58 protein-coding genes and 1 tRNA gene (1 of these 59 running past the window's edge) are annotated in these 57,671 nt (G+C 40.8%); 53 read left to right on the forward strand and 6 right to left on the reverse strand.

The genetic code is table 11. From position 1 onward, the window contains the following. Positions 1 to 290 precede the first annotated feature (290 nt). The 18 genes from codY (at position 291) to whiA (ending at position 15,113) form a co-directional block, all read left to right on the forward strand. A complete protein-coding gene (gene codY, locus HT698_RS03800; protein WP_061439548.1) occupies positions 291 to 1,079 on the forward strand; it encodes a GTP-sensing pleiotropic transcriptional regulator CodY in 789 nt (262 codons plus the stop codon). Then, positions 1,079 to 1,654, forward strand: coding sequence for an isochorismatase family cysteine hydrolase (locus HT698_RS03805; protein WP_173218162.1), 576 nt, complete (start codon positions 1,079 to 1,081; stop codon positions 1,652 to 1,654). The genes codY and HT698_RS03805 overlap by 1 nt, the downstream gene beginning before the upstream one ends. Positions 1,655 to 1,734: 80 nt before the next feature. Further along, positions 1,735 to 1,820, forward strand: a tRNA-Leu gene (locus HT698_RS03810). A gap of 281 nt (positions 1,821 to 2,101) precedes the next feature. Next, positions 2,102 to 3,232, forward strand: coding sequence for a sn-glycerol-3-phosphate ABC transporter ATP-binding protein UgpC (gene ugpC / locus HT698_RS03815; RefSeq protein ID WP_000229957.1), 1,131 nt, complete (start codon positions 2,102 to 2,104; stop codon positions 3,230 to 3,232). A 272-nt stretch (positions 3,233 to 3,504) separates the two neighbouring features. Next, positions 3,505 to 4,017 carry an adenine phosphoribosyltransferase gene (locus HT698_RS03820; protein WP_001049318.1) on the forward strand — a complete coding sequence of 171 codons (513 nt, stop codon included), beginning with the start codon at positions 3,505 to 3,507 and terminating at the stop codon, positions 4,015 to 4,017. Between the two features lie 182 nt (positions 4,018 to 4,199). Further along, a complete protein-coding gene (gene metA / locus HT698_RS03825) occupies positions 4,200 to 5,144 on the forward strand; it encodes a homoserine O-succinyltransferase (protein ID WP_112445487.1) in 945 nt (314 codons plus the stop codon). 8 nt (positions 5,145 to 5,152) lie between these two features. Further along, entirely contained in the window at positions 5,153 to 5,830 is a 678-nt protein-coding gene (locus HT698_RS03830) for a DnaD domain-containing protein (RefSeq protein WP_112445488.1), read from the forward strand. Between the two features lie 97 nt (positions 5,831 to 5,927). Next, positions 5,928 to 6,686, forward strand: coding sequence for a triose-phosphate isomerase (gene tpiA / locus HT698_RS03835; protein WP_112445489.1), 759 nt, complete (start codon positions 5,928 to 5,930; stop codon positions 6,684 to 6,686). Positions 6,687 to 6,723: 37 nt separating this feature from the next. Beyond that, positions 6,724 to 8,214, forward strand: coding sequence for a choline binding-anchored murein hydrolase LytC (gene lytC, locus HT698_RS03840; RefSeq protein WP_173218160.1), 1,491 nt, complete (start codon positions 6,724 to 6,726; stop codon positions 8,212 to 8,214). A 499-nt stretch (positions 8,215 to 8,713) separates the two neighbouring features. Continuing rightward, complete coding sequence (locus HT698_RS03845; protein ID WP_024478871.1) at positions 8,714 to 9,232, forward strand: Dps family protein; 519 nt, start codon at positions 8,714 to 8,716, stop codon at positions 9,230 to 9,232. A gap of 129 nt (positions 9,233 to 9,361) precedes the next feature. Next, positions 9,362 to 9,868, forward strand: a complete 507-nt coding sequence (locus tag HT698_RS03850; RefSeq protein WP_173218158.1) for a dihydrofolate reductase — start codon at positions 9,362 to 9,364, stop codon at positions 9,866 to 9,868. Beyond that, entirely contained in the window at positions 9,868 to 10,038 is a 171-nt protein-coding gene (locus HT698_RS03855; protein ID WP_000442276.1) for a hypothetical protein, read from the forward strand. Before HT698_RS03850 ends, HT698_RS03855 begins: the two co-directional genes overlap by 1 nt. Before the next feature lie 31 nt (positions 10,039 to 10,069). Continuing rightward, positions 10,070 to 11,302 (forward strand): ATP-dependent Clp protease ATP-binding subunit ClpX, encoded by a 1,233-nt coding sequence (gene clpX, locus HT698_RS03860; protein WP_173218156.1) that lies wholly within the window; start codon positions 10,070 to 10,072, stop codon positions 11,300 to 11,302. A gap of 8 nt (positions 11,303 to 11,310) precedes the next feature. Further along, a complete protein-coding gene (yihA, locus tag HT698_RS03865; protein WP_173218154.1) occupies positions 11,311 to 11,898 on the forward strand; it encodes a ribosome biogenesis GTP-binding protein YihA/YsxC in 588 nt (195 codons plus the stop codon). Between the two features lie 10 nt (positions 11,899 to 11,908). After that, entirely contained in the window at positions 11,909 to 12,289 is a 381-nt protein-coding gene (locus HT698_RS03870) for a RidA family protein (RefSeq protein ID WP_069681451.1), read from the forward strand. Positions 12,290 to 12,340: 51 nt separating this feature from the next. Further along, on the forward strand, positions 12,341 to 13,231 hold the full coding sequence (gene rapZ / locus HT698_RS03875) for an RNase adapter RapZ (protein WP_173218152.1): 891 nt from the start codon (positions 12,341 to 12,343) through the stop codon (positions 13,229 to 13,231). Further along, positions 13,228 to 14,205, forward strand: coding sequence for a YvcK family protein (locus tag HT698_RS03880; RefSeq protein WP_166727962.1), 978 nt, complete (start codon positions 13,228 to 13,230; stop codon positions 14,203 to 14,205). Before rapZ ends, HT698_RS03880 begins: the two co-directional genes overlap by 4 nt. Further along, entirely contained in the window at positions 14,202 to 15,113 is a 912-nt protein-coding gene (gene whiA / locus HT698_RS03885; RefSeq protein WP_004262315.1) for a DNA-binding protein WhiA, read from the forward strand. Before HT698_RS03880 ends, whiA begins: the two co-directional genes overlap by 4 nt. Positions 15,114 to 15,317: 204 nt before the next feature. Here the strand turns inward: whiA and HT698_RS03890 are convergent, their stop codons facing one another. Together HT698_RS03890 and HT698_RS03895 are read right to left on the reverse strand one after the other, a co-directional pair. Further along, entirely contained in the window at positions 15,318 to 15,893 is a 576-nt protein-coding gene (locus tag HT698_RS03890; protein WP_173218150.1) for a hypothetical protein, read from the reverse strand. 546 nt (positions 15,894 to 16,439) lie between these two features. Beyond that, complete coding sequence (locus HT698_RS03895; RefSeq protein ID WP_173218148.1) at positions 16,440 to 17,408, reverse strand: NAD(P)/FAD-dependent oxidoreductase; 969 nt, start codon at positions 17,406 to 17,408, stop codon at positions 16,440 to 16,442. Between the two features lie 135 nt (positions 17,409 to 17,543). On the opposite strand from HT698_RS03895, the gene cdaA reads away from it, so the two are divergent. The 8 genes from cdaA (at position 17,544) to HT698_RS03935 (ending at position 25,941) form a co-directional block, all read left to right on the forward strand. Then, positions 17,544 to 18,401 (forward strand): diadenylate cyclase CdaA, encoded by an 858-nt coding sequence (cdaA, locus tag HT698_RS03900; protein WP_050089436.1) that lies wholly within the window; start codon positions 17,544 to 17,546, stop codon positions 18,399 to 18,401. Then, entirely contained in the window at positions 18,388 to 19,167 is a 780-nt protein-coding gene (locus HT698_RS03905) for a CdaR family protein (protein ID WP_173218146.1), read from the forward strand. The genes cdaA and HT698_RS03905 overlap by 14 nt, the downstream gene beginning before the upstream one ends. 24 nt (positions 19,168 to 19,191) lie before the next feature. Beyond that, on the forward strand, positions 19,192 to 20,544 hold the full coding sequence (gene glmM, locus HT698_RS03910) for a phosphoglucosamine mutase (protein ID WP_173218144.1): 1,353 nt from the start codon (positions 19,192 to 19,194) through the stop codon (positions 20,542 to 20,544). A 73-nt stretch (positions 20,545 to 20,617) separates the two neighbouring features. Next, positions 20,618 to 20,992 (forward strand): DUF1149 family protein, encoded by a 375-nt coding sequence (locus HT698_RS03915; RefSeq protein WP_001050087.1) that lies wholly within the window; start codon positions 20,618 to 20,620, stop codon positions 20,990 to 20,992. Between the two features lies 1 nt (position 20,993). Beyond that, a complete protein-coding gene (locus tag HT698_RS03920) occupies positions 20,994 to 21,842 on the forward strand; it encodes a DegV family protein (RefSeq protein WP_173218142.1) in 849 nt (282 codons plus the stop codon). Between the two features lie 267 nt (positions 21,843 to 22,109). Further along, positions 22,110 to 22,877 carry a 4-hydroxy-tetrahydrodipicolinate reductase gene (gene dapB / locus HT698_RS03925; protein ID WP_173218140.1) on the forward strand — a complete coding sequence of 256 codons (768 nt, stop codon included), beginning with the start codon at positions 22,110 to 22,112 and terminating at the stop codon, positions 22,875 to 22,877. Further along, complete coding sequence (locus tag HT698_RS03930; protein ID WP_345789461.1) at positions 22,874 to 24,073, forward strand: CCA tRNA nucleotidyltransferase; 1,200 nt, start codon at positions 22,874 to 22,876, stop codon at positions 24,071 to 24,073. Before dapB ends, HT698_RS03930 begins: the two co-directional genes overlap by 4 nt. Then, on the forward strand, positions 24,070 to 25,941 hold the full coding sequence (locus tag HT698_RS03935; protein WP_173218138.1) for an ABC-F family ATP-binding cassette domain-containing protein: 1,872 nt from the start codon (positions 24,070 to 24,072) through the stop codon (positions 25,939 to 25,941). Before HT698_RS03930 ends, HT698_RS03935 begins: the two co-directional genes overlap by 4 nt. 36 nt (positions 25,942 to 25,977) lie before the next feature. Here HT698_RS03935 and mntE read toward each other — a convergent pair whose 3' ends face one another. Next, on the reverse strand, positions 25,978 to 27,162 hold the full coding sequence (mntE, locus tag HT698_RS03940; RefSeq protein WP_173218136.1) for a CDF family manganese efflux transporter MntE: 1,185 nt from the start codon (positions 27,160 to 27,162) through the stop codon (positions 25,978 to 25,980). Positions 27,163 to 27,353: 191 nt separating this feature from the next. Here mntE and HT698_RS03945 point away from each other — a divergent pair, with 191 nt between their 5' ends. From HT698_RS03945 to yaaA, 7 genes are all read left to right on the forward strand, one after another. Continuing rightward, on the forward strand, positions 27,354 to 28,439 hold the full coding sequence (locus tag HT698_RS03945) for a bifunctional glycosyltransferase family 2/GtrA family protein (protein WP_173218134.1): 1,086 nt from the start codon (positions 27,354 to 27,356) through the stop codon (positions 28,437 to 28,439). Continuing rightward, positions 28,433 to 30,052, forward strand: coding sequence for a hypothetical protein (locus HT698_RS03950; RefSeq protein WP_173218132.1), 1,620 nt, complete (start codon positions 28,433 to 28,435; stop codon positions 30,050 to 30,052). Before HT698_RS03945 ends, HT698_RS03950 begins: the two co-directional genes overlap by 7 nt. A gap of 279 nt (positions 30,053 to 30,331) precedes the next feature. Continuing rightward, entirely contained in the window at positions 30,332 to 33,028 is a 2,697-nt protein-coding gene (locus HT698_RS03955; RefSeq protein ID WP_173218131.1) for a cation-translocating P-type ATPase, read from the forward strand. A 112-nt stretch (positions 33,029 to 33,140) separates the two neighbouring features. Next, positions 33,141 to 33,551 carry a peptide deformylase gene (locus tag HT698_RS03960; protein WP_173218129.1) on the forward strand — a complete coding sequence of 137 codons (411 nt, stop codon included), beginning with the start codon at positions 33,141 to 33,143 and terminating at the stop codon, positions 33,549 to 33,551. 11 nt (positions 33,552 to 33,562) lie between these two features. Next, complete coding sequence (locus HT698_RS03965) at positions 33,563 to 35,158, forward strand: hypothetical protein (protein ID WP_173218127.1); 1,596 nt, start codon at positions 33,563 to 33,565, stop codon at positions 35,156 to 35,158. Between the two features lie 65 nt (positions 35,159 to 35,223). Beyond that, positions 35,224 to 35,388, forward strand: a complete 165-nt coding sequence (locus HT698_RS03970) for a YczI family protein (protein ID WP_031227831.1) — start codon at positions 35,224 to 35,226, stop codon at positions 35,386 to 35,388. A 78-nt stretch (positions 35,389 to 35,466) separates the two neighbouring features. Further along, positions 35,467 to 36,195 carry a peroxide stress protein YaaA gene (gene yaaA, locus HT698_RS03975; protein WP_173218125.1) on the forward strand — a complete coding sequence of 243 codons (729 nt, stop codon included), beginning with the start codon at positions 35,467 to 35,469 and terminating at the stop codon, positions 36,193 to 36,195. A 277-nt stretch (positions 36,196 to 36,472) separates the two neighbouring features. Here yaaA and HT698_RS03980 read toward each other — a convergent pair whose 3' ends face one another. Beyond that, positions 36,473 to 37,021 (reverse strand): NADPH-dependent FMN reductase, encoded by a 549-nt coding sequence (locus HT698_RS03980; protein WP_050251148.1) that lies wholly within the window; start codon positions 37,019 to 37,021, stop codon positions 36,473 to 36,475. A 320-nt stretch (positions 37,022 to 37,341) separates the two neighbouring features. Here HT698_RS03980 and HT698_RS03985 point away from each other — a divergent pair, with 320 nt between their 5' ends. The 7 genes from HT698_RS03985 to rpsR all read left to right on the forward strand — a co-directional run bounded on the left by HT698_RS03985 (position 37,342) and on the right by rpsR (position 41,931). Beyond that, positions 37,342 to 37,830 carry a DUF5590 domain-containing protein gene (locus tag HT698_RS03985; protein ID WP_050251149.1) on the forward strand — a complete coding sequence of 163 codons (489 nt, stop codon included), beginning with the start codon at positions 37,342 to 37,344 and terminating at the stop codon, positions 37,828 to 37,830. Further along, a complete protein-coding gene (locus tag HT698_RS03990) occupies positions 37,827 to 39,014 on the forward strand; it encodes a pyridoxal phosphate-dependent aminotransferase (protein ID WP_050251150.1) in 1,188 nt (395 codons plus the stop codon). Before HT698_RS03985 ends, HT698_RS03990 begins: the two co-directional genes overlap by 4 nt. Continuing rightward, positions 39,007 to 39,372, forward strand: coding sequence for a VOC family protein (locus HT698_RS03995; RefSeq protein WP_050251151.1), 366 nt, complete (start codon positions 39,007 to 39,009; stop codon positions 39,370 to 39,372). The genes HT698_RS03990 and HT698_RS03995 overlap by 8 nt, the downstream gene beginning before the upstream one ends. A gap of 16 nt (positions 39,373 to 39,388) precedes the next feature. Further along, the gene (asnS, locus tag HT698_RS04000; RefSeq protein ID WP_173218166.1) at positions 39,389 to 40,735 is read left to right on the forward strand and encodes an asparagine--tRNA ligase; all 1,347 of its coding nucleotides are present in this window, start codon (positions 39,389 to 39,391) and stop codon (positions 40,733 to 40,735) included. A 152-nt stretch (positions 40,736 to 40,887) separates the two neighbouring features. After that, complete coding sequence (gene rpsF / locus HT698_RS04005) at positions 40,888 to 41,178, forward strand: 30S ribosomal protein S6 (RefSeq protein WP_001151777.1); 291 nt, start codon at positions 40,888 to 40,890, stop codon at positions 41,176 to 41,178. 11 nt (positions 41,179 to 41,189) lie between these two features. Continuing rightward, positions 41,190 to 41,660 carry a single-stranded DNA-binding protein SsbA gene (gene ssbA / locus HT698_RS04010; RefSeq protein WP_000609599.1) on the forward strand — a complete coding sequence of 157 codons (471 nt, stop codon included), beginning with the start codon at positions 41,190 to 41,192 and terminating at the stop codon, positions 41,658 to 41,660. Between the two features lie 31 nt (positions 41,661 to 41,691). Then, positions 41,692 to 41,931 carry a 30S ribosomal protein S18 gene (gene rpsR, locus HT698_RS04015; protein WP_173218123.1) on the forward strand — a complete coding sequence of 80 codons (240 nt, stop codon included), beginning with the start codon at positions 41,692 to 41,694 and terminating at the stop codon, positions 41,929 to 41,931. A gap of 61 nt (positions 41,932 to 41,992) precedes the next feature. Here the strand turns inward: rpsR and HT698_RS04020 are convergent. Beyond that, positions 41,993 to 43,239 (reverse strand): ISL3 family transposase gene (locus HT698_RS04020; protein WP_173218120.1). Its coding sequence is split into 2 segments (ribosomal slippage): positions 41,993 to 43,038 and positions 43,038 to 43,239, totalling 1,248 coding nucleotides; the frame shifts between segments, so codons are not numbered across the junction. Positions 43,240 to 43,609: 370 nt separating this feature from the next. On the opposite strand from HT698_RS04020, the gene HT698_RS04025 reads away from it, so the two are divergent. From HT698_RS04025 to HT698_RS04060, 8 genes are all read left to right on the forward strand, one after another. Then, the gene (locus HT698_RS04025; protein ID WP_173218118.1) at positions 43,610 to 45,010 is read left to right on the forward strand and encodes a bifunctional Cof-type HAD-IIB family hydrolase/peptidylprolyl isomerase; all 1,401 of its coding nucleotides are present in this window, start codon (positions 43,610 to 43,612) and stop codon (positions 45,008 to 45,010) included. 1 nt (position 45,011) lies between these two features. After that, a complete protein-coding gene (locus HT698_RS04030; RefSeq protein ID WP_173218116.1) occupies positions 45,012 to 45,371 on the forward strand; it encodes a S1 RNA-binding domain-containing protein in 360 nt (119 codons plus the stop codon). Between the two features lie 53 nt (positions 45,372 to 45,424). Beyond that, on the forward strand, positions 45,425 to 46,174 hold the full coding sequence (locus tag HT698_RS04035) for a tRNA1(Val) (adenine(37)-N6)-methyltransferase (RefSeq protein WP_173218114.1): 750 nt from the start codon (positions 45,425 to 45,427) through the stop codon (positions 46,172 to 46,174). Beyond that, positions 46,164 to 46,448, forward strand: a complete 285-nt coding sequence (locus HT698_RS04040) for a GIY-YIG nuclease family protein (protein WP_061439582.1) — start codon at positions 46,164 to 46,166, stop codon at positions 46,446 to 46,448. The genes HT698_RS04035 and HT698_RS04040 overlap by 11 nt, the downstream gene beginning before the upstream one ends. Positions 46,449 to 46,685: 237 nt before the next feature. Then, entirely contained in the window at positions 46,686 to 47,621 is a 936-nt protein-coding gene (locus tag HT698_RS04045; RefSeq protein WP_164226750.1) for a manganese-dependent inorganic pyrophosphatase, read from the forward strand. 86 nt (positions 47,622 to 47,707) lie between these two features. After that, positions 47,708 to 48,220, forward strand: coding sequence for a YiiX/YebB-like N1pC/P60 family cysteine hydrolase (locus HT698_RS04050; protein WP_164226749.1), 513 nt, complete (start codon positions 47,708 to 47,710; stop codon positions 48,218 to 48,220). Next, positions 48,204 to 48,854, forward strand: a complete 651-nt coding sequence (locus HT698_RS04055; RefSeq protein WP_164226748.1) for a DUF1803 domain-containing protein — start codon at positions 48,204 to 48,206, stop codon at positions 48,852 to 48,854. Before HT698_RS04050 ends, HT698_RS04055 begins: the two co-directional genes overlap by 17 nt. A 99-nt stretch (positions 48,855 to 48,953) precedes the next feature. Beyond that, positions 48,954 to 49,145 (forward strand): CsbD family protein, encoded by a 192-nt coding sequence (locus HT698_RS04060; protein WP_000051193.1) that lies wholly within the window; start codon positions 48,954 to 48,956, stop codon positions 49,143 to 49,145. A 48-nt stretch (positions 49,146 to 49,193) separates the two neighbouring features. Here HT698_RS04060 and HT698_RS04065 read toward each other — a convergent pair whose 3' ends face one another. Next, positions 49,194 to 50,639 (reverse strand): UDP-N-acetylmuramoyl-L-alanyl-D-glutamate--L-lysine ligase, encoded by a 1,446-nt coding sequence (locus tag HT698_RS04065; RefSeq protein WP_164226747.1) that lies wholly within the window; start codon positions 50,637 to 50,639, stop codon positions 49,194 to 49,196. A 105-nt stretch (positions 50,640 to 50,744) separates the two neighbouring features. Here HT698_RS04065 and HT698_RS04070 point away from each other — a divergent pair, with 105 nt between their 5' ends. The 5 genes from HT698_RS04070 to HT698_RS04090 form a co-directional block, all read left to right on the forward strand. Next, the gene (locus tag HT698_RS04070; protein WP_173218112.1) at positions 50,745 to 52,367 is read left to right on the forward strand and encodes a polysaccharide biosynthesis protein; all 1,623 of its coding nucleotides are present in this window, start codon (positions 50,745 to 50,747) and stop codon (positions 52,365 to 52,367) included. A gap of 204 nt (positions 52,368 to 52,571) precedes the next feature. Continuing rightward, entirely contained in the window at positions 52,572 to 54,530 is a 1,959-nt protein-coding gene (locus HT698_RS04075; protein WP_173218110.1) for a peptide ABC transporter substrate-binding protein, read from the forward strand. 312 nt (positions 54,531 to 54,842) lie between these two features. After that, complete coding sequence (locus HT698_RS04080) at positions 54,843 to 55,298, forward strand: hypothetical protein (RefSeq protein WP_173218108.1); 456 nt, start codon at positions 54,843 to 54,845, stop codon at positions 55,296 to 55,298. 164 nt (positions 55,299 to 55,462) lie between these two features. Next, positions 55,463 to 56,557, forward strand: coding sequence for a cystathionine gamma-synthase (locus HT698_RS04085; RefSeq protein ID WP_173218106.1), 1,095 nt, complete (start codon positions 55,463 to 55,465; stop codon positions 56,555 to 56,557). Positions 56,558 to 56,564: 7 nt separating this feature from the next. Further along, positions 56,565 to 57,671 carry the 5' portion of a MalY/PatB family protein gene (locus tag HT698_RS04090; protein ID WP_173218104.1) on the forward strand. 60 nt of this gene lie beyond the right edge of the window, so 1,107 of the gene's 1,167 nt are visible here — the first part of the coding sequence; it begins with the start codon at positions 56,565 to 56,567; its stop codon lies beyond the right edge, outside the window.

Below are 57,671 nucleotides of genomic sequence, written 5' to 3' on the forward strand. Positions count from 1 at the left end.
GAGCTGACTTCGTCAGTTTTATCTGCAACCTTAAAGCAGTGCTTTGAGCAGCCTGCGGCTAGTTTCCTAGTTTGCTCTTTAATTTTCATTGAGTATAAATAAAATCATTGTATTATCTTTTTATAATGTTATAATACACAAAAATAGGCAGTTTGTCAATAGAAAAGGAACAATTTAATTAAAAATATTCTGGTTTTTAAAAATTGCAAGTCAATAAGGAATTTTCAGATAATGATTGAAAAAGAGACGTTTTTATGTTATAATGATAGCGATTAAATTCGAGGTGAAAAATGGCACATTTATTAGAAAAAACAAGAAAGATTACATCAATTTTGAAGCGCTCAGAGGAGCAGTTGCAGGATGAGCTTCCTTACAACGCTATTACGCGTCAGTTAGCGGATATTATTCATTGCAATGCCTGCATTATCAATAGTAAGGGACGTCTGCTTGGCTATTTTATGCGTTATAAAACAAATACAGATCGCGTAGAGCAATTCTTCCAAACTAAGATATTCCCAGATGACTACGTTCAAGGGGCTAATATGATTTACGAAACAGAATCAAACTTGCCTGTTGAGCATGATATGAGTATTTTCCCTGTTGAGAGTAGAGATGATTTTCCAGATGGCTTGACGACTATTGCACCGATTCATGTATCGGGGATTCGCCTTGGTTCTTTGATTATTTGGCGCAATGATAAAAAATTCGAAGATGAAGATTTGATTTTGGTTGAGATTGCCAGTACCGTGGTTGGGATTCAGCTTCTTAACTTCCAGCGTGAAGAAGATGAGAAAAATATCCGTCGCCGTACTGCTGTCACCATGGCGGTTAATACCCTTTCTTACTCCGAACTCCGTGCTGTTTCAGCAATTTTAGGGGAATTAAATGGAAATGAAGGGCAGTTGACTGCGTCTGTGATTGCAGACCGTATCGGAATTACCCGTTCTGTGATTGTCAATGCCCTTCGTAAACTTGAGTCTGCAGGGATTATTGAAAGTCGCTCACTTGGAATGAAGGGAACCTATCTTAAGGTCTTGATTTCAGATATTTTTGAAGAAGTGAAGAAAAGAGATTACTAATGACTAAAGCTTTAATTTCGATTGATTATACAGAAGATTTTGTTGCTGATAGTGGGAAGCTGACAGCAGGCGCTCCAGCCCAGGCTATTTCGGATGCCATTAGCAAGGTGACTCGATTAGCTTTTGAAAGAGGAGATTACATCTTCTTTACCATCGATGCTCATGAAGAAAACGATTGTTTCCATCCAGAAAGCAAGCTATTCCCTCCTCATAATCTGATTGGGACGAGCGGACGGAATTTATACGGAGATTTGGGGACCTTTTATCAAGAGCATGGTTCAGACAGTCGTGTCTTTTGGATGGATAAACGCCATTACTCAGCTTTTTCAGGGACTGACCTGGATATTCGTTTGAGAGAGCGTAGAGTGTCTACCGTTATCTTAACAGGTGTCTTGACGGATATCTGTGTCCTACATACAGCTATAGATGCCTATAATCTAGGATATGACATCGAGATTGTTCAACCAGCTGTTGCTTCCATCTGGCCTGAAAATCATCAATTTGCCCTAGGCCATTTCAAAAATACACTTGGAGCTAAGTTAGTAGATGAAAATCTAAATGAAATTTTAGAGTAATTTGGTTGATGAAATGAAAAAAATTGAAAAAAAGTGTTGACAAGCATCCCAAAAGTTGATATACTAGTAAAGTAATCGACGCGGGGATGGCGGAATTGGCAGACGCGCAGGACTAAGGATCCTGTGACCGCTTTAGGTCGTGAGGGTTCAAGTCCCTCTCTCCGCATAGGATAAGAGTTAGCTTAGGCTAGCTCTTTTGTATTTCTCTAAAAAATTAGAATCCAGTCAAATGTAGTGGAGAATCAGCGAAAATATGGGAAAGCTGATTCTTGTTTCTGCTTTTGTATAGAAGAATAATAAAGATTATCTTCTTCAAATTCTCCGATATTCTCTAAAGTTTTGTGCAAGTTGCACAGAACTTTTTAATTTTTTTGGTCACCTTGCCATAGAAATGTAAAGCGTTTTCATCTATAATATAATTATCAAAAGACAAAAGGAGTTCACCTCATGGTAGAATTAAATCTTAAAAATATTTACAAAAAATATCCAAATAGCGAACACTATTCAGTTGAAGATTTCAACTTGAACATCAAAGATAAAGAATTTATCGTTTTCGTAGGTCCTTCAGGATGTGGTAAATCAACTACACTCCGTATGATTGCTGGTCTTGAAGACATCACAGAAGGTACTGCATCTATCGATGGCGTGGTTGTCAACGACGTAGCTCCAAAAGACCGCGACATCGCTATGGTATTCCAAAACTACGCTCTTTACCCACACATGACTGTTTATGACAACATGGCTTTCGGTTTGAAATTGCGTAAATACAGCAAAGAAGACATCGACAAACGTGTGCAAGAAGCAGCTGAAATTCTTGGATTGAAAGAATTTTTGGAACGTAAACCAGCTGACCTTTCAGGTGGTCAACGTCAACGTGTTGCCATGGGGCGTGCTATCGTCCGTGATGCAAAAGTATTCTTGATGGACGAACCTTTGTCAAACTTGGATGCTAAACTTCGTGTATCAATGCGTGCTGAAATTGCGAAAATCCACCGTCGTATCGGAGCTACAACTATCTACGTAACTCACGACCAAACAGAAGCGATGACACTTGCAGACCGTATCGTTATCATGTCAGCAACTAAGAACCCTGCTGGTACAGGTACTATCGGACGTGTAGAACAAATCGGTACTCCTCAAGAAGTTTACAAAAACCCGGTTAACAAATTCGTAGCAGGATTTATCGGAAGTCCAGCTATGAACTTCATCAATGTGAAATTGGTTGGAAGTGAAATTATTTCTGATGGTTTCCGTTTGAAAGTTCCAGAAGGTGCTTTGAAAGTTCTTCGTGAAAAAGGCTACGAAGGTAAAGAATTGATCTTCGGTATTCGTCCAGAAGACGTGAATGCAGAACCTGCTTTCCTTGAAACATTCCCAGACTGTGTTGTAAAAGCGACTATCTCTGTATCAGAACTGCTTGGTTCAGAATCTCACCTTTACTGCCAAGTTGGTAAAGACGAATTTGTTGCTAAAGTTGATGCTCGTGACTACTTGCAGACAGGTGCAACAGTTGAGCTTGGATTTGACTTGAACAAAGCACACTTCTTTGATGTAGAAACTGAAAAAACAGTCTATTAAAATAAATAAAATTCAAAGCACTACAAGAAAAGATATCTCTTTATCAATTGTAGTGGAGAGATATCAGTTAATCTAGGGAGAGAAACAAAATGCTTCTCTCCTTTTTGTTAGGGAAGTCATATTAGGCATCTATCTTGTGATACTCCTTGAATAAAAATGGTCATCTTATTTGCCTTATAGGGTGACTAGCAGATGAAATATTGTTTTCTCTTTCTTCTTTACTAGAAAGTATGGTATAATAGAGAGTAAAAAACTTTGAAAGAAAGAAAAAGATGAATTTAAAAGATTACATTGCAACAATTGAAAATTATCCAAAGGAAGGGATTACCTTCCGTGATATCAGTCCTTTGATGGCTGATGGAAATGCATATAGCTACGCTGTTCGTGAAATTGTTCAGTATGCTACTGACAAGAAAATAGACATGATTGTAGGGCCTGAGGCTCGTGGATTTATCGTGGGCTGTCCAGTTGCCTTTGAGTTGGGAATTGGTTTTGCCCCTGTTCGTAAGCCAGGTAAATTACCACGTGAAGTCATTTCTGCTGACTATGAAAAAGAGTACGGTGTTGATACCTTGACTATGCATGCGGATGCCATCAAGCCAGGTCAACGTGTTCTTATTGTAGATGACCTCTTGGCAACAGGTGGAACTGTTAAGGCAACCATCGAGATGATTGAAAAACTTGGTGGTGTTGTAGCAGGTTGTGCCTTCCTTGTTGAATTGGATGAATTGAACGGCCGTGAAAAAATCGGTGACTACGATTACAAAGTTTTGATGCATTATTAATGAAAAACAGTCCCTAGGGCTGTTTTCTCTACATTAGGATATAAAAATAGACTATAGCTAGTTAGAGAAAAACTATAATTGAAAACTATATCTTCTTGCAGTATAATAAAAGGACTAAGTGTTTGAGATTTGGCTTCAAACATATGCAATGATTCCTGAAAGAATACAGTTAGGAGAGGGTTATGCCGATTCGAATTGATAAAAAATTGCCAGCTGTTGAGATTTTACGGACAGAGAACATCTTTGTCATGGATGATCAACGTGCTGCTCACCAAGATATTCGTCCTTTGAAGATTTTAATTTTAAATCTCATGCCACAGAAAATGGTCACAGAAACCCAGTTGTTACGCCACTTGGCTAATACCCCCCTACAACTGGATATTGATTTTCTCTATATGGAGAGCCACCGTTCTAAGACAACTCGTTCAGAGCACATGGAGACCTTTTATAAAACTTTTCCTGAAGTCAAGGATGAGTATTTTGATGGGATGATTATCACGGGTGCTCCAGTTGAACATTTACCATTTGAGGAAGTGGACTATTGGGAGGAATTTAGCCAGGTGCTTGAGTGGTCCAAGACTCATGTCTATTCGACGCTTCATATCTGTTGGGGGGCTCAGGCTGGGCTCTACCTACGCTATGGGGTAGAAAAATACCAGATGGACAGTAAGTTATCAGGTATTTATCCTCAGGATGCTTTAAAAGAAGGGCACCTTCTTTTTAGAGGCTTTGACGATAGCTATGTATCCCCTCATTCACGGCACACGGAGATTTCTAAGGAAGAAGTCTTAAACAAAACCAATCTCGAGATTTTATCAGAAGGGCCACAGGTTGGGGTTTCGATTTTGGCCAGTCGTGATTTACGAGAAATTTATAGTTTTGGGCATTTGGAATATGACCGTGATACCTTGGCAAAAGAGTATTTTAGGGATCGTGATGCAGGTTTAGATCCTCATATTCCAGAAAATTATTTTAAGGATGATGATGTTAATCAGACGCCTTGTCTTTGTTGGTCTTCATCGGCAGCCCTCTTTTTCAGTAACTGGGTGAACTATGCGGTCTATCAGGAAACTCCTTTTGACTGGAGAAAAATAGAAGATGATGCATCCGCATTTGGATATTTATAAGAGGAATTATGACATATTTAGACGCTTTTAAATCAGGGAACTTGGTTTTACCGAGTACCCTGCTCTTGCATTTTAAGGAACTCTTTCCTTCCAGCGATGATTTTCTGGTCTGGCAATTTTTCTATTTGCAAAATACGACAGGCTTGGAAGAAATGTCGCCAAGCCAGATTGCTGACAGGATTGGCAAGGAAATTTCGGATGTCAACCAGTCCATTTCTAATCTGACGGAGAGGGGACTTCTCCAGTATCGAACGATTGAATTGAATGGTGAAATTGAATTGCTTTTTGATGCTAGTTTGGCTTTGGAACGTCTGGATGACTTGCTTGGAGTCGCTCATTCAAGTTCAGACCAGTTGACACCTCAAAATCAGCTCAAGGATTTGGTAGAAACCTTCCAGCAGGAATTAGGACGCTTGTTGACACCTTTTGAAATTGAAGATTTGACTAAGACCCTAAAAGAAGATGGAACCAGTGCTGACTTGATTAAGGAAGCTCTTCGTGAAGCTGTTTTGAATGGAAAAGCAAACTGGAAGTACATTCAGGCGATTTTGAGAAACTGGCGCCATGAAGGTATCAAGAGTGTGGCTCAAATCGAGGCTAAGCGGGCAGAGAGAGAAGCAAGCAATCCTCAGTTGACACAGGTATCCGCAGATTTTAGAAATGCTATGGATCTCTGGAAGGATTAATCCATGTAAGCAGACTTGAAATCCGAGTAAGATTTGCAAGCTGTGTCTAATTGTGATAAAATAAATAGAAAATAAATTGAAAAAAGAGGTATGTGAAATGTCACGTAAACCATTTATCGCTGGTAACTGGAAAATGAACAAAAATCCAGAAGAAGCTAAAGCATTCGTTGAAGCAGTTGCGTCAAAACTTCCTTCATCAGACCTTGTTGAAGCAGGTATCGCAGCTCCAGCTCTTGATTTGACAACTGTTCTTGCTGCTGCTAAAGGTTCAAACCTTAAAGTTGCTGCTCAAAACTGCTACTTTGAAAATGCAGGTGCTTTCACTGGTGAAACTAGCCCACAAGTTTTGAAAGAAATCGGTACTGACTACGTTGTTATCGGTCACTCAGAACGCCGTGACTACTTCCATGAAACTGACGAAGATATCAACAAAAAAGCAAAAGCAATCTTTGCAAACGGTATGCTTCCAATCATCTGTTGTGGTGAGTCACTTGAAACTTACGAAGCTGGTAAAGCTGCTGAATTTGTAGGTGCTCAAGTATCTGCTGCATTGGCTGGATTGACTGCTGAACAAGTTGCTGCATCAGTTATCGCTTATGAGCCAATCTGGGCTATCGGTACTGGTAAATCAGCTTCACAAGACGATGCACAAAAAATGTGTAAAGTTGTTCGTGACGTTGTAGCTGCTGACTTCGGTCAAGAAGTTGCGGACAAAGTTCGTGTTCAATACGGTGGTTCTGTTAAACCTGAGAACGTTACTTCATACATGGCTTGTCCAGACGTTGACGGTGCCCTTGTAGGTGGTGCGTCACTTGAAGCTGAAAGCTTCTTGGCTTTGCTTGACTTTGTAAAATAATCAGTAAGTAGCAAAAGCTAGGTGGAACAGCATTCAGATGTCTGTTCCATTTTTTATAGGAGAGGAAAGATTGAAAACAAAAATTGTATGTATAGGGCTAGCAAGTCTTTGCTTACTTGGCGCAAGAGTTTCAGGAATTGCGGCAGATGAAACAAGTGGAAGCACAGTTTCAGAAAAATCTAGTCTATCAACAGGGACTTCATCAACTAGTAGCAATGAACAGAGAAACAGTGTCTCTGCCCACTGGGATGGAGATTATTATGTAAAGGCTGATGGTTCTAAAGCTCAAAGTGAATGGATTTTTGACAACTACTATAAGGCTTGGTTTTATATTAATTCAGATGGTCGTTACGCGCAGAATGAATGGCATGGAAATTACTACCTGAAATCAGGTGGGTATATGGCCCAAAACGAGTGGATCTATGACAGTAATTACAAGAGTTGGTTTTATCTCAAGTCAGATGGGGCTTATGCTCATCAAGAATGGCAATTGATTGGAAATAAGTGGTATTACTTCAAGAAGTGGGGTTACATGGCTAAAAGCCAATGGCAAGGAAGTTATTTCTTGAATGGTCAAGGTGCCATGATGCAAAATGAATGGCTTTATGATCCGGCTTATTCTGCTTATTTTTATCTAAAATCCGATGGAACTTATGCCAACCAAGAGTGGCAAAAAGTGGGCGGCAAATGGTACTATTTCAAGAAGTGGGGCTATATGGCGCGGAATGAGTGGCAAGGCAACTACTATTTGACTGGAAGTGGTGCCATGGCGACTGATGAAGTGATTATGGATGGTGCTCGCTATATCTTTGCGGCTTCTGGTGAGCTCAAAGAAAAGAAAGATTTGAATGTCGGCTGGGTTCACAGAGATGGTAAACGCTATTTCTTTAATAATAGAGAAGAGCAAGTGGGAACCGAACATGCTAAGAAAGTTATTGATATTAGTGAGCACAATGGTCGTATCAATGATTGGAAAAAGGTTATTGATGAGAACGAGGTGGATGGTGTCATTGTTCGTCTAGGTTATAGCGGTAAAGAAGACAAGGAATTGGCGCATAACATTAAGGAGTTAAACCGTCTGGGAATTCCTTATGGCGTCTATCTCTATACCTATGCTGAAAATGAGACCGATGCTGAGAATGACGCTGAACAGACCATTGAACTTCTGAAGAAATACAATATGAACTTGTCTTACCCTATCTACTATGATGTTGAGAACTGGGAGTATGTGAATAAAAGTAAGCGTGCTCCGAGTGATACAAGTACTTGGGTTAAGATTATCAACAAGTACATGGAGACGATGAAGCAGGCGGGTTATCAAAATGTGTATGTCTATAGCTATCGTAGTTTATTACAGACGCGTTTAAAACACCCAGATATTTTAAAACATGTAAACTGGGTAGCGGCCTATACCAATGCTTTAGAATGGGAAAACCCTCATTATTCAGGAGAAAAAGGTTGGCAGTATACCTCTTCTGAATACATGAAAGGAATCCAAGGGCGCGTAGATGTCAGCGTTTGGTATTAAGCGATGATTTGAAAGAGGGATGTGATACTAGCACCCTCTTTTTCTTTGTTTTATGATAGTTTATCCTCGAGTAAATTCAAGATCTTGCTAGGAAATGAATCTTATATAGTAGATTGAATATAGACCAGGACATTGCGGTTGCTAAAATATTTTTAGAAATTCATTTGTCTTTCCTAATCGACTTGGCTCCATCTTATTTCAATCTATTATAGTCTTGGGGAATTTCTTCAAACCACATCAGCGTGCTCAGTTCTACCTGCGACCTCAAAACTTGTGCTTTGGTCAAGCTGGGTTTGGCTTCCTAGTTTGCTGATGGATTTCCATGGACTATAAGCATCCAGACCTCTTTTTCGTCTTCTAAAGAATTCTTAAATTATCAGTCTATTGCAACTTTTCTCATGTGGGTCATTTGGCTTGCAATTGTCTTTCCTTAGTAGTATACTGAGGTAGTAATCATTAAGAAGTGGTTACATAAAAATAATGAATGAGGTAAAATAAAATGGTAGAATTGAAAAAAGAAGCAGCAAAAGATGTCGCAACATTAACAAAAGCAGCGCCAGTAGCATTGGCAAAAACAAAGGAAGTTTTGAATCAAGCTGTTGCAGATTTGTATGTAGCGCATATTGCTCTTCATCAAGTGCACTGGTACATGCGTGGACGCGGTTTTATGGTATGGCATCCAAAAATGGATGAGTACATGGATGCTCTTGATGGTCATTTAGATGAAATCAGTGAACGATTGATTACACTCGGTGGTAAACCATACTCTACTTTGACAGAGTTCCTTCAAAACAGTGAAATCGAAGAAGAAGCTGGTGAATACCGTAATGTTGAAGAAAGCTTGGAACGTGTTCTAGCTATTTATCGCTACCTCATCACTCTTTTCCAAAAAGCGTTGGATGTGACTGACGAAGAAGGCGATGATGTTACAAACGATATTTTTGTTGGTGCTAAGGCTGAACTTGAGAAAACAGTTTGGATGCTTGCAGCAGAACTTGGACAAGCACCTGGTTTGTAAGAAATAAGGTAACATAGATAAATCTGTAGGAAATTTCTTACAGATTTTTTCTATTTTGTAAGCTATTCCAAACCAGTCTTTTTTTGAGTTTTTTGATAAAATAGTACTATCAGTGAAAAGGATGGAAGCATGACTAAGAAAATCGTAGCTATTTGGGCCCAGGACGAAGAGGGTGTGATTGGTAAGAACAATCGTCTGCCTTGGCATTTGCCGGCAGAATTGCAACACTTTAAAGAAACAACTCTGAATCATGCTATCTTGATGGGGCGGGTAACCTTTGATGGAATGGGACGTCGCTTGCTTCCAAAACGGGAGACCTTGATTTTGACTCGTAATCCAGAAGAAAAGATAGATGGGGTGGCTACTTTTCAGGATGTCCAGTCTGTCTTGGACTGGTATCAGAGTCAAGACAAGAATCTCTATATTATCGGTGGAAAGCAGATTTTTCAGGCTTTTGAACCCTATTTGGATGAAGTAATTGTCACTCAAATCCATGCTCGGGTGGAGGGAGATACTTATTTCCCTGAAGATTTTGACTTGTCCCTTTTTGAGATAGTATCAAGCAAATCCTATACCAAAGATGAGAAGAATCCTTATGATTTTACCATCCAATACCGCAAGAGAAAGGAAGTCTAATGGAACGGAGTTTATTTGGTTTATTCACGGCTTTTCTGTGTTTCATCTGCCTTCTGGCAGGAGCACAGGCTTTTCGTAAAAAGCGTTACGGGCTTTCTATCCTCCTTTGGTTAAATGCCTTTACCAATTTGGTCAATAGTATTCATGCTTTTTACATGACCTTATTTTAGATAGAATGACAGTATAGAATGGAAGGAAATCATGTCTACAACTAGAAAAAATGATATGATGGTTTATTGCTCATTTTGTGGCAAAAACCAAGAAGAAGTACAAAAAATAATCGCTGGCAACAATGCTTTTATTTGTAATGAATGCGTGGAGTTAGCTCAAGAAATCATTCGAGAAGAATTGGTTGAGGAAGTCTTGGCAGACTTGTCTGAGGTGCCAAAACCAATTGAACTCCTCCATATCTTGAACCACTATGTTATCGGTCAAGATCGTGCCAAGCGTGCCCTGGCAGTGGCAGTTTACAACCACTACAAACGCATCAATTTCCACGATACGCGTGAGGAGTCAGAAGATGTGGATTTGCAGAAGTCAAACATCTTGATGATTGGTCCAACTGGTTCAGGGAAAACTTTCCTTGCTCAGACCTTGGCTAAGAGCTTGAATGTGCCTTTTGCCATTGCGGATGCGACAGCTCTGACTGAGGCTGGTTATGTAGGTGAGGACGTGGAAAATATCCTCCTTAAACTCTTGCAGGCTGCTGACTTTAACATCGAGCGTGCAGAGCGTGGGATTATCTATGTGGATGAAATTGACAAGATTGCCAAGAAGAGCGAGAATGTCTCTATCACACGTGATGTTTCTGGTGAAGGTGTGCAACAAGCCCTTCTCAAGATTATCGAGGGAACTGTTGCTAGCGTGCCGCCTCAAGGTGGACGCAAACATCCGCAACAAGAAATGATTCAAGTGGATACCAAAAATATCCTCTTCATAGTGGGTGGTGCCTTTGATGGTATTGAAGAAATCGTCAAACAACGTCTGGGCGAAAAAGTCATCGGATTTGGTCAAAACAACAAGGCGATTGACGAAAACAGCTCATACATGCAAGAAATCATCGCAGAAGATATTCAAAAATTTGGTATTATCCCAGAGTTGATTGGACGTTTGCCTGTCTTTGCAGCTCTTGAGCAATTGACGGTTGATGACTTGGTTCGCATTTTGAAAGAGCCAAGAAATGCCTTGGTCAAACAGTACCAAACCTTGTTATCTTATGATGATGTCGAGTTGGAATTTGACGACGAAGCCCTTCAAGAGATTGCCAATAAGGCCATCGAACGGAAGACAGGGGCGCGTGGCCTTCGCTCCATCATCGAAGAAACCATGCTAGATGTCATGTTTGAAGTACCGAGTCAGGAAAATGTGAAATTGGTCCGCATCACAAAAGAAGCTGTCGATGGAACGGATAAACCAATCCTAGAAACAGCCTAGAGGTGACTATGGAAATCAATACACACAATGCTGAAATCTTGCTCAGTGCGGCCAATAAATCCCACTATCCGCAGGATGACCTACCAGAAATCGCTCTCGCAGGGCGTTCAAATGTTGGCAAGTCTAGCTTTATCAATACCATGCTGAACCGTAAGAATCTGGCTCGTACATCAGGTAAACCTGGTAAAACCCAGTTACTCAACTTCTTTAACATTGATGACAAGATGCGCTTTGTGGATGTGCCTGGTTATGGTTATGCCCGTGTTTCCAAAAAGGAACGTGAAAAGTGGGGGCGCATGATTGAGGAGTACCTAACGACTCGGGAAAATCTCCGTGCAGTGGTCAATCTAGTTGACCTTCGTCATGACCCGTCAGCAGATGATGTGCAGATGTATGAATTTCTCAATTATTATGAGATTCCAGTCATCATTGTGGCGACCAAGGCAGACAAGATTCCTCGTGGTAAATGGAACAAGCATGAATCAGCAATTAAAAAGAAATTAAACTTTAACCCAAGTGACGATTTCATCCTCTTTTCATCTGTCAGCAAGGCAGGGATGGATGAGGCTTGGGATGCAATCTTAGAAAAATTGTGAGGAAAAGAAAATGGCAAAAACAATTCATACAGATAAAGCTCCAAAGGCTATCGGGCCTTATGTTCAAGGAAAAATCGTTGGCAATCTTTTGTTTGCTAGTGGTCAAGTTCCTCTCTCTCCTGAAACTGGGGAAATCGTTGGAGAAACGATTCAAGAACAGACAGAGCAAGTCTTAAAAAACATCGATGCTATTTTGGCAGAAGCGGGAACAGACTTTGACCATGTTGTCAAAACAACTTGCTTCTTGAGCGATATGAACGACTTTGTTCCTTTTAATGAGGTTTACCAAACGGCCTTTAAAGAGGAATTTCCAGCTCGTTCAGCTGTGGAGGTAGCTCGTCTTCCTCGTGATGTAAAAGTCGAAATTGAAGTCATCGCAGAGATTGGATAAGCTAGTTGAAGTTTGGTGTTGCCAAACTTCTTTTGATATAAGGAGAAAAAGATGACAAAGAAACAACTTCACTTGGTGATTGTGACAGGGATGAGTGGTGCAGGGAAAACAGTTGCCATTCAGTCCTTCGAAGATTTGGGTTATTTTACTATTGATAATATGCCGCCAGCTCTCTTGCCTAAGTTTTTGCAGTTGGTGGAAACAAAGGAAGACGATCATAAGTTGGCCTTGGTAGTGGACATGCGTAGCCGTTCTTTCTTTTCAGAGATTCAAGCTGTTTTGGATGAGTTGGAAAATCAGGATGATTTGGATTTTAAAATCCTCTTTTTGGATGCAGCTGATAAGGAATTGGTCGCTCGTTACAAGGAAACCAGACGGAGTCACCCATTAGCTGCGGATGGACGGATTTTGGATGGAATCAAGCTGGAACGTGAACTCTTGGCACCTTTGAAAAATATGAGCCAAAATGTGGTGGATACAACTGAACTCACTCCTCGTGAGCTACGTAAAACCATTGCAGAGCAGTTTTCAGATCAAGAACAAGCCCAGTCTTTCCGTATCGAAGTCATGTCTTTCGGCTTTAAATATGGAATCCCAATTGATGCAGACTTGGTTTTTGATGTGCGCTTTTTGCCAAATCCATATTACCTTCCAGAGCTGAGAAACCAAACGGGTGTGGATGAACCTGTTTATGACTATGTCATGAATCATCCTGAGTCAAAAGATTTTTATCAGCATTTATTGGCCTTGATTGAGCCGATTTTGCCAAGTTACCAAAAGGAAGGGAAGTCCGTTTTGACCATTGCCATGGGTTGTACAGGGGGACAACACCGTAGTGTGGCCTTTGCCAAACGCTTGGCGCAGGACTTATCCAAGACTTGGCCTGTTAATGAAGGGCATCGCGACAAAGACCGAAGAAAGGAAACGGTAAACCGTTCATGAGAAAACCAAAGATAACGGTGATTGGTGGAGGGACTGGGATCCCTGTCATTCTTAAGAGTCTGCGGGAAAAAGATGTGGAAATCGCAGCTATCGTAACGGTGGCGGATGATGGTGGTTCATCAGGTGAACTCCGAAAAAATATGCAACAATTGACACCGCCAGGTGATCTTCGTAATGTCCTTGTGGCCATGTCGGATATGCCAAAATTTTATGAAAAGGTCTTTCAATACCGTTTTTCTGAGGATGCAGGAGCCTTTGCTGGACATCCGCTGGGCAATCTCATTATCGCTGGCCTGTCAGAAATGCAGGGTTCGACCTATAATGCCATGCAGTTATTGAGCAAGTTTTTCCATACAACTGGGAAGATTTATCCTTCCAGTGACCATCCTTTGACCCTGCATGCAGTCTTTCAGGATGGGACAGAAGTGGCTGGAGAGAGTCATATCGCAGACCATCCAGGCATGATTGACCATGTCTATGTGACCAATACCTTCAACGATGATACACCTCTGGCCAGCCGTCGAGTAGTGCAGACCATTCTTGAAAGTGACATGATTGTCCTAGGGCCTGGTTCCCTCTTTACCTCTATTTTGCCCAATATCGTGATTAAAGAAATCGGGCAGGCGCTTTTGGAAACCAAGGCAGAAATCGCCTATGTCTGCAATATCATGACCCAACGTGGGGAGACGGAACACTTTACAGATAGCGACCATGTGGAAGTCTTGCATCGTCACCTTGGCCGACCTTTTATCGATACGGTTTTGGTGAATATCGAAAAAGTGCCTCAGGAATACATGAATTCCAACCGTTTTGATGAATACTTGGTGCAGGTGGAACATGATTTTGCTGGTCTTTGTAAGCAAGTTCCGCGTGTGATTTCATCCAACTTCCTTCGTCTGGAAAATGGGGGTGCCTTCCACGATGGAGATTTGATCGTGGACGAATTGATGCGGATTATACAGGTGAGAAAATGAGTTTCACAGTAGCAGTAAAAGAAGAAATCCTAGGTCAGCACCATCTAAGCCGGCATGAATTATCTGCCATTATCAAGATGTCTGGCAGTATCGGCCTCTCGACTTCGGGCTTGACCCTGTCTGTTGTGACAGAAAATGCTAAGCTAGCTCGTCACCTCTATGAGTCTTTTCTCCATTTCTACGAAATCAAATCGGAAATTCGACATCACCAAAGAAGTAATCTTCGTAAGAATCGGGTCTATACCGTTTTTACAGATGAAAAAGTGCAGGACTTGTTGAGTGATTTGCACTTGGCAGACTCCTTTTTTGGTCTGGAAACAGGTATTGATGAGGAGATTTTATCAGACGAGGAAGCAGGTCGTGCTTATCTTTGTGGCGCTTTCTTGGCAAATGGAAGTATTCGTGACCCTGAATCAGGTAAGTACCAGTTGGAAATCAGTTCTGTTTATCTGGACCACGCGCAAGGGATTGCCTCCCTTCTCCAGCAATTTTTACTGGATGCTAAGGTGCTTGAGCGTAAGAAGGGGGCAGTGACCTACCTCCAGCGAGCTGAAGACATTATGGACTTCTTGATAGTCATCGGAGCCATGCAGGCGCGTGATGATTTTGAGCGGGTTAAGATTTTACGAGAAACCCGTAACGACCTCAATCGGGCCAACAATGCCGAAACAGCTAATATCGCTCGGACAGTTTCTGCCAGCATGAAGACCATCAACAATATCAGTAAAATCAAAGATATCATGGGTTTAGAAAATCTGCCAGTGGATTTGCAGGAAGTAGCGCAGTTGCGGATTCAGCACCCAGACTACTCTATCCAACAGTTGGCAGATAGCCTCAGCACCCCTCTGACCAAAAGTGGTGTCAACCACAGACTCAGAAAGATCAATAAGATAGCCGATGAACTATAAAACCAGGCTCTTGTTTTGAGAGGTTCTTTTTTGAAATAAAAAGAGGTTGGGCAAAAAGCAATGTCATTAAGTTAAGAAATTTAGCTCTTTAAAATCAAAAACGCATAATATCAGGTATTGAAAACCGTGATACTATGCGTTTTATTGTGAGAAAATTTATTTCATTTTCTCTTGAAATTGAGTTTTTATCTAATCTCTAATGAGTTATTTCCAAGTGACCAGTTCGCTCCAAACGCTAATATTCGATATAGTAGAGGTTTCACCAGCTGGAACCCATTTGTTGGTGCCTAAGTATCTAACTTCTAGTTTACGAACATTTACTGTGTAAGATGCTTTTAGTCTAATATAACCATAAGTGTAGGGTGGTACGTTATGGGAGACTGAGTGATTTAAACTAAGTCCAACTCCAGACTCCGGAGCAGAAAAGCTAGCACCTGCACCTATAGTTAGGGTAGCTCCAGCTTTTCCACCATAGGCTGTTGAACTTAGAGCTCCTGATGTGGCACTGCTCTCGTAAGAGTGAGAGTATTTAGTTCTATAATCTGCAACACCAGTCGCGTTAGAACGAGTCTGATACATAGATTTAGACTCCAAATAGGCATCTCTAAGTTCAGTCGTATAAAATGAGAGTAACTCCCCTGTGTTGATATCTTTTATAATACGATTAGATACAATTTCATAATGTGTGCCAGGATAGACATCAGCAAAAACTGTAGATGCTGTGACTAAGAATAATAGACTTGATAGTAGAGAGAAAAACAAAATTTTCAGTTTAATCATAAAAAGTTTCCTTTCTTCATGATCAAAAGATTATTTTTTCAATCCTTTGAAAGTCATAATGCAACCAGAAAAGATACTGAGAGTTCCTATAGGTCTCCAATATAGTTGCCAAAAGAATAAATTTATCCTTCCTTTCAGTGTCTCATCCGGCCCGGCGTAATAGGGGTTGATGTGAAATAACAAAAAACCAAAACATAAAACGATGATTCCACTCAAGAATAAAATGTCCTTATTTACTTTTCTCATAAAATCTCCTTTTATTTTATATCCTCTTCTAAATTTATTATACATCTAAAAAAGGAAAAAACAAGCCTATTTTTAATTTTTTTATATGGTATAATAGAATAGTTGGAGAGCTTTGATAGATTTTTAAAAGGCTGATATGAAATGCTTTGTATAATCTAATGATTCTGCAAAAAAATTTCTTATTCAAACAAGAGCAAAGAGCAGGTGGGCTGCATATCAGAAGTTAGATGTATTTCTGTCTAACTTTTGAGGTGTAGTTCATGTTAAAACCACGAATCGCATTTGACTCGTGGTTCTTTTTTATAAACTGGTTGAGTGTTTTGGTTGTACTTTTTGCTCAGGGTCGATGTAGTTGATGGCGTTGTTGACAGCAGTTGGAGCTTCTCCGAGGCCTGTCGCAATCAAATCAATTTTTCCGTCATAGTAGCAACAGTCACCGATAGCATAGATACCTGCTTGGCTAGATTCTTGTTTGCTGTTGACAATAATCTTGTGGCGATTGAGGTCCAGACCCCAGTTTTTAAGGTTACCGACAGAAGATTTGAAACCATAGTTGACAAAGAGGTGGTCTATGTCAATCGTTTCGGTTTCATCAGATTTGACTTTTGTGATTTCAAGTTTATCAAGCGTTTTTCCATCTCCAAGGAGTTGGCTAGGGACGAAGGGGGTCTTGATGGTTACAGAAGATTCCTGTAAGACTTGCACACTGTGTTCCAAGGCTCGGAAATTATCTCTGCGGTGAACAAGGGTAGTTGGCGCAATTTTTTCAAAAGCCAAAGCCCAATCCACAGCTGAGTCTCCCCCACCAAGAATCGTCACTTTTTTACCAGCATATTGCTGAATGTTGGAAACGTGGTAGTGGATATTTTCATAGCCCTCAACACCTTCAAGTTCCAGTGGACGTGGTTTGAAGGCACCGCCACCCATAGCGATGATAACAGTTTTAGATAGGTGACTTCCTTTAGAAGTTGTAATGACAAAACCTTGATCTTGTTTTTCAATCTCAAGAACCGTTTCATTGAGATGAATAGGGGTATCAAATCCATTTAGCTGTTCAATCAAGCGGTTAGTCAATTCTTCTCCAGTCAGGTTTGGGAAACCTGGGACGTCTAGGATTTCCTTTTCAGGGTAGAGAATAGCAGGTTGTCCACCTAGTTGGGGAAGGGAGTCGATGATTTGGACCTTGGCTTGGCGTAGATGGGCATAAAAGGATGCAAAAAGCCCGACAGGACCACCACCTACAATGGTAATATCATAGAGTTGAGACATAGTTTCTCCTTTGTTTTTTCTAGTCAGTTTATTTTATCATATTTTTGCTCAATGTAAAATGAACTAGGATAGGGAAAAAAATGCCAGAAAATGGTATAATAGGACGAAAGTGTTTTGATAGGGAGGATATCAGGGATGAATTTTCAACAATTATCCAATCTGCAATATTGGACCAGTTTGTTTGCAAGTCCATGGACGATAGCTATCAATCTGATTGATATTTTGATTGTTGCTTATATTTTATACCATTTTACAAAAGCTATTGCAGGAACCAAGATTATGATTTTGGTACGTGGAGTTTTGGTGTTTATTTTAGCTCAAATCCTTGCAAATATGATTGGCTTGACTACGATTTCTTGGTTAATCAATCAAATTATTACTTATGGGGTTATTGCGGCGGTTGTTATCTTCTCTCCAGAGATTCGGACTGGTTTGGAACGTTTGGGAAGAGCGACAGATTTCTTTTCCAATGCCCCTATTAGTGCTGAGGAACAGATGATTCGTGCCTTTGTTAAGTCTGTTGAATACATGAGTCCTCGTAAAATCGGTGCCTTGGTTGCTATTCAGCGTGTACGTACCTTGCAGGAGTATATTTCGACAGGAATTCCCTTGGATGCTAAGATTTCTGCAGAACTTCTCATTAACATTTTTATTCCCAACACTCCCCTACATGATGGTGCGGTGATTATCAGAGAAGAACGTATCGCTGTGACGTCTGCCTATCTGCCCTTGACAGAAAGTACAGGAATTTCCAAGGAATTTGGGACCAGACACCGGGCGGCTATCGGTTTATCAGAAGTCTCAGATGCCTTGACTTTTGTCGTATCAGAGGAAACGGGAGGAATTTCGATAACCTATAATGGAAGCTTTAAGCACAACCTAACACTTGATGAATTTGAAACAGAATTACGTGAAATCTTACTTCCAAAAGAGGAAGCAGGTCTTAGTTTTAAAGAACGATTGCTAGGAGGATGGAAACATGAGAAAAAATAGTTTATATATCATATCCTCACTCTTTTTTGCTTGTGTCTTATTTGTCTATGCTACGGCGACGAATTTTCAAAACAGTACCAGTGCTAGGCAGGTAAAAACGGAAACCTATACGAATACAGTAACAAATGTCCCTATCGACATACGCTATAATAGTGATGAGTATTTTATTAGCGGTTTTGCTTCAGAAGTATCAGTGGTCTTGACTGGTGCAAATCGCCTATCGCTAGCTAGTGAAATGCAAGAAAGCACACGTAAATTCAAGGTTACTGCTGACCTAACAGATGCCAGTGTTGGAACGATTGAAGTTCCTTTGAGCATTGAAGATTTACCCAATGGGCTGACCGCTGTGGCGACTCCGCAAAAAATTACAGTCAAGATTGGTAAGAAGGCTCAGAAGAATAAGGTAAAGGTTGTACCAGAGATTGACCCTAGTCAAATTGATAGTCGGGTACAGATTGAAAATGTCACGGTGTCAGATGAAGAAGTGTCGATTACGAGTGACCAAGAGACATTGGATAGAATTGATAAGATTATCGCTGTCTTGCCAACCAGCGAACGCATAACAGGTAATTACAGTGGTTCAGTACCATTGCAGGCAATCGACCGCAATGGCGTTGTCTTACCGGCAGTTATCACTCCCTTTGATACAATAATGAAGGTGACTACAAAACCAGTAGCATCAAGTTCAAGCACATCAAATTCAAGCACAAGCAGTTCATCGGAGACATCTTCGTCAACGAAAGCAACTAGTTCAAAAACGAATTAAAAATAGGAAAAGGATTTTATAAAAATGGGTAAATATTTTGGGACTGATGGAGTCCGTGGAGAAGCTAACCTAGAACTAACACCAGAATTAGCCTTTAAACTAGGACGTTTTGGAGGCTATGTTCTCAGTCAACATGAAACGGAAGCACCGAAAGTCTTTGTAGGACGTGATACACGTATTTCAGGGGAAATGCTAGAATCTGCCTTGGTAGCTGGTCTTCTATCTGTAGGAATTCACGTATACAAACTAGGCGTTTTGGCAACACCAGCAGTAGCTTACTTGGTTAAAACTGAGGGAGCCAGTGCAGGTGTCATGATTTCTGCTAGCCACAATCCAGCCCTTGATAACGGAATCAAGTTCTTTGGTGGGGATGGCTTCAAACTAGACGATGAAAAAGAAGCAGAAATTGAAGCCTTGCTAGATGCTGCGGAAGATACTCTTCCTCGTCCAAGTGCAGAAGGCTTGGGAACTTTGGTAGATTATCCAGAAGGCTTACGTAAGTATGAAGGCTACCTTGTTTCAACTGGAACTCCTCTTGATGGAATGAAGGTTGCCTTGGATACAGCTAATGGTGCAGCTTCTACAAGTGCCCGTCAAATCTTTGCAGACCTTGGTGCTCAGTTGACTGTTATCGGGGAAACACCAGATGGTCTTAACATCAACCTTAATGTTGGTTCAACCCACCCAGAAGCCCTTCAAGAAGTGGTCAAAGAAAGCGGATCAGCAATCGGTTTGGCCTTTGATGGAGACAGTGACCGCTTGATTGCTGTTGATGAAAATGGTGAGATTGTTGATGGTGACAAAATCATGTACATCATCGGGAAATACCTTTCTGAAAAAGGACAATTGGCTCAAAATACAATCGTGACGACTGTGATGTCTAACCTTGGTTTCCACAAGGCCTTGGACCGTGAAGGTATTAACAAGGCAGTCACTGCAGTTGGAGACCGCTACGTTGTTGAAGAAATGAGAAAATCAGGCTACAACCTTGGTGGTGAACAGTCAGGGCACGTTATCTTGATGGATTACAATACCACAGGTGATGGTCAATTATCAGCAGTTCAATTGACTAAAATCATGAAGGAAACTGGTAAGAGCTTGTCAGAGTTGGCGGCAGAAGTAACCATCTATCCACAAAAATTAGTCAATATCCGAGTGGAAAATGCCATGAAGGAAAAGGCTATGGAAGTGCCAGCTATCAAGGCTATCATCGAGAAGATGGAAGAAGAAATGGCAGGGAATGGTCGTATCCTAGTACGCCCAAGTGGAACAGAGCCCCTCTTGCGTGTTATGGCAGAAGCGCCTACAACAGAAGAAGTAGACTACTATGTTGATACCATCGCAGACGTAGTTCGAGCTGAAATCGGGATTGACTAAATCCTAGAAAACTAGATGAAAATAAAAAATTATGGTACAATAGCTTATAATATTGTAGCCGAGGGAGAAAGATATGAATCTTAAACGTGAACAAGAATTTGTTAGTCAGTATCATTTTGATGCGCGTAATTTTGAATGGGAAAATGAAAATGGAGCTCCTGAAACTAAGGTGGATGTGAACTTCCAATTGCTCCAACATGACCAAGAAAATCAAGTGACTTCCTTGATTGTCATTTTGACATTTATGATTGTATTTGATAAGTTTGTCATCAGTGGAACCATTTCACAGGTAAATCATATCGATGGCCGTATTGTCAATGAACCAAGTGAATTGAGCCAAGAAGAAGTGGAAACTTTGGCTCGTCCATGTTTGAATATGCTCAATCGTTTGACTTACGAAGTGACTGAAATTGCATTAGACTTACCAGGAATCAATTTGGAGTTCTAATATGAAACTAGCTGTTATCACAGATTCTTCTGCCTATCTCAGTGCAGAGACCTTGCAAAGAGAAGATTTGTATGTCTTGGATATTCCTGTCAATATTGATGGTGAGGAGTATGTCGAAGGTATCAATCTGACTGCTGAGGAATTTTACCAAAAAATGGCTCAGTCTTCTGAATTGCCTAAGACCAGTCAACCAAGTATTGCCAAGTTAGATGAAAGTTTAACTTCGATCAAAGAACAAGGTTATACTCATGCCTTGGGGCTTTTCCTATCTTCTGGAATTTCAGGTTTTTACCAAAATATCCAGTATATGATAGATGACTATGAGGGCTTAACCATTGCTTTTCCAGACACTTTGATTACAAGTGCTCCTCTGGGTATCATGGTTGAAAGTGTCTTTAATTGGCGTGACCAGGGCGATGATTTTGCCAGCATTCAGGAAAAGCTAGCCATTCAAATCAGTCGTACATCAGCCTTTATTATGGTAGATGATTTGGATCATTTAGTGAAAGGTGGACGTCTTTCAAATGGTGCTGCCATTTTGGGCAATTTGCTTAGCATTAAGCCAATCCTTTATTTTAACGATCAAGGTGTGATTGAAGTTTACGAAAAAGTCCGTACTGAGAAGAAAGCAACCAAGCGCTTAATTGAAATCATTAAGGAAACAACGGCTTCAGGCCAATATCGGGTCATTGTCATTCACGGGAATGCTCCTGAAAAAGCTGAGGAATTGCGTCAACACTTGCTTGAATCTGGAGTAGGTACGGATATTTCACTAGCTACATTTGGTAGTGTCATTGGAACACACCTAGGATCAGGAAGTATTGCTCTGGGTTATATTCCAGTAATTTAGTTGGCACTTTTAGACTAGTTAAGAAGTTAGCAGTTGAACACGCCTGGAACCCTGTGTGAAAAAGATAGTTCTTCCAAGGAGTAGACACTTCTTGATCAGAACTCCTATTTTCACTTTGTGTTCCTACAGGCTTTGCATCTTAGCAATTGAACACGGACTACCTGCCTCTTGAAAAAAGATGCCTGTCTTGCCTTTCGTGGAAAGTCAGCGCCATTCCCTATTTTTCATGGGCAGCTAAGGTCCTTTGTATCTTAGACAGGAGTAGAGATGAGTATTCGAGTAATTATTGCCGGTTTTAAGGGAAAGATGGGCCAGGCTGCTTGTCAGATGGTCTTGGCTGATCCAGACTTGGACTTGGTAGCAGTTTTGGATCCTTTTGAGTCTGAGTCAGAATGGCAGGGAATTCCTGTTTTCAAGGATAAGGCTGATTTAGCAGGTTTTGAAGCAGATGTCTGGGTAGACTTTACTACACCAGCTGTTGCCTATGAAAATACACGCTTTGCTCTTGAAAATAGCTTTGCTCCAGTAGTTGGAACAACAGGTTTCACAAGTGAAGAAATTGCAGAGCTAAAAGCATTTTCTCGTGCCCAAGACTTGGGTGGCTTGATTGCCCCTAACTTTGCCTTGGGTGCTGTCTTGCTTATGCAATTTGCAAGTCAGGCTGCCAAATATTTCCCAAATGTGGAGATTATCGAGCTCCATCATGACAAGAAAAAGGATGCTCCGAGTGGAACAGCTATTAAAACAGCTGAGTTAATGGCAGAAGTTCGAGAGTCAATTCAGCAAGGTGCAGCAGATGAGGAAGAGCTGATTGCTGGTGCCCGTGGTGCTGACTTTGATGGTATGCGTATTCACTCAGTTCGTTTGCCAGGCTTGGTAGCCCATCAGGAAGTCATCTTTGGCAATCAGGGAGAAGGATTGACCCTCCGTCATGACTCCTATGATCGCAGCTCCTTCATGACAGGGGTGAATTTGGGAATTAAAGAAGTTGTCAAGCGTCATGAGCTTGTCTATGGATTAGAACACTTATTATGAGATTAACGCAAATGCCTTCTGAATTTCAGAAGGCTTTACCAGTATTAGAAAAAATCAAAGAAGCAGGTTTTGAGGCCTATTTTGTTGGGGGCTCTGTTCGAGATGCCCTCCTCAATCGTCCTATCCATGATGTGGATATTGCGACGTCTTCTTATCCAGAAGAGACCAAGCAGATTTTTCCGCGAACAGCCGATATTGGAATCGAGCACGGAACCGTCTTGGTCTTAGATGGGGATGAGGAGTATGAGGTAACCACCTTTCGGACAGAAGATGTCTATGTGGACTATCGCAGACCCAGTGCGGTTTCTTTTGTTCGCTCGCTAGAAGAAGACCTTAAGCGCCGTGATTTTACAGTCAACGCTTTTGCCTTGGACGAGACAGGGGAAATCATTGACTTGTTCCATGGTTTAGACGATTTGGAAAATCAAGTCTTGAGGGCGGTTGGAGTGGCAAGTGAGCGTTTCAACGAAGATGCTTTGCGGATTATGCGTGGTTTCCGTTTTCAGGCCAGTCTTGGCTTTGAGCTTGAGTCAGAAACATTTAAAGCTATGAAGACTTTGACGCCCCTTTTGGAGAAAATTTCTGTAGAGCGTACATTTGTCGAGTTTGATAAACTCATGCTGGCTCCATTTTGGAGAAGGGGTTTGGCTTCCATGATTGAGAGTCAAGCTTATGACTATCTCCCTGATATGGCAGCTAGCCAAGATAAGCTTAACAGACTGTTTGATTTGGAATATGATTTCACTTTTGAATCTTCTGAACAAGCCTGGGCGGCTTTACTGTGGGCTTTGGAGATTGAAAATGCGCAGCCATTTTTGAAAGCTTGGAAGACCTCACGCCAGTTTGCCAAGCAAGTTCAGGATTTGCTTACTATTTTGGCCTTGCGTGAAAAGGGAGAATTGAGCAAGCGCGATTGTTATCGCTTTGACTTGGATTTACTTTTACAGGCTGAAAATCTTCGTCAGACCCAAGGAAAAGAAGTCAACCCACAAGCCATCACAGAAACCTATCAGAATCTGACCATTCATGATAAGAAAGAAATCCAAATCAATGGTGGTATTTTGATCAAGGAATATGGCTATCAGCCGGGCCCAGACTTGGGAGAGATTTTAACAGAGATTGAATATGCCATTGTCGATGGAGAATTGGAAAATGACCGTCAAGCCATCCATGCTTATCTGAGGGAGAAAAAATGAGTGATTTTATCGTTGAAAAACTAAGTAAATCCGTTGGTGACAAGACCGTTTTTAAGGATATTTCCTTTATTATCCATGACCTAGACAGAATTGGTCTGATTGGTGTCAATGGAACGGGGAAGACCACCCTTTTAGATGTTCTTTCTGGTGTTTCTGGCTTTGATGGTGACGTCAGTCCCTTTTCGGCTAAGAATGATTACCAGATTGGTTACTTGACCCAAGATCCTGATTTTGATGATAGAAAGACAGTCTTGGATACGGTCCTCTCCAGCGATCTCAAGGAAATCCAGCTCATTCGTGAGTATGAGTTGATTATGCTCAACTATAGTGAGGACAAGCAGGCCCGTTTGGAACGTGTCATGGCAGAAATGGACTCTCTTCAAGCTTGGGAAATTGAGAGTCAGGTCAAGACGGTTCTTAGCAAGCTGGGGATTCAAGACTTATCCACTCCAGTTGGAGAATTGTCAGGTGGTCTAAGAAGACGGGTCCAGTTGGCGCAAGTTTTACTTGGCAATCACGACCTCTTGCTTTTGGATGAGCCGACCAACCATCTGGACATTGCGACCATCGAGTGGCTGACCCTCTTTTTGAAAAATTCCAAGAAGACCGTCCTTTTTATTACCCACGATCGTTATTTCCTAGACGCTTTGTCAACACGGATTTTCGAGTTGGACCGAGCAGGCTTGACCGAATATCAGGGAAATTATCAGGACTATGTTCGCCTTAAGGCAGAACAGGACGAGCGCGATGCGGCTCTTCTCCACAAAAAGGAACAACTTTATAAGCAAGAATTGGCCTGGATGCGCAGACAACCGCAGGCGCGTGCGACCAAGCAGCAGGCTCGTATCAATCGCTTCCATGACTTGAAAAAGGAAGTTTCAGGCAGTAGTGCTGAGACAGACTTGACCATGAACTTTGAAACCAGTCGGATTGGGAAGAAAGTCATCGAGTTTCAGGATGTTTCCTTCGCCTATGAAAACAAGCCTATTTTGCAAGATTTTAATCTCTTGGTACAGGCTAAAGACCGTATCGGAATCGTTGGGGACAACGGTGTTGGGAAATCAACTCTCCTTAACTTGATTGCAGGCATTCTTGAGCCGACAGCAGGACAAGTTGTGATTGGGGAAACTGTTCGCATCGCCTATTTCTCTCAACAAATTGAGGGCTTGGATGAAAGCAAGCGTGTGATCAATTACCTGCAGGAAGTGGCAGAAGAGGTCAAGACCAGCGGTGGTTCTACGACTTCGATTGCAGAGTTGCTGGAGCAGTTCCTCTTCCCACGTTCGACACATGGAACCTTGATTGAGAAATTGTCTGGGGGAGAGAAAAAACGTCTTTATCTCCTCAAATTGCTCTTGGAAAAACCAAATGTTCTTCTCTTGGACGAGCCGACCAATGATTTGGATATTGCTACTCTTACAGTTTTGGAGAATTTCTTACAAGGCTTTGCTGGTCCAGTTTTGACTGTTAGTCACGACCGCTATTTCTTGGATAAGGTAGCGACTAAGATTCTCGCTTTTGAGGATGGCAAGATTCGTCCTTTCTTTGGTCATTACACCGACTATCTTGATGAAAAAGTCTTTGAAACAGAGATGGCCAATCAAGTGCAAAAGGCCGAAAAGGAAAAAGTGGTCAAGGTTCGTGAAGACAAGAAACGCATGACCTACCAAGAAAAGCAGGAGTGGGCAAGCATTGAAGGCGATATTGAAGCCTTGGAAAATCGTATCGCTGCGATTGAAGAGGAGATGCAGGCCAATGGCTCTGATTTTGGCAAACTAGCTACTCTTCAAAAAGAACTAGATGAGAAAAACGAAGCACTCCTTGAAAAATACGAACGCTATGAATATCTAAGTGACTTTGATAGCTAAAAGAATAGAAAAATCCCGTCTCATGACAGGATGTCTCTATTCTTTTTTGGTTTCTTGATGAAAGATATTTTGCCAGGTTTCGTGGCGGCGCCAGATACTGGTATGGACGATACCATCTAACTCATAGCAGATGAGTTTGGTCTTCTGACTGATGGAAGTGATTTGAATGTCCTTGATAGCAGAATTCAAGTCTTTTTCGGCTTTATAAGCCTCTTTATCCATCTGTTCTCCATCTTGGCGAATATAGACAAAATCATCAGCCAAGAGTTCTTCCAGTTGATTTCCTTGGTCAATCAATTGTTCACGCATAAGCAATTTTTTATAGACATTGTCTAAAATTTCATCCTCAGGGATAGGTGCTGGCTCGATATGGATATCGGTATCAAAGACGCCAAAACGTTCCTCCAGCATAGACTCGACCTGATCCGCAATCTCGTGGCTCTCATAAACCGACAAGTCAGGATTCATTTCTAGCGTAATATCAAGGTAGATATTGCTACCGTAGGTACGACCTCTTTGGGACTTAACCTTGCTGATTTTGGGAATTTCCATGATGGCCTTTTGATAATCCTCAAGCAGGCGGTCGTCAAAGCCATCTGAAAGGCTGAAGGAAGACTCGATGAAGATATCATAGGCAGTTTTCAAGATAAAGAAAGTGATGATGATAGCGACCAGTTTATCCACAATGGGATAATTGAAACTGCTAGCCAGGATGGCAATGGTGGTACCAAGTGAGGTAAGAGCATCAGAAAGATTGTCCTTAGCAGCAGCCTTTAGCGCCTTGGAGTTGGATTTCTTACTGAGGCGAGTATTGTAGAGATAAACTAGAAACATAATCGCTGCAGAAATGATTCCTAGAGTTGCACCCAGAGGGTCAATGACTGTTTCTTCACGACTGAGAATCTTTTGAATGGTATCCCTTAGTACATCAAAGCCAACATAAAACATGATGATAGAAGTGACCAAGCTAGCCAAATCTTCAATCTTCCAGTGGCCAAAACGGTGGTCTCGGTCAGCAGGCTGGCGTGCCATCCGGATTCCAATCAAGAGGGCCACATTTCCAATGATGTCCGACACGTTGTTAAAACCATCAGCCACCAAACTGGATGAATGGAGGAGGTGCCCAGTTGCTAATTTGGCTGCAGACAAGATCAAATAGGTTGAAATGCTGATAATGGCCCCACGCTCAGCTAACTTGAGATTTGAGATAGATTGCTTCATTCAACTTCCTTTCTAGTCACATAGCATTCTACCATTATACTGGTTTTCAAGGGAAAATTCAAATAGGACGGATAAAATTAAGAAAATACAAAGCAGAAAATGCTTTTTTTTTTTAGGAAACATGATAAAATGATATCTGGAAGTTTATGCTTTTTTATACAAAAATATTAGCAGATACCAAAGGAGATTATATGAAAACATTGATTGTTATTCCTGCCCTAAATCCTCCACTTGATTTGATTCAATACATAGAAAAATTAAGGCAATCTGGGTTAGAAGATATTCTAATTGTAGATGATGGAAGTAGGTCAGAATGTGGTTATATTTTTGAACAACTAAGAGATAAACAAGGATGTCAGATATTAACCCATGCAAAAAATTTAGGAAAGGGTCGTGCCTTAAAAAATGCCTTTAACTATTTTCTGACAATGCCAAATGTAGAAGAATATAACGGGATTGTCACTGCTGATTCGGATGGACAACATAGGGTTGAAGATGTCTTATCTATGGTAGAGACAATTTCTAATTATCCTGACTCACTCATTTTAGGTTGTCGTGATTTTGATTCTGAAAATGTTCCACCAAAAAGTAAATTTGGGAATAAGCTTACAAAATTAGTATTTAAATTGCTTTATGGTCGAAAAATTACAGATACTCAGACTGGACTTCGAGGATTTCCAAAGGCAATTTTACATGAAATGTTGGAGATTTCAGGTGAACGATTTGAGTATGAGACTAAAATGTTAATCCATACATTTGATAATTCAATTCCCATCAAAGAAATAAGGATTGAAACTATTTACTTTGATGGGAATGCTGAAACTCATTTCAATCCTATTAAAGATTCATTGAGAATTTACAAAGTAATCTTTGCATCATTCTTTAAATATTTGTTATCTTCTCTTTCTTCCTTTTTAGTTGATATTGGATTGTTTCAGTTGTTCCTTTGGCTTTCCCTATCTGTAGGAATTCATAGGGGGGCACTGTTGATTCTATTATCAACTATTTTGGCAAGAATAATTTCATCTTATTTTAATTTTACAATAAATAAGAATTTTGTCTTTGATGGTGAAAAAAGGATTCATAAAACGATTGTGAAATACTATAGCTTGGCTGCTTTCCAAATGTTGTTGTCTGCAGCAATGGTGACAGTTGTTTGGAATATGTTTTCTGGTTCTGAAACAGCTATTAAAATAGTAGTCGATACAATCTTATTTCTCGCCAGTTATCAAGTTCAAAGAAGGTGGGTGTTTAGAGAGAAGGAGTTACTATGCTAATTATTTTTAGAATGCTCTTATTATTTTTATCAATTTTTGGATATTTCAGTTTTTTTAGATTAAAGACGAAAATAGAAGTTTCTTTTATTCCAGTTGTAGTTTTTTCAGGTATTGGGACAATCATCTTTCTTTCAGGTCTTTTGAATATATTGAAGCTGACCTCGATTGTTCTTTTTTGTATAGGAATCTTTCTGAATAAATATTCTCTTTGTTTGATAACTGATAAAAAATATATTCAGCAATCCTTTTGTTTTTTTCTTGCTATGATATTCTTATTTATCCTTTTAAAAGATAATTTATGGATTCATTATGATAATTTTTCACATTGGGGGATAGTAGCTAAAGAAATTGTAACATATAATCAATTTCCTAATTTTCAATCTGACCTAATACAATTTCAAAGTTATGCGACAGGTAGTGCTAGCTTTATTTACTATATGTCAAAAATTACAGGTCTTCATTCTGAAGGATTTATGAGTGTTGCCCAATCTTGGCTAGTACTTAGTGCATGCTTTACATTTTTTGTATGGATTTCTAGAAATTCGAAAAAGTATAGTATCCCAGTCATAATGTTTATCATACTACTCTTTATAGTAAATATTCAGCCCTATGATTTACTTGTAGATACATTGTTGACATCATTAGCATTGGCTACTATCAACATAATTGTCTTTTATCAAAAGAGTTTACAAAAAATAACTTATCAGCTTAGTTTAATTTTTTTATTTTTGATATCTGTAAAAACAAGTGGTATATTTTTTGTGATTTCTGCACTATTTCTCATGATTTTCTATTCTTTTAGGATGAGAAAAGAATTACGGTTTCATATTTGGTTACAAACATTCTATGTAGTTGTTGGGATTGTCTTTGTAAACATTTTATGGAAAGCACATGTTTCTTATGTTTTTATTGCAGGAAATAAGTCAAAACATTCATTTAGTTTAGTGAGTTATAAGGAGAATTTGTTAGATAAAGGAAAAAGCAAAATAATTGAGATAATGTTTCAATATGCTCAACGAATTTTTTCATTTGATAATATTATTTTAATTTTGCTTGTGCTAATAGGGGGAGTTTTAATCTATTGTATTTTAGCTAAAAAGAAAATATTGGGAATAGAGTTAGTCGTTTTTCCTAGCTTAACTTATATTATTTATCATCTTAATTTGTTAGCTATGTACATTGTATCAATGCCCTATGATGAAGCAAAAAATTTAGATAGTTTCAGTAGATATAATATGACAATTGTATTATTTGTTTTGGGGATTATGGTCATTTATTCTTTAAAATACTCAGTACAGCTTTCTAAATATTTTCTCTATATGCTTTCTATTGTATTGATAGCTGTTGCTTTCATTAATAAAGAGGCATTTAATCAATTTATTACAAGTAAATTTACAGCAGATCGTTATAGAATAGAGGAAAGATTAAAAAGTGTATCCTATAAGAAAGGCATTCCTACAGTAGTTCAAATAAAAAGAAAATCACTATCTAAAGGATATTTATGGTTTCTGTTGCGTTATGACTTGCATACAACAGATGTTACTGTAGACTATCTTGATGAAGAAATTTCGAATAATAGAGAAAGTGTTCAAGTATTAACTATTGATTATTGATGAAATAGCAATGGTTAGTCATGATAGTTTCACTGTCTAAGATGATTCAATTCCTTGAAAAATTTTCAAAATTTGGTATAATAGTACTACTCAAGGGAGTAGCTGGCAGAAACCTGTGATAGTGTCGTCATTCCGAATTTTATACTGAAAAGTATGCTTTCCGGCACTATCTTAAACAGCGAGACTTGTTATGATTAACAGGTCTCTTTTTGTTTGTCGTGAAAAGATACGATGAGAAAAAGAGAGCCTGTTTTGCACACAATGTCAAGGAGGAGACACATGTCAAAAGAACAAAAACGCCAAGCGTTTTACACTCAGAGTCCTGAAGAGGTCTTGAAGGCTGTGGATGCGACCGAGCAAGGTTTATCATCAAGTGAGGCGGAAAAGCGCCTTGCTGAATTTGGCCACAATGAACTCGAAGAAGGCGAGAAACGATCAATCCTGGTCAAGTTTATCGAGCAATTTAAGGATTTGATGATTATCATCCTAGTTGCGGCGGCTATCTTGTCAGTTGTGACTTCTGGCGGGGAAGATATCGCAGATGCTATTATCATCCTAGCTGTGGTTATCATCAACGCTGCCTTTGGTGTTTACCAAGAAGGAAAAGCAGAAGAAGCTATCGAAGCCCTCAAATCCATGTCTAGTCCAGCTGCTCGCGTTCTTCGTGATGGGCATATGGCGGAGATTGATTCTAAAGAATTGGTACCAGGCGATATTGTTGCCCTCGAAGCAGGTGACGTGGTGCCAGCAGACCTACGTTTGCTAGAAGCTAACTCTCTTAAAATCGAAGAAGCAGCCCTGACAGGTGAGTCTGTTCCAGTCGATAAAGACTTGACAGTTGAACTTGCTGCAGATGCTGGTATTGGTGACCGTGTCAATATGGCCTTCCAAAACTCAAATGTGACTTATGGTCGTGGTCTTGGTGTTGTTGTCAATACAGGTATGTACACGGAAGTTGGTCATATCGCTGGCATGCTCCAAGATGCGGATGAGACGGATACACCACTCAAACAAAACTTGAATAACCTTTCTAAGGTCTTGACCTATGCTATCTTGGTCATTGCCCTTGTTACGTTTGTAGTTGGTGTCTTCATCCAAGGGAAAAGTTCACTTGGTGAGTTGTTGACTTCTGTTGCCCTTGCCGTTGCAGCCATTCCAGAAGGACTTCCTGCTATCGTTACCATCGTTCTTTCCATTGGTACTCAAGTTTTGGCCAAACGCCATTCCATCGTTCGTAAATTGCCAGCAGTTGAAACACTTGGTTCAACTGAAATCATCGCTTCTGATAAGACTGGTACGCTGACTATGAACAAGATGACAGTCGAAAAAGTCTTCTATGATGCGGTTCTACATGACTCAGCTGACGACATTGAACTAGGTCTTGAAATGCCCCTTCTTCGTTCAGTTGTCTTGGCTAATGATACGAAAATCGATGTGGAAGGCAACCTGATTGGTGACCCAACCGAAACAGCCTTTATCCAATATGCCTTGGACAAGGGCTACGATGTTAAAGGTTTCTTAGAGAAATATCCACGTGTGGCTGAGTTGCCATTTGATTCTGACCGTAAGCTCATGTCAACGGTTCACCCATTGTCAGACGGTCGTTTCCTTGTAGCAGTCAAGGGTGCGCCAGACCAACTTTTGAAACGTTGTGTTCTTCGTGATAAGGCTGGGGATATTGCTCCGATTGACGAGAAGGTTACAAACCTCATTCATACAAACAATTCTGAAATGGCCCACCAAGCCTTACGTGTCCTTGCAGGTGCGTATAAGATTATCGATAGCATTCCAGAAAACCTCACTTCTGAAGAGCTTGAAAATGATTTAATCTTTACTGGTTTGATTGGGATGATTGACCCTGAACGTCCTGAGGCAGCTGAGGCTGTTCGTGTGGCTAAGGAAGCTGGAATCCGTCCAATCATGATTACTGGTGACCATCAAGACACAGCAGAAGCTATTGCTAAACGTTTGGGAATCATTGACGCAAACGATACCGAAAGCCACGTTTTAACTGGTGCTGAGCTCAACGAACTATCTGATGAAGACTTTGAAAAAGTAGTTGGTCAATACTCTGTTTATGCCCGTGTGTCTCCAGAACACAAGGTTCGTATCGTCAAGGCTTGGCAAAAACAAGGTAAAGTCGTTGCCATGACAGGTGACGGTGTCAATGATGCTCCGGCTTTGAAAACAGCAGACATCGGTATCGGTATGGGAATCACTGGTACAGAGGTTTCTAAGGGTGCATCTGACATGATTCTTGCAGATGATAACTTTGCGACTATCATCGTTGCAGTGGAAGAAGGACGTAAGGTCTTCTCAAACATTCAAAAGACTATTCAGTACTTACTTTCCGCCAATACTGCTGAAGTATTGACCATCTTCCTATCAACCTTGTTTGGTTGGGATGTTTTGCAGCCAGTTCATCTTTTGTGGATCAACTTGGTAACGGATACCTTCCCAGCTATTGCTCTTGGTGTTGAACCTGCTGAGCCTGGTGTCATGAACCATAAACCACGTGGACGCAAGGCAAGCTTCTTCTCAGGTGGTGTTTTCAGTTCTATCATCTATCAAGGTGTACTCCAAGCAGCTATTGTTATGAGTGTTTATGGACTTGCCCTTCTTTACCCAGTTCATGTGGGTGACAATCATGCCATTCATGCAGATGCTCTAACGATGGCCTTTGCAACCCTTGGTTTGATTCAGCTCTTCCATGCCTACAATGTCAAATCTGTTTACCAGTCCATCTTGACAGTTGGTCCATTCAAGTCCAAGACCTTCAACTGGTCCATCTTGGTATCCTTCATCCTTCTCATGGCAACAATCATCGTAGAACCGCTTGAAGGAATCTTCCACGTAACCAAACTAGACTTGTCACAATGGGGAATCGTTATGGGCGGAAGCTTCTCAATGATTATTATCGTCGAAATCGTTAAGTTTGTTCAACGTAAACTCGGTTTTGACAAGAATGCGATTTAAAAAAGTCATCTTCGGATGGCTTTTTGCTACAGTTGAGGGAAAGAGCTTGCAGTTATCGGCTTTTGTGCTATAATTGCTATAATATAGTAAAAAACAAGAGGAGTGTGAGGAAGTGGAAAAGAAAATTGTGAAGGATATTTTGTTTTTATCTCAGGTATCTCAACCGGCAAGTCAGGATGATCTGTATCTTGCTAGAGACTTACAAGATACGCTCTTAGCAAATCGAGAAACTTGTGTTGGTCTGGCTGCCAATATGATTGGGGTGAAGAAGCGCGTGATTATCTTTAATCTGGGCTTGGTTCCTGTGGTCATGTTTAACCCAGTGCTCCTGTCCTCTGAAGGACCTTATGAGACAGAGGAAGGCTGTTTGTCCTTGATGGGTGTGAGACCCACTAAGCGTTATGAAACCATAAGGGTGTCCTATCGTGACAGCAAGTGGCAGGAACAGACCATTACCTTGACAGGTTTCCCAGCCCAGATTTGCCAGCATGAACTGGATCACTTGGAAGGACGAATCATTTAGGAGGAAAGTAGATGAAACGGATAATCTTTGAACTTATTTTTATCGCAACGACCTGGTATATCTTTTTACCGCCCCTTAACCTGACCAGCTGGGAATTTCTCTTTTTCTTCTGTGGGCATTTGCTACTTGTAGCAATCTTATTTGGCTTTGGCAAGGGGATCAATCTGGTCAAAACGGTTCATGTGCGCCACGGCAAGGCGGAAGCTGCCTTAAATCTTGAGGGTTTCAAAATCAATCGGTTAGGGAAAATCCTTTTAGCTTCCATTGGAGGGATTCTTCTCTTGGCAGGTTTGGTTTCCTTGGTGACTTCTAGCATTTTTCAGGCTAAAAATTATGCCAATGTAGTCACGGTTACGGAAAAAGACTTTACTGAATTTCCTAAGACTGATACCAGTAAGGTTCCTATCTTAGATAGAAGTACTGCTGAAAAAATTGGTGACCGCTACTTGGGTTCCCTAACAGATAAGGTGTCGCAGTACGTAGCGGCAGACACCTATACCCAATTGACGATTGATGGGAAACCTTATCGAGTGACGCCACTAGAATACGCAGACCCTATCAAATGGTTTAACAATCAGGCCAAGGGAATCGGCGAGTATATCAAGGTGGACATGGTAACTGGAAATGCCAACTTGGTGGACTTGAAGACACCAATCAAGTATTCTGACTCGGAGTATTTTAACCGAGACGTCAAACGTCACCTGCGCTTGAAGTACCCAACCAAAATCTTCAAGACTCCATCTTTTGAGGTGGACGATGAGGGCAATCCTTTCTATGTAGCAACGGTTTACCAAAAGCAATTTGGGCTTGCGGTTCCTCGTCCTGTTTCAGTCATTATATTGGATGCCACAAATGGAGAAACCAAGGAATATAGCTTGGCAGATGTTCCAGAATGGGTGGACAGGGTCTATCCAGCTGAGGAAACCATTGAGCAAATCAACTACAACGGCAAGTACAAGGACGGTTTCTGGAATGCCATGATTTCCAAGAAAAACGTGACCCAGACTACCAAGGGCTATAATTACTTGTCTATCGGCAATGACATCTATCTCTACACTGGCGTTACGTCGGCCAATGCAGATGAAAGTAATCTTGGTTTTATCCTTGAAAATATGCGAACAGGAGAAATCACTAAGTACAGCTTGGCTTCTGCGACCGAAGAATCAGCCCGTGAATCAGCCGAAGGTGCTGTTCAGGAGAAATCCTACAAGGCAACCTTCCCAATCCTCATCAACCTCAATGACAAGCCTCTCTACATCATGGGCTTGAAGGACAATGCTGGCCTGGTCAAAGAGTACGCTTTGGTGGACGCAGTCGAGTACCAAAATGTTATCGTAGCAACGACAGTGGAAGAACTGCTCAGCAAATATGCCAATAAAAATGACCTTGAAATTGACAATGCAACAACAGAAAGCATCAAGGGTGTGGTAGCAGACCTCAAATCAGCTGTTATCAAGGGAGACACCGTCTACTTCTTTAAAGTTGATGGGAAGATTTACAAGGTCAAGGCCTCTGTATCAGATGACCTTCCTTACCTTGAAAATGGTAAAACCTTCGAAGGTCAAGTAGGAAAAGACAATTATCTCAAGACCTTTAAAGTACAGTAAAAACAGCTTTATTTAAGAAATATATGTTATAATAAGGTAAATTAAGCCTAATGGAGGACAAACAAATGGGTTTTTATGTGATGCTTGCTTCAATGCTACTCGGACTGCTCGCTTTGAAGATAGGTTTTTCTCAGTTCAAGGAGAAAAAAGATAAATTCTTATCTATCTTAACAAGTTTAGCTGGCATAGCCCTTGTTCTCGTAGCTGTCTGGTTAGGATGGCCAAAATAAATAGAGAAACCTCGGTCAAACCGAGGTTTTTCAGATGAATTTCTTGGTTGTGGCTAAAAAATATGCTACACTATCAATATGAAAATTTTAATTCCAACAGCAAAAGAAATGAACACAGACTTGCCAAGTATCGAAGCCGCTCCTTTAAAACCAGAAAGTCAGGCCGTGCTGGATGCCTTGGCTCTCTATTCTGCCAGTCAATTGGAGAGTTTCTACAAGGTATCAGCTGAGAAAGGGGCGGAAGAATTTCAAAATATCCAAGCTTTGAAAAGGCAAACTGCTCAACACTATCCAGCCTTGAAACTTTTTGATGGGCTTATGTACCGCAACATTAAGAGAGATAAGCTGACCGAGGCGGAACAAGATTATCTTGAAAATCATGTCTTCATTACCTCGGCTTTGTACGGTGTTGTTCCAGCCTTGTCACCCATGGCTCCTCACCGTTTGGATTTTTTGATGAAATTAAAAGTCGCTGGTAAGACTTTGAAGAGCCATTGGAAGGCAGTCTATGATGAAACTCTGAAGAAGGAAGAAGTGATTTTCTCTCTCTTGTCATCAGAGTTTGAGACTGTATTTTCTAAGGAAATCAGAGTAAAGATGGTGACCTTCAAATTCATGGAGGATAGAGGCGGTCAGCTGAAGATTCACTCAACTATCTCCAAGAAAGCGCGCGGGGCCTTTCTAACAGCTTTAATAGAAAATCAAGTACAAACTGTGGGGGAAGCACGTCGCTTGAACTTTGCTGGATTTGTTTACCGAGAAGATTTGTCACAACCACAGGGATTGGTTTTTGTAAAGGAAGTATAGAAATCAGATATTTTGTATTTGGCAATATGTATCATCAGCTGTTTTAGTTTATAAATGAGAAAAAAAGCGAACAAGCTAGTCTTCTGAGTGTCAGAAAAGTAGTCTTGTTCGCTTTTATTATGTTATACTCTTCGAAAATCTCTTCAAGCCACGTCAGCGTCGCCTTACCGTATATATGTCACTGACTTCGTCAGTTCTATCTACAACCTCAAAGCAGTGCTTTGAGCAGCTTGCGGCTAGCTTCCTAGTTTGCTTTTTGATTTTTATTGAGTGTTAGTTACTTGATAGCTTCGACCAAGTCTTGAGCTTGTTTTTCAAGTGAGTTTAGGACTGTTTCTTCAAGAACCAATTTTCCGTCTGCCCAGGCAGAGTCATTAACACGTGCAGCAGTGAAATCACCAACGCCTTGTGTACGGATAAATGGCAAGAGGTCTTTGTAGATAGCGAAAAGTTGATCGTGCCCTGCATTGGCTACAGATGATACTGTGACAAACTTGTCTTGAAGGGCAGAAACGCCACGTGTATCAGACAAGTCAAGGGCACGAGATAGCCAGTCAAGCAAGTTTTTCACTGTACCAGGGATAGAGAAGTTGTAGACTGGAGAGAAAATCCAGATAGCATCCGCAACGAGAACTGCTTCACGAGCAGCAGCTACAGCTGGATGTGTTGGAACTTCCAAATCTTGGCTGAAGAGAGGAAGGGCTGAATAATCAAGGTAGCTAACTTCCACTTTACCAGCAAGTGCTTTCTCAGCTTCGAGCGCCATTTGGTGGTTAAAAGAACCTTGACGTAGTGATCCGACGATAAATAATACTTTTTTAGACATGATGTGTCTCCTTTTTCTTAAAATTTCGAGAATTCTCTAGTTGTTATAAATTATATTACAACAAAACAAAAGAACTTGCAAGAAATTTGCTCAGAGTTTATTTGAAAATTGTAAAATTTCGGAAACTCTAGTCATTTGTGACTGAAAAAGTAAGAACTGTTTCACTTTCAAAATCGGTTTTGTTTGAAGGGAGAAATAGAATTGGTTGCTCAAAGCACAGCTTTGAGGTTGCAGATAAAGCTGACGTGGTTTGAAGAGATTTTCGAAGAGTATTCTTATATTCACTTGTAATAAAGCTTAATAGATGGTAAAATAGACGAGTGAAAAAAAGACAAAACAAAGCAAAAAATAATCTACTGTGGCAGTATGGTCTAGGGATGACGATTTTGTTTGTGGTTATCAGTGGTTCCTTTCTGTATATGGTTTCTCTTAGCATGAAACCCTATCAAACAGCTAAAAGTGAAGGAGAAAAATTAGCTCAGCAGTATGCAGGATTAGAGCAGGTCGATCAGGTTGATTTATACAATGGCTTGGAATCTTATTACAGCGTTCTTGGTCGTAATAAACAGCAAGAAGCGCTTGCTGTCCTGATTAGTAAAGATGACCATAAGATTTACGTTTATCAGCTAAATCAGGGTATTTCACAAGAAAAAGCAGAAACGGTTTCTAAGGAAAAGGGAGCTGGCGAGATTGACAAGATAACCTTTGGCCGTTATCAAGACAAGCCAATCTGGGAAGTTAAGTCAGGCTCTGATTTTTATTTAGTAGATTTTGAAACAGGAGCATTGGTCAATAAGGAGGGCCTATGAAACTATCCAACCGTGTTTTAGAAATGGAAGAAAGTGTGACTTTGGCTGCTGGAGCCCGTGCCAAAGCACTGAAGGCTGAGGGTAGAGATATTTTGTCTCTAACCTTGGGTGAGCCAGATTTCACTACTCCCAAAAATATCCAAGATGCCGCCATTGCATCGATTCGAGATGGGCGTGCTTCTTTTTATACAGTAACCTCAGGTCTGCCAGAGCTTAAGGCGGTGGTCAATAGCTACTTTGAGCGCTTTTACGGCTATTCTGTAGCGTCAAATCAAGTGACAGTCGCTGCGGGAGCCAAATATTCTCTCTATACCTTCTTTATGGCTGTGGTCAATCCAGGTGATGAAGTCATCATCCCAACCCCATACTGGGTTAGCTATGGAGATCAGGTCAAGATGGCAGAAGGCGTTCCCGTCTTTGTTTCTGCTAAGGAAGACAATCACTTTAAGGTGACCGTAGAGCAGTTAGAAGCAGCTCGCACTGACAAGACCAAGGTTTTGGTGCTGAATTCGCCATCTAATCCCACAGGTATGATTTACACCCGTGAGGAACTCTTGGCAATTGGAAACTGGGCTGTAGAAAATGATATTCTCATCCTAGCAGATGATATCTATGGCCGCTTGGTTTATAATGGTCATGAGTTCACACCGATTTCTAGCCTATCGGAAGCGATTCGCAAGCAAACAGTGGTCATCAATGGTGTGTCTAAAACCTATGCCATGACTGGTTGGCGGATTGGTTATGCCGTTGGAGAAGCAGACATTATCGCTGCCATGTCCAAGATTGCAGGTCAAACAACTTCGAATCCGTCAGCAGTAGCCCAATATGCAGCAGTTGAGGCTCTATCAGGTGAGCAAGATACTGTAGAAAGCATGCGTCAGGCCTTTGAGAAACGTCTTAATACCATCTATCCCCTCCTTGCTGAGGTGCCAGGATTTGAAGTGCTCAAACCGCAAGGAGCTTTCTATCTCTTCCCAAATGTCAAAAAAGCTATGGAGATGAAAGGCTATACAGATGTGACAGATTTTACAACCGCTATCCTAGAAGAAGCCGAAGTGGCCTTGGTAACAGGAGCAGGATTCGGAGCACCAGAAAATGTCCGCCTCAGCTATGCGACAGACCTAGACACGCTTAAAGAAGCAGTTAAACGCTTGAAAGCATTTATGGGTAGTGAGAATGATTGATCATTTTGAGATTAAGGTAAAGGATTTACAAATTTCAGAAGGATTTTATAAGAGTTTTCTCGCTCCTTTGGGCTATAAATTGGCTTTTAAGACTAGTTATCTAATCAGTTTTCTTGCCCCGAACAGCCCTCATCCTGGTGGTGATTTTTGGCTGGCTCAGGGGACACAAGATCCTATTCACTTTGCTTTTTTAGCAGAAAATAAGGAAGAAGTTCAGGCTTGTTATGAGGCTGGTTTAGAGGCAGGTGGGCGAGACAATGGGGCTCCTGATTATCGCAGTGAGCATCCGATTTACTACGCTGCTTTTGTGATTGACCCAGATGGGAACAATATAGAAGTGGTTTGCCATAAAGAATAAAAAAGAAAAAGGAAAAATAATGACAAAACGTGTAACGATTATTGATGTAAAAGACTATGTTGGTCAGGAAGTGACGATTGGCGCTTGGGTTGCCAACAAATCAGGAAAAGGGAAAATTGCCTTCTTGCAATTGCGTGATGGAACAGCCTTCTTCCAAGGTGTGGCTTTTAAACCAAACTTTGTCGAAAAATTTGGTGAAGAAGTAGGACTTGAGAAGTTTGATGTCATCAAACGCTTGAGCCAAGAAACGTCTGTTTATGTGACAGGTATTGTCAAAGAGGACGAACGTTCTAAATTTGGCTATGAGTTGGACATCACAGACATCGAAGTAATCGGTGAATCTCAAGACTACCCAATCACACCAAAAGAACACGGTACAGACTTTTTGATGGACAACCGTCACTTGTGGCTCCGTTCTCGTAAGCAAGTGGCCGTGATGCAAATCCGTAACGCTATTATCCATGCAACTTATGAGTTCTTTGACAAGAACGGTTTCATGAAATTTGACAGCCCAATTCTTTCAGGAAATGCGGCAGAAGATTCAACAGAACTCTTTGAAACGGACTACTTCGGAACGCCAGCCTACTTGAGCCAATCAGGTCAGCTTTACCTAGAAGCAGGCGCTATGGCTCTTGGTCGTGTCTTTGACTTTGGTCCAGTTTTCCGTGCTGAAAAATCAAAAACGCGCCGTCACTTGACCGAGTTCTGGATGATGGATGCAGAGTACTCATACTTGACACATGATGAGTCGCTTGACTTGCAAGAAGCTTATGTGAAAGCTCTTCTACAAGGTGTTCTTGACCGTGCGCCTCAAGCCTTGGAAACCTTGGAACGTGATACAGAGCTCTTGAAACGCTACATTGCAGAGCCATTCAAACGTATCACTTACGATCAAGCCATTGACCTCTTGCAAGAACATGAGAATGATGAAGACGCTGACTACGAACATCTTGAGCATGGTGATGACTTTGGTTCACCACATGAAACTTGGATTTCAAACCACTTTGGTGTGCCAACTTTTGTCATGAACTACCCAGCAGCCATCAAGGCCTTCTATATGAAACCAGTTCCTGGAAATCCAGAGCGCGTGTTTTGTGCAGACTTGCTTGCTCCAGAAGGTTACGGAGAAATCATCGGTGGTTCTATGCGTGAGGAAGACTATGATTCCCTTGTCGCTAAGATGGATGAACTTGGCATGGACCGTACAGAGTATGAATTCTACCTTGACCTTCGTAAATACGGTACAGTTCCACACGGTGGATTTGGTATCGGTATCGAGCGTATGGTAACCTTCGCAGCAGGAACAAAACATATCCGTGAAGCCATTCCATTCCCACGTATGTTGCACCGTATTAAACCGTAAGAATAGGAAAACGCCCATGTGGCGTTTTTTCGCATATCAGAGTTTTTACTTGCGTAAAAAAAATTTTTCTAGTATAATAGTTTATTGTGAGCGAACCTCACTTACCCCTTGCAAAGTCTTGGGGTCATTAGACCAAAAGGAGGAACATATCAATGGCTAAATACGAAATTCTTTATATCATTCGTCCAAACATTGAAGAAGAAGCTAAAAACGCTTTGGTAGCACGTTTTGACTCTATTTTGACTGACAACGGTGCAACTGTTGTTGAATCAAAATCTTGGGAAAAACGCCGTCTTGCATACGAAATCAAAGATTTCCGTGAAGGACTTTACCACATCGTTAACGTTGAAGCAAACGACGATGCAGCTCTTAAAGAGTTTGACCGTCTTTCAAAAATTAACGCTGACATTCTTCGTCACATGATCGTCAAAATTGACGCGTAAGAAGGTAAACTATGATTAACAATGTTGTACTTGTAGGGCGCATGACACGTGACGCTGAGTTGCGTTATACCCCATCAAATGTAGCAGTTGCGACTTTTACTCTTGCAGTAAACCGTACATTTAAGAGTCAAAATGGCGAACGTGAGGCTGATTTTATCAATGTCGTTATGTGGCGTCAACAGGCTGAGAACCTTGCTAATTGGGCTAAAAAAGGCTCACTTATCGGGGTGACAGGCCGTATCCAGACTCGTAGTTACGATAACCAGCAAGGACAACGTATCTACGTGACAGAGGTCGTGGCTGAGAATTTCCAAATGTTAGAAAGCCGTAGTGTGCGTGAAGGTCATACAGGTGGAGCTTACTCTGCACCAACTGCAAACTATTCAGCGCCTACAAATTCAGTACCAGACTTTTCACGTGATGAAAATCCATTTGGAACAACAAATCCATTGGATATTTCAGATGATGATTTACCATTCTAATGGACAACTAAACTTATAAAGGAGAAAAAACATGCCTCAACAACGTCGTGGCGGATTCAAACGCCGTAAAAAAGTTGATTACATCGCAGCAAACAAAATTGAATATGTTGATTACAAAGATACTGAGCTTCTTAGCCGTTTCGTTTCAGAACGTGGGAAAATCCTTCCTCGTCGTGTAACAGGAACTTCAGCTAAAAACCAACGTAAAGTAACAACAGCTATCAAACGCGCTCGCGTAATGGCTTTGATGCCTTTCGTAAACGAAGATTAAAAAAAGAGGTCCGGGTGGACCTTTTTTTGGCTCTTTGTCAACTGTAGTGGGTTGAAGTCAGCTAAGCTCGAGAAAGGACAAATTTCGTCCTTTCTTTTTTGATGTTCAAAGCGATAAAAATCCGTTTTTTGAAGTTTTCAAAGTTCCGAAAACCAAAGGCATTGCGCTTGATAAGTTTGATGAGATTATTGGTCGCTTCCAGTTTGGCATTAGAATAGTGTAGTTGAAGGGCGTTGACAATCTTTTCTTTATCTTTGAGGAAGGTTTTAAAGACAGTCTGAAAAAGAGGATGAACCTGCTTTAGATTGTCCTCAATAAGCCCGAAAAATTTCTCTGGTTCCTTATTCTGGAAGTGAAAAAGCAAGAGCTGATAGTGGTGTTTCAAGTCTTCTGAATAGCTCAAAAGCTTGTTTAAAATCTCTTTATTGGTTAAGTGCATACGAAAAGTAGGACGATAAAAACGTTTATCGCTCAATTTACGGCTATCCTGTTGAATGAGTTTCCAGTAGCGCTTGATAGCCTTGTATTCATGGGATTTTCGATGAAACTGATTCATGATTTGGACACGCACACGACTCATGGCACGGCTGAGATGTTGGATAATATGGAAACGATTTAGAACGATTTTAGCACACGGAAAAAGCTGTTTAGCCAAGTCATAGTAAGGACTAAACATATCCATCGTAATGATTTTCACTTGACAACGAACGGCTCTATCGTAGCGAAGAAAGTGATTTCGGATGACAGCTTGTGTTCTGCCTTCAAGAACAGTGATAATATTAAGATTATCAAAATCTTGCGCAATGAAACTCATCTTTCCCTTAGTGAAGGCATACTCATCCCAAGACATAATCTTTGGAAGCCGAGAAAAATCATGCTCAAAGTGAAAGTCATTGAGCTTGCGAATGACAGTTGAAGTTGAAATGGAAAGCTGATGGGCAATATCAGTCATAGACATTTTTTCAATTAACTTTTGAGCAATTTTTTGGTTGATGATACGAGGGATTTGGTGATTTTTCTTTACCAGGGGAGTCTCAGCAACCATCATTTTTGAACAGTGATAGCACTTGAAACGGCGTTTTCTAAGGAGAATTCTAGAAGGCATACAGTTGTTTCGAGGTAAGGGATTTTAGACGGTTTTTGAAAGTCATATTTCTTCATTAGACTTCCACAATCAGGGCAAGATGGAGCCTCATAATCCAGCTTAGCGATAATTTCTTTGTGGGTATCCATATTGATGATATCTAGAATCTTGATGTTTGGGTCTTTAATATCGAGCAGTTTTGTGATAAAATGTAATTGTTCCATATGAATCTTTCTAATGATGGTTTTGTCGCTTTTCATTATAGGTCATATGGGACTTTTTTTCTACAACAAAATAGGCTCCATAATATCTATAAGGGATTTACCCACTACAAATATTATAGAGCCCTCTTTTTCAGACCCGGTTGGGTCTTTTTTCACAAGTTTTGAAATGAGAGAGCGAGTTAGGCTCAGTGGCTCCCTTTTTACGAGTTTGAAAACAAGAGAACACATTAAAAGCACGATGGAGCTTTTTCATAAATATGTCTCTTTTCTCATCCAAGAAATTAAAATAAAAATGATAAACTTTTTGAAAATAGGGGATTTGCCTACTTTATGATATAATGGAAAGAGTTAGATTGAAAGAGGTAGTGAGATGGACGCGAAATTAAGATACAAGGCAAAGAAGATCAAGATTGTCTTTTTTGATATTGATGATACATTGCGGAATTCAAAGACAGGGTTTATTCCAACTACAATCCCCACTGTTTTTAAACAGTTGCGTGAAAAAGGAATTTTAACAGGAATCGCCTCTGGACGTGGCATTTTTGGTGTTGTTCCAGAGATTCGTGATCTCAAGCCTGACTTTTTTGTAACTTTGAATGGGGCTTATATCGAAGATAAAAAAGGTCAGGTCATTTATCAGCATCAGATTGAAAAGTCAGATGTTGAGGAGTATATCTCTTGGGCTAAGCAAGAAGGAATTGAGTATGGCTTGGTTGGGAGTCATGATGCCAAGTTGTCGACTCGCACCGATATGATGAGTGAAGCTATCAATCCAATTTATCCCGACTTAGATGTAGATCCCGATTTCCATGAAAAAGAAGATATCTATCAGATGTGGACTTTTGAAGATAAGGGAGATGACTTGCACTTGCCTGACAGTCTCTCAGACAAACTTCGCATGGTTCGTTGGCATCAACATTCGTCTGATATTGTGCCGATTTCAGGCTCCAAAGCGACGGGGGTGGAAAAGGTTGTGGAATACCTTGGCTTGAAACCAGAGAAGGTCATGGTTTTTGGAGATGGTCTCAACGACTTGGAACTCTTTGATTATGCTGGAATCAGCGTTGCCATGGGAATTTCTCATGATAAAATCAAAGAAAAAGCAGATTATATTACAAAAACATTAGAAGAAGATGGCATTTTTGATGCCTTAGAAGTATTTGGTATGGTAGAAAAAGAATTGCATTTTCCACAAGTAGACATTGAAACAGTAGAAGGTCCTCTTGCGACTACTAAGACCAATCACGGAGACTTACGTATCAAGCTTTTCCCTGAACATGCTCCTAAAACAGTGGCTAACTTTGTATCTCTTTCAAAAGATGGCTACTATGATGGTGTCATTTTCCACCGTATTATCAAGGACTTTATGATCCAAGGTGGAGACCCAACTGGAACTGGTATGGGTGGCCAGTCAATCTACGGCGAATCTTTTGAGGATGAATTCTCAGAAGAGCTTTACAATATCCGTGGTGCTCTTTCCATGGCAAATGCTGGTCCAAATACCAACGGCAGCCAGTTCTTTATCGTGCAAAACCAACACCTACCTTATTCTAAGAAAGAAATTACTCGTGGTGGTTGGCCAGAACCGATTGCAGAAATCTATGCCAATCAAGGTGGGACACCTCACCTAGACCGCCGTCACACGGTTTTTGGTCAGTTAGCTGATGAAGCATCTTACGCTGTCTTGGATGCCATTGCTGCTGTTGAGACAGGAGCTATGGACAAGCCAGTTGAAGATGTTGTAATTGAAACTATTGAAATCGAGGACTAAGATGAAAATCGGTGATAAGCTAAAGGGGCGTATTACAGGGATTCAGCCCTACGGTGCCTTTGTTGAGCTAGAGACAGGTGATACGGGTCTGATTCACATTTCAGAGATTCGGACTGGCTTTATTGAAAATATTCATGACGCCTTGAAAGTCGATGAAGAGGTTCTGGTTCAGGTAGTGGATTTAGATGAATTTACAGGGAAAGCTAGTCTTTCTATCCGCACTTTGGAGGAAGAAAAGCACCAGTTTCCGAGACGGAGACGCTTTTCAAGCGACCGCTTTAACTACGGCTTTGCGCCTCTTAAACGAATGATGCCAATTTGGACTAGAGAAGCCTTGCACTATTTAAAAAAGAAGAAGTAGTTTAGAATTTTATATTTTTTGTAATGTTAATATAAATCTGCTATAATAGAACCATGGAAGAAGAACAATTATTAAAATCAGGGGAGCGCATTAACCAGCTCTTCTCAACAGATATCAAAATTATTCAAAATAGAGAGGTTTTTAGCTATTCGGTGGATAGTGTTCTCTTGTCACGCTTTCCACGTTTTCCTAAAAAGGGCTTGATAGTGGATTTCTGCGCTGGGAATGGAGCAGTGGGGCTATTTGCTAGCACTCGTACTCAGGCACAGATTTTGGCTGTTGAGATTCAGGAGCGTTTGGCGGATATGGCTGAACGCTCTGTCCGTTTGAATGGTTTAGAAGAGCAGATGCAGGTCATCTGTGATGATTTGAAAAATATGCCTTCTCATATACAGGGAAGTAAGGTGGATATGATTTTGTGTAATCCACCCTATTTCAAGGTGGATCCTCATTCCAATCTGAACGAGAGTGAACATTATCTCTTGGCTCGCCACGAAATCACGACCAATTTGCAGGAAATCTGTCGCAGTGCCCAGAGTATTCTCAAATCTAATGGACGTTTGGCTATGGTTCATCGTCCTGATCGACTTCTGGATATTTTGGATACGTTACAACGGCATAATCTAGCTCCTAAGCGCCTGCAATTTGTCTATCCAAAAAGAGAAAAGGAAGCCAATATGCTTTTGATTGAGGCTATCAAGGATGGTTCAACAAGCGGCTTTAAGGTCTTGCCACCTCTCATTGTCCACAATGATGATGGCTCTTATACGCCTGAACTCGAAGAGATTTATTATGGATCATAAGGCTTATATGTATGTGCTGGAGTGTCGTGATGGTTCCTACTATACGGGTTATACGACTGACGTGAGAAAACGCCTCGCTGTCCACAATAGTGGGAAGGGAGCCAAATATACACGAGCACGATTGCCAGTCAAACTTATCTATGCTCAAGGTTTTGCCAGTAAGGAAGAAGCCATGTCGGCAGAAGCCCTTCTCAAGCGTAAGAAGAGGCCACAGAAGGAAAGATTTTTATCTGAAAATCAAGATAGAAATTTACTTATACTCAATGAAAATTAAAGAGCAAACTAGGAAGCTAGCCGTAGGTTGCTCAAAGCACTGCTTTGAGGTTGTGGATAGAACTGACGAGGTCAGTACCCATACCTACGGCAAGGCGAAGCTGACGTGGTTTGAAGAGATTTTCGAAGAGTATCAGTTATTTTGAAGAATCGTGAGGAGTCCTTTGACTCCTCTTACTTTTGTCAAAAAGCGAAAAAAATGCTACAATAAAGAGAATAAACAAAATGAGGTATTATCATGTCTAAGATTCTAGTATTTGGTCACCAAAATCCAGACTCAGATGCCATCGGGTCATCTGTAGCCTTTGCCTACCTTGCAAAAGAAGCTTACGGTTTGGATACGGAAGCTGTTGCCCTTGGAACTCCAAATGAAGAAACAGCCTTTGTCTTGAACTATTTTGGTGTAGAAGCACCGCGTGTTATCACTTCTGCTAAAGCAGAAGGAGCAGAGCAAGTTATCCTGACTGACCACAATGAATTCCAACAATCTGTATCAGATATCGCTGAAGTAGAAGTTTATGGTGTTGTGGACCACCACCGCGTGGCTAACTTTGAAACTGCAAGCCCACTCTACATGCGTTTGGAGCCAGTTGGTTCAGCGTCTTCAATCGTTTACCGTATGTTCAAAGAACATGGTGTAGCTGTTCCTAAAGAGATTGCTGGTTTGATGCTTTCAGGTTTGATTTCAGATACCCTTCTTTTGAAATCACCAACAACACACCCAACAGATACAGTCATTGCTCCTGAATTGGCTGAATTAGCTGGTGTCAACTTGGAAGAATATGGTCTTGCAATGCTTAAGGCTGGTACAAACTTGGCTAGCAAATCTGCTGAAGAATTGATTGACATCGATGCTAAGACTTTTGAATTGAATGGAAATAATGTCCGTGTTGCCCAAGTAAACACAGTGGACATCGCGGAAGTATTGGAACGCCAAGCAGAAATTGAAGCTGCAATGCAAGCTGCCAACACAGCAAACGGCTACTCTGACTTTGTCTTGATGATTACAGACATCGTCAACTCAAACTCAGAAATCCTAGCACTTGGTGCTAATATGGGCAAGGTTGAAGCAGCTTTCAACTTTAAACTTGCAGACAACCACGCCTTCCTTGCTGGTGCCGTTTCACGTAAGAAACAAGTGGTACCTCAATTGACTGAAAGCTTCAATGCTTAAGATTTTGAGTGTCAGTTCAAAATCGGAAAGGCTAGTTTGCCTTATATCGAAAGGAGTTTCAGCTCCTTTTTTTCTAGGAGTGAAGCATGTTAGAAAATGGTGATTTAATTTTTGTGAGGGATCTTTCAGATATGGGACAGGCAATCCAGACTTCCACAGGCAACTATAACCATGTTGCCATTTATTTGGATGGGATGATTTACCATGCTAGTGGAAAATTTGGTGTAGTCTGTCAAGAACCAGCAGACTTCTTTGAGTCTAATCACTTGTACGACCTCTATGTCTACCCAGAAATGGATATCCAGTCGGTGAAGGAAAGAGCTTGCAAACATCTAGGGGCTCCCTACAATGCTTCTTTCTATCCAGATGGAGTTGGTTTCTATTGTTCTCAGTACATGGCAGAAATTCTCCCCATTTTTGAAAACATACCTATGAAATTTGGGGATGGGGAGCAGGCGATTAGTGATTTTTGGAGGGAGTATTACAGAGAACTAGGTCTGCCTGTTCCTCTGAACCAAGCTGGGACCAATCCCAGTCAGTTGGCAGCATCGCCTCTGTTAAAATGTAAAGAAAGGAATCTTCATGATTCAGATTTTTAATCCATCTCGTTTGACGAGACAGCCATTTTTTGGAGAACTGATCCGCTATCTGGATCAGCATGAGGATGTGATTTTACGGGAAATCAAGGCTCAATTTCCAGAAGTGACAGTTGATAAACTCATGGAAGAGTATATAAAGGCAGGCTGGATTCTACGGGAAAATAAGCGCTATTACCTTAATCTTCCTATGCTTGAATCACTTGATAGTCTTGAACTGGATCAAGAGATTTTTGTTAGCGAAGATAGTCCGACCTATCAAGCCTTGTTGGAGCAGCGTTTTGAGACGGAATTACGAAATCAAACCAATGCTGCTATTTTAGTTGAAAAGACGGACTTTGCGCGCACTAAAATGACCCTGTCTAATTATTTCTACAAGGTCAAACATCAGTATCCTTTGACAGAAAAACAGCAGGAACTCTATGCCATTTTGGGGGATGTTAATCCTGAGTATGCTCTCAAATACATGACGACTTTTTTGTTGAAATTTCTCAAAAAAGACCAGCTTATGCAGAAACGCCGTGACATCTTTGTGGACAGTTTGGTCATCTTGGGCTATATTGTCCAAAATGAAGATGGAAAGTATGAGTTGGCTGTCGATTTTGATAAGGAAAGATTAACTTTCTATTTAGTGTGATTGCTTTTTCTGAGCACATTGTTTGACTTTATCTATCGATAAGTTTATACTAATGTAACCGATAACACATATCGGAATAAAACTAAAGGAGACAATCATATGTCACTTGAAAACAAATTAGAACAAGCAACAGGCGCTGTCAAAGAAGGTTTTGGTAAAGTTACTGGAGACAGCAAGACAGAACTTGAAGGAGCTGTTGAAAAAACAGTTGCTAAGGCAAAAGACGTTGTAGAAGACGCTAAAGGTGCTGTAGAAGGTGCCGTTGAAGGTTTGAAAAACGCTTTTAAATAAAGATAGAAAAAATCAAGGGTTTCGTTTCCCTTGATTTTTTTACGATCCTTATAAATAATTTTCTGCGACAGCTGCATCTCCTGGATAGGCTTCTTTTTTGCCTTGAACGATTTGGTAGCAATCGGCTCCCTTACCAGCAATAATAACTGCATCTAATTCGTGATTTGTGATAGCCATAGCTGCCTTGATGGCTTCTTGGCGATCCGCAATTTTTTCAACAGGATGATTGATGTAGCTACTAATTTCATCCGCAATGGTCATTGGGTCTTCATAGTTAGGGTCATCAGCAGTCAGAAAGACTTGAATCTCAGGATGTTGATTGAGGAGAAGTCCAAAGTCCTTGCGACGACTTTCTCCCTTATTTCCTGTCGAACCGAGAACCAGAGCAATCTTTCCAGTTTGATGAGTTTCAACCACATTGATGAGTTTTGTCAGACTATCTCCATTGTGGGCGTAGTCGATGAAGACCTTGGCTCCATTTTTCTGAGTGAGGACTTCCATACGACCAGGAACGCGGGTTGCAGCGATTCCTTTTTTGATGTCCTCAAGACTAGCTCCGAGACGGAGGCAAGCAAGTCCAGCAGCAACGGCATTTTCTTGGTTGAAGTGACCAATCAGTTGGATATCATAGTCTCCAGCCAGTTTACCCGTAGCTGAAAAGCTAAAGGCTTTGGAATTCTCGATTTGGTTATCAGATTGGCTACCATAGAAATCATGGTCTTGATCTGCCACTTGTTCTTTCAAGACAGAAAAGTGATCCATGTCACTGTTAATGATGACTGCTCGGCTATTTTCCATCAAGAGACGCTTGTGGTAGAAATAGTCTTCAAAGCTAGGGTGTTCAATCGGGCCGATATGGTCTGGGCTGATATTGAGGAAAACTCCCACATCAAAGGTTAGGCCATAGACACGTTTGACCAGATAGGCTTGGCTGGAAACTTCCATGATGAGGTGGGTACGATCATTTTGCACAGCTTGATTCATCATGTCAAAGAGGTCAATACTCTCAGGAGTTGTCAATGCAGACTTAAAGAAAGTCTTGCCATCTAAAGTTGTATTCATAGTCGACAACATTGCAGGTCGATGCCCTTGAGATAAGATGTTATAAGCGAAATAGGCTGCTGTTGTCTTACCCTTGGTTCCAGTAAAGGCGAGGAGTTTGAGTTTTTCCTGTGGATTTCCATAAAATTCCATAGCAATCAAACTCATGGCTTTCTTAATGTCGTTCACAATGATGACAGGGATACCGACTTCGTAGTCCTTTTCAGCTATATACCAACCGAGTCCTTGAGAGATGGCAGAAAGCAGAAATTCCTTCTTAAAGGCAGCACCCTTGACGAAAAATAGGCTCTTTTCTTTGGCCTTGTGGCTGTCATAGCAGATGGTGTCAAACGCGATATGGCTGTAGTTGTAGTGATAGTGTCCTTGGTCGATAATCTCACGGAAGAGACCATCTTTCTTTAAAATATCTAATACGGTTTCAATCTTTATCATACTTTCTATTGTAAACCGAAAGTCGTAAATTTACAAGTAACAAGGAAAAGTTTATAATGGAAGATAAGGAGTTTTTCCTAGTTATCAAAATTGAATGAGGAATCTATGTCGCACGAAAACAATCACCAGCAGGCCCAGATGTTACGGGGGACTGCTTGGCTAACGGCTAGTAACTTTATCAGTCGCCTACTTGGGGCTATTTACATTATCCCTTGGTACATCTGGATGGGGTCTTATGCGGCTACAGCCAATGGACTCTTTACCATGGGATACAATATCTATGCCTGGTTCTTACTGGTTTCAACAGCAGGTATTCCGGTTGCAGTGGCCAAGCAAGTTGCCAAGTATAATACCATGCGAGAAGAAGAGCATAGCTTTGCCCTGATTCGGAGCTTTTTAGGCTTTATGACGGGACTAGGTTTGGTTTTTACTTTAATCTTGTATGTCTTTGCTCCTTGGCTAGCAGACTTGTCTGGCGTGGGCAAAGACTTGATCCCAATCATGCAAAGCTTGGCTTGGGGAGTCTTGATTTTCCCATCTATGAGTGTTATCCGAGGATTTTTCCAAGGGATGAATAACCTCAAACCTTATGCCATGAGTCAAATTGCTGAGCAGGTCATTCGTGTTATCTGGATGCTCCTAGCAACCTTTATCATTATGAAGCTCGGTTCGGGAGATTACCTAGCAGCGGTTACCCAATCCACCTTTGCTGCCTTTGTCGGCATGGTCGCCAGTTTTGCAGTCTTGATTTATTTCCTTGCCAAAGAGGGATTACTCAAAAGAGTCCTTGAAACAGGAGATAAGATTAACAGCAAGCGTCTTTTGGTCGATACTATTAAGGAAGCCATTCCTTTTATCTTAACAGGGTCTGCCATCCAGCTCTTCCAGATTTTGGATCAGCTGACCTTTATCAATAGTATGAGCTGGTTTACCAACTACAGCAACGAGGACTTGGTTGTCATGTTTTCTTATTTCTCAGCCAATCCTAATAAAATCACTATGATTTTGATTTCTGTTGGAGTTTCAATTGGGGGTGTCGGTTTGCCACTTTTGACTGAAAACTATGTCAAGGGGGACTTGAAAGCAGCTTCTCGTCTCGTTCAGGATAGTCTCACCTTACTCTTTATGTTCCTGCTACCAGCAACGGTTGGAGTGGTCATGGTAGGGGGACCTCTTTATACGGTCTTCTATGGTAAGCCAGATAGTTTGGCTCTGGGCTTATTTGTCTTTGCAGTTTTGCAGTCTATTATTTTAGGCTTGTACATGGTCTTGTCTCCAATGCTTCAGGCCATGTTCCGCAACCGCAAGGCCGTTCTCTATTTTATCTATGGTTCTATTGCCAAGCTAGTCTTGCAACTACCTACCATCGCTCTCTTCCACAGTTACGGTCCTTTGATTTCCACAACCATTGCTCTCATCATTCCTAACGTCTTGATGTATCGGGATATTTGTAAGGTAACGGGTGTCAAGCGCAAGGTGATTGTGAAGCGAACCATTTTAATCAGTTTGCTGACCCTAGTCATGTTTCTGTTAATAGGAACCATCCAGTGGCTGTTAGGATTTTTCTTCCAACCAAGTGGACGTTTGTGGAGCTTCTTTTATGTAGCTCTTGTCGGTGCCATGGGGGGTGGACTTTATATGGTTATGAGTCTGCGTACCTATTTATTAGATAAGGTAATAGGAAAAGCCCAAGCAGATCGCCTGCGAGCAAAATTTAAGCTTTCGTAAGGTAGCATTTATAAATAAAAGGAATAAGTTGAACAATCTTTTAGGAGAACTTGAAACTTATTCCTTTTTTAGCGTCAAAATAGCTAAAATTATCTTTTGAAAGTAGAAGATGAGGTCTTTTTCGATTTTTTTGGAAAAAATCATTGACTAAAAAAACTAAACGTTGTATAATAAAACAAATATTTAAAGCAGGAGGTTCTGGAAATGAAAAAGTCTAAGGCCAAGTATGCAACACTTGCAGGTGTCATGTTAAGTGCAGGTATTTTGTTAAGCGCCTGTGGAAATTCTAGCACAGGGTCAAAAACCTATAACTATGTTTATTCAAGTGATCCATCTAGTTTGAACTATCTAGCAGAAAACCGTGCAACAACCAATGATATTGTGACCAATCTGGTAGATGGTCTCATGGAAAATGACCAGTATGGGAACTATGTGCCATCCTTGGCAGAGGATTGGAGTGTTTCTAAGGACGGTTTAACCTATACCTACAAACTTCGTAAGGATGCTAAGTGGTTTACTTATGAGGGAGAAGAATATGCTCCTGTAACTGCTCAGGATTTTGTGACAGGTTTGCAATATGCAGCTGATAAAAAATCAGAAGCCTTGTATCTAGTGCAGGACTCTGTTGCAGGCTTGGATGACTATATTAACGGGAAAACAAGCGACTTTTCAACTGTCGGAGTCAAGGCTCTTGATGACCAAACGGTTCAATACACCTTGGCTCGACCAGAACCTTACTGGAACTCAAAAACAACCTCAACCATTCTTTTCCCAGTCAATGCAGATTTCTTGAAATCAAAAGGGGATGATTTTGGGAAGGTAGACCCTGCTAATATTTTGTACAGTGGACCTTTCTTGATGAAAGCTTTTGTTTCAAAATCTGTCATCGAATACAAGAAAAATCCTAACTACTGGGATGCTAAAAATGTCTTTGTAGATGATGTCAAATTGACCTACTATGATGGTAGTGACCAAGACGCTCTTGTTCGTAACTTTACAGACGGAGCCTATAGCTACGCTCGTCTCTATCCGAATAGTTCAAGTTATGAAGGAATTAAAGAAAAATACAAAGATGATATCGTCTATAGCATGCAAGATGCCACTTCTTACTTCTTAAACTTTAATCTGGATAGACAATCTTATAAATTCACTTCCAAGACAAGTGATGCTGAAAAGAAATCGACTCAAGAAGCGGTTCTTAATAAAAACTTCCGTCAAGCTATTAATTTTGCCTATGATCGGACAGCTTACGGGGCTCAATCTCAAGGAGAAGATGGTGCAACTAAGATTTTGCGTAACTTGGTTGTTCCTCCAAACTTCGTAAGTATCAAGGGAAAAGACTTTGGTGAAGTAGTGGCTTCTAAGATGGTCAATTATGGTAAGGAATGGCAAGGAATCAACTTCGCGGATGCCCAAGATCCATACTACAATCCAGAGAAAGCCAAAGCCAAATTTGCAGAAGCTAAGAAAGAATTAGAAGCTAAGGGGGTAACATTCCCTATCCACTTAGATAAAAATATAGAGTTGACCAATAAGGCTGAAATTCAAGGAATCAATTCCATGAAGCAATCAATTGAGTCTGTCTTAGGTGCAGAAAATGTTGTGATTGATGTCCACCTACTTTCTACAGAGGACTATGATAGTTCAGGTTATCTAGCTCAAACAGCTGCGCAAAAAGACTACGATCTCTACAATGGTGGTTGGAGTGCGGACTATCTTGATCCATCTAGCTATCTTGATATCTTTAGTGTCAAGAATGGTGGGGTTCTACAAAGTCTTGGACTCGAGCCAGGTGAAGCCAATGACAAGGCCAAGGCTGTTGGATTGGATGTCTACACTCAAATGTTGGAAGAAGCTAATAAGGAACAAGATATTGCAAAACGCTATGAAAAGTATGCTGAAATCCAAGCTTGGTTAGTAGATAGCTCTCTAGCAATTCCAAATGTTTCACTTGGTGGAACACCAACATTGAGAAAAATCGTTCCTTTCTCAACACCATATTCATTGGCTGGTAATAAAGGGGTTGAATCCTATAAATACCTCAAATTACAAGATAAGACAGTCACAACAGACGAATATGCAAAAGCCAGAGAAAAATGGTTGAAAGAAAAAGAAGAATCTAATAAAAAAGCCCAAGAAGAATTGGCGAAACATGTCAAATAAGGATTTTTCAAGAAAAACGATGGTTTCGAAAGAAGCTGTCGTTTTTTAATAGAATGATGGTAAATTTGGAAGAAAAATCTCACATTTTTTTCTTTGTTTCTTGAGTTTATGTTATAATGAATATAACATAAATGTGAGACGCTATTTTCGAAAATCTACCCAATGTTGATTGAAGTATGCATATGCTAGGGTAATGTTATAGGAGGTATGTCATCTACTGGAAAAGTAAGATAAAACGCAACAAATGATAAGTTCTTCTTTGAGTGAAGAGTCCTTATCTGCCTATTTAGTGATTTTTATGGAGGTATCATCATGGGCGCTATTATGGAGTTTGCAACAGAAAAACAGATTGCATCATTTCTTTCAACTTGTCGCATTGAAGGGCAAAAGAATTTTCTGATGGCTTTCAAGAAAAAGACATGGTTCAAATCCTTTATTGATTTTTTCATTATAGGAGGTAGTTACTATGTTCAGTCGAGTGTGAAGCCTAAGATTCTGGCATTCACACCTAAGGGAATCTACTTGATGGACATCAGTGATGTAACAGAAAATCATTCTAATCATGTCGTAGAGATGCCTTGGAATCAAGTCAAAGATTTTACTTATAAGCCAGTCTTGAATACAGTTAGGCTGAACTGGAACTATCAAAATGAAGCCTATATTTTTTCCGTGGATGTCGGTCAGATTAGTCAGCATGTGGGCCAATATCAATTTAACAAAGAGCATTATGATTATTTATCCCAACAGGATTTCTTTCAGTCTAAGTAAGCCCTAGCAATCATTTTCACAAAAGAATCTGGAAGCTTTTCTGGATTCTTTTTAGCTTTACTATCTAAGTATATAGTTTAAAACTATAACTAGCTCTTGAAAAGAAGAAAATGAGTTGATGAAAATAAGTGGTACAATAGTTACTATAGATTTGGAGGAATTGTATGAGCAAGGAATTACACATTAACACAATTTTGGCCCAGGCGGGTATTAAGTCAGATGAAGCGACAGGTGCATTGGTGACACCGCTTCATTTTTCAACGACCTATCAGCATCCAGAGTTTGGTCAATCTACTGGATTTGACTATACGCGCACCAAAAACCCAACTCGCAGTAAGGCTGAGGAAGTCTTGGCAGCTATTGAGTCAGCAGACTATGCCCTAGCGACTAGCTCAGGAATGTCAGCTATTGTACTGGCCTTTAGCGTCTTTCCAGTAGGAAGTAAGGTCTTGGCGGTGCGTGACCTTTATGGAGGTTCTTTCCGCTGGTTCAATCAAGTGGAGCAGGAAGGTCGTTTCCATTTTACCTATGCCAACACAGAAGAAGAATTGATTGTCGAGTTGGAGAAGGATGTGGATGTTCTCTATATCGAAACGCCAACCAATCCCTTGATGTTGGAATTTGATATCGAAAAACTAGCAAAATTGGCTCATGCTAAGGGTGCCAAAGTGGTGGTGGACAATACCTTCTACAGCCCTATCTACCAACGTCCGATTGAAGATGGAGCAGATATCGTTCTCCATTCAGCAACCAAGTATCTGGCAGGCCACAATGATGTCCTGGCTGGAGTGGTTGTGACCAATAGTTTAGAACTATACGAGAAGCTTTTCTACAATCTCAATACGACAGGGGCAGTCTTGTCACCATTTGACAGCTATCAATTGATTCGTGGTCTCAAGACCTTGTCTCTTCGTATGGAGCGCTCAACAGCTAATGCCCAAGAAGTGGTTGCCTTTTTGAAGGATTCTCCAGCAGTTAAGGAAGTTCTCTATACTGGTCGTGGGGGCATGATTTCCTTTAAAGTAGCCGATGAAACGCGCATTCCACATATTTTGAACAGTCTCAAGGTCTTCTCTTTTGCGGAAAGTTTGGGTGGGGTAGAAAGTCTCATTACTTATCCAACGACTCAAACCCATGCTGATATTCCAGCAGAAGTGCGCCATTCCTATGGTTTGACAGATGACCTCTTGCGTTTGTCGATTGGGATTGAGGATGCTAGAGATTTGATTGCAGATTTGCACCAAGCCTTGGAAGGATAAGACAAAGATGGGAAAATATGATTTTACAAGCCTGCCCAACCGTTTAGGGCACCATACCTATAAATGGAAAGAAACAGAAACGGATAGTGAAGTTCTACCAGCTTGGATAGCGGATATGGACTTTGTAGTCTTGCCTGAAATCCGCCAAGCCGTGCAGACTTATGCGGATCAACTGGTTTATGGCTATACCTATGCCAGTGAAGAGTTAATTAAGGAAGTTCAAAAGTGGGAAGCCACACAACACGGTTACCACTTTGACAAAGAGGCTCTTGTCTTTATCGAGGGTGTGGTACCAGCTATCTCAACAGCTATTCAAGCCTTTACAAAAGAAGGCGAGGCAGTTCTGATTAACACACCTGTCTACCCACCTTTTGCTCGCAGTGTCAAGTTGAATAATCGTAGATTGATTACCAATTCTTTGGTGGAAAAGGATGGTCTGTTTGAGATTGACTTTGACCAACTTGAAAAGGATTTGGTGGAAGAGGATGTCAAACTTTATATTCTCTGCAATCCTCACAATCCTGGTGGACGTGTTTGGGAAAAAGAAGTGTTGGAGAAGATTGGTCAACTCTGTCAAAAATATGGTGTTTTCTTGGTTTCAGATGAGATTCACCAAGATTTGGCCCTCTTTGGTCACAAACACCAGTCTTTCAATACTGTCAACCCTGACTTTAAAGAATTTGCGATTGTCTTGAGCAGTGCTACTAAAACCTTTAATATTGCTGGGACAAAAAATTCCTATGCAGTTATTGAAAATCCTAAGTTGAGACTGGCTTTCCAGAAACGCCAGTTGACCAATAATCAGCATGAAATTTCAGGCTTGGGCTATTTGGCGACAGAAGCTGCTTATCGCTATGGGAAGGGTTGGCTAGAGGAACTCAAGCAAGTCTTTGAAGACCACATCAATTACGTGGTGGATTTATTTGGAAAAGAGACTAAAATCAAGGTTATGAAACCGCAAGGAACCTACTTGATTTGGCTTGATTTTTCAGCCTATGACCTGACTGATGAAGCATTGCAAGAGCTGTTGAGAAATGAAGCTAAGGTTATCCTCAATCGTGGTTTGGATTTTGGGGAGGAAGGAAGTCTCCATGCCCGTCTCAATGTAGCCATG

The sequence above is a fragment of the Streptococcus sp. 3109 genome, assembly GCF_013276905.1.
GTDB lineage: Bacteria > Bacillota > Bacilli > Lactobacillales > Streptococcaceae > Streptococcus.

Excerpts from the sequence above, each read along its gene's own strand:
- HT698_RS04050 (WP_164226749.1), top strand. The coding sequence starts at position 47,708 with ATGTTAGAAAATGGTGATTTAATTTTTGTGAGGGATCTTTCAGATATG.
- lytC (WP_173218160.1), top strand. The coding sequence starts at position 6,724 with ATGTCTGTTCCATTTTTTATAGGAGAGGAAAGATTGAAAACAAAAATT.
- HT698_RS03930 (WP_345789461.1), top strand. The coding sequence starts at position 22,874 with ATGAGATTAACGCAAATGCCTTCTGAATTTCAGAAGGCTTTACCAGTA.
- HT698_RS03920 (WP_173218142.1), top strand. The coding sequence starts at position 20,994 with ATGAAACTAGCTGTTATCACAGATTCTTCTGCCTATCTCAGTGCAGAG.
- HT698_RS03980 (WP_050251148.1), bottom strand. The coding sequence starts at position 37,021 with ATGTCTAAAAAAGTATTATTTATCGTCGGATCACTACGTCAAGGTTCT.
- HT698_RS03830 (WP_112445488.1), top strand. The coding sequence starts at position 5,153 with ATGACATATTTAGACGCTTTTAAATCAGGGAACTTGGTTTTACCGAGT.
- tpiA (WP_112445489.1), top strand. The coding sequence starts at position 5,928 with ATGTCACGTAAACCATTTATCGCTGGTAACTGGAAAATGAACAAAAAT.
- HT698_RS04055 (WP_164226748.1), top strand. The coding sequence starts at position 48,204 with ATGATTCAGATTTTTAATCCATCTCGTTTGACGAGACAGCCATTTTTT.
- whiA (WP_004262315.1), top strand. The coding sequence starts at position 14,202 with ATGAGTTTCACAGTAGCAGTAAAAGAAGAAATCCTAGGTCAGCACCAT.
- clpX (WP_173218156.1), top strand. The coding sequence starts at position 10,070 with ATGTCTACAACTAGAAAAAATGATATGATGGTTTATTGCTCATTTTGT.
- HT698_RS03955 (WP_173218131.1), top strand. The coding sequence starts at position 30,332 with ATGTCAAAAGAACAAAAACGCCAAGCGTTTTACACTCAGAGTCCTGAA.
- mntE (WP_173218136.1), bottom strand. The coding sequence starts at position 27,162 with ATGAAGCAATCTATCTCAAATCTCAAGTTAGCTGAGCGTGGGGCCATT.
- yihA (WP_173218154.1), top strand. The coding sequence starts at position 11,311 with ATGGAAATCAATACACACAATGCTGAAATCTTGCTCAGTGCGGCCAAT.
- HT698_RS04060 (WP_000051193.1), top strand. The coding sequence starts at position 48,954 with ATGTCACTTGAAAACAAATTAGAACAAGCAACAGGCGCTGTCAAAGAA.
- glmM (WP_173218144.1), top strand. The coding sequence starts at position 19,192 with ATGGGTAAATATTTTGGGACTGATGGAGTCCGTGGAGAAGCTAACCTA.
- HT698_RS04070 (WP_173218112.1), top strand. The coding sequence starts at position 50,745 with ATGTCGCACGAAAACAATCACCAGCAGGCCCAGATGTTACGGGGGACT.
- HT698_RS04075 (WP_173218110.1), top strand. The coding sequence starts at position 52,572 with ATGAAAAAGTCTAAGGCCAAGTATGCAACACTTGCAGGTGTCATGTTA.
- HT698_RS03995 (WP_050251151.1), top strand. The coding sequence starts at position 39,007 with ATGATTGATCATTTTGAGATTAAGGTAAAGGATTTACAAATTTCAGAA.
- HT698_RS03850 (WP_173218158.1), top strand. The coding sequence starts at position 9,362 with ATGACTAAGAAAATCGTAGCTATTTGGGCCCAGGACGAAGAGGGTGTG.
- HT698_RS03950 (WP_173218132.1), top strand. The coding sequence starts at position 28,433 with ATGCTAATTATTTTTAGAATGCTCTTATTATTTTTATCAATTTTTGGA.
- HT698_RS03845 (WP_024478871.1), top strand. The coding sequence starts at position 8,714 with ATGGTAGAATTGAAAAAAGAAGCAGCAAAAGATGTCGCAACATTAACA.
- HT698_RS04065 (WP_164226747.1), bottom strand. The coding sequence starts at position 50,639 with ATGATAAAGATTGAAACCGTATTAGATATTTTAAAGAAAGATGGTCTC.
- HT698_RS03880 (WP_166727962.1), top strand. The coding sequence starts at position 13,228 with ATGAGAAAACCAAAGATAACGGTGATTGGTGGAGGGACTGGGATCCCT.
- HT698_RS03890 (WP_173218150.1), bottom strand. The coding sequence starts at position 15,893 with ATGATTAAACTGAAAATTTTGTTTTTCTCTCTACTATCAAGTCTATTA.
- cdaA (WP_050089436.1), top strand. The coding sequence starts at position 17,544 with ATGAATTTTCAACAATTATCCAATCTGCAATATTGGACCAGTTTGTTT.
- HT698_RS04035 (WP_173218114.1), top strand. The coding sequence starts at position 45,425 with ATGGAAGAAGAACAATTATTAAAATCAGGGGAGCGCATTAACCAGCTC.
- codY (WP_061439548.1), top strand. The coding sequence starts at position 291 with ATGGCACATTTATTAGAAAAAACAAGAAAGATTACATCAATTTTGAAG.
- HT698_RS03935 (WP_173218138.1), top strand. The coding sequence starts at position 24,070 with ATGAGTGATTTTATCGTTGAAAAACTAAGTAAATCCGTTGGTGACAAG.
- HT698_RS03945 (WP_173218134.1), top strand. The coding sequence starts at position 27,354 with ATGAAAACATTGATTGTTATTCCTGCCCTAAATCCTCCACTTGATTTG.
- HT698_RS03970 (WP_031227831.1), top strand. The coding sequence starts at position 35,224 with ATGGGTTTTTATGTGATGCTTGCTTCAATGCTACTCGGACTGCTCGCT.
- HT698_RS03990 (WP_050251150.1), top strand. The coding sequence starts at position 37,827 with ATGAAACTATCCAACCGTGTTTTAGAAATGGAAGAAAGTGTGACTTTG.
- HT698_RS03805 (WP_173218162.1), top strand. The coding sequence starts at position 1,079 with ATGACTAAAGCTTTAATTTCGATTGATTATACAGAAGATTTTGTTGCT.
- HT698_RS04085 (WP_173218106.1), top strand. The coding sequence starts at position 55,463 with ATGAGCAAGGAATTACACATTAACACAATTTTGGCCCAGGCGGGTATT.
- rpsF (WP_001151777.1), top strand. The coding sequence starts at position 40,888 with ATGGCTAAATACGAAATTCTTTATATCATTCGTCCAAACATTGAAGAA.
- HT698_RS04045 (WP_164226750.1), top strand. The coding sequence starts at position 46,686 with ATGTCTAAGATTCTAGTATTTGGTCACCAAAATCCAGACTCAGATGCC.
- dapB (WP_173218140.1), top strand. The coding sequence starts at position 22,110 with ATGAGTATTCGAGTAATTATTGCCGGTTTTAAGGGAAAGATGGGCCAG.
- yaaA (WP_173218125.1), top strand. The coding sequence starts at position 35,467 with ATGAAAATTTTAATTCCAACAGCAAAAGAAATGAACACAGACTTGCCA.
- HT698_RS04030 (WP_173218116.1), top strand. The coding sequence starts at position 45,012 with ATGAAAATCGGTGATAAGCTAAAGGGGCGTATTACAGGGATTCAGCCC.
- HT698_RS04025 (WP_173218118.1), top strand. The coding sequence starts at position 43,610 with ATGGACGCGAAATTAAGATACAAGGCAAAGAAGATCAAGATTGTCTTT.
- HT698_RS03895 (WP_173218148.1), bottom strand. The coding sequence starts at position 17,408 with ATGTCTCAACTCTATGATATTACCATTGTAGGTGGTGGTCCTGTCGGG.
- HT698_RS03820 (WP_001049318.1), top strand. The coding sequence starts at position 3,505 with ATGAATTTAAAAGATTACATTGCAACAATTGAAAATTATCCAAAGGAA.
- rpsR (WP_173218123.1), top strand. The coding sequence starts at position 41,692 with ATGCCTCAACAACGTCGTGGCGGATTCAAACGCCGTAAAAAAGTTGAT.
- HT698_RS04080 (WP_173218108.1), top strand. The coding sequence starts at position 54,843 with ATGGGCGCTATTATGGAGTTTGCAACAGAAAAACAGATTGCATCATTT.
- HT698_RS03915 (WP_001050087.1), top strand. The coding sequence starts at position 20,618 with ATGAATCTTAAACGTGAACAAGAATTTGTTAGTCAGTATCATTTTGAT.
- HT698_RS04040 (WP_061439582.1), top strand. The coding sequence starts at position 46,164 with ATGGATCATAAGGCTTATATGTATGTGCTGGAGTGTCGTGATGGTTCC.
- HT698_RS03855 (WP_000442276.1), top strand. The coding sequence starts at position 9,868 with ATGGAACGGAGTTTATTTGGTTTATTCACGGCTTTTCTGTGTTTCATC.
- HT698_RS03965 (WP_173218127.1), top strand. The coding sequence starts at position 33,563 with ATGAAACGGATAATCTTTGAACTTATTTTTATCGCAACGACCTGGTAT.
- metA (WP_112445487.1), top strand. The coding sequence starts at position 4,200 with ATGCCGATTCGAATTGATAAAAAATTGCCAGCTGTTGAGATTTTACGG.
- HT698_RS03870 (WP_069681451.1), top strand. The coding sequence starts at position 11,909 with ATGGCAAAAACAATTCATACAGATAAAGCTCCAAAGGCTATCGGGCCT.
- ugpC (WP_000229957.1), top strand. The coding sequence starts at position 2,102 with ATGGTAGAATTAAATCTTAAAAATATTTACAAAAAATATCCAAATAGC.
- ssbA (WP_000609599.1), top strand. The coding sequence starts at position 41,190 with ATGATTAACAATGTTGTACTTGTAGGGCGCATGACACGTGACGCTGAG.
- rapZ (WP_173218152.1), top strand. The coding sequence starts at position 12,341 with ATGACAAAGAAACAACTTCACTTGGTGATTGTGACAGGGATGAGTGGT.
- HT698_RS03905 (WP_173218146.1), top strand. The coding sequence starts at position 18,388 with ATGAGAAAAAATAGTTTATATATCATATCCTCACTCTTTTTTGCTTGT.